48 protein-coding genes (1 of these 48 running past the window's edge) are annotated in these 57,671 nt (G+C 29.9%); 26 read left to right on the top strand and 22 right to left on the bottom strand.

Going from position 1 to position 57,671, the window contains the following annotated elements; genetic code table 11:
* Positions 1 to 830, bottom strand: the 5' portion of a protein-coding gene (gene nusB / locus WHD07_RS00240; RefSeq protein ID WP_105048213.1) for a transcription antitermination factor NusB. It extends 109 nt beyond the left edge of the window; only the first 830 of its 939 coding nucleotides appear in the window; it begins with the start codon at positions 828 to 830; the stop codon falls past the left edge of the window.
* Positions 831 to 1,024: 194 nt separating this feature from the next.
* Here nusB and WHD07_RS00235 point away from each other — a divergent pair, with 194 nt between their 5' ends.
* Together WHD07_RS00235 and WHD07_RS00230 are read left to right on the top strand one after the other, a co-directional pair.
* Positions 1,025 to 2,779, top strand: coding sequence for an ABC transporter ATP-binding protein (locus tag WHD07_RS00235; RefSeq protein ID WP_343329552.1), 1,755 nt, complete (start codon positions 1,025 to 1,027; stop codon positions 2,777 to 2,779).
* Between the two features lie 81 nt (positions 2,780 to 2,860).
* A complete protein-coding gene (locus WHD07_RS00230; protein WP_105048211.1) occupies positions 2,861 to 3,238 on the top strand; it encodes a PUR family DNA/RNA-binding protein in 378 nt (125 codons plus the stop codon).
* Positions 3,239 to 3,380: 142 nt separating this feature from the next.
* On the opposite strand, the gene WHD07_RS00225 is transcribed toward WHD07_RS00230, so the two are convergent.
* Both WHD07_RS00225 and WHD07_RS00220 read right to left on the bottom strand, forming a co-directional pair.
* Positions 3,381 to 4,385 carry a chorismate-binding protein gene (locus WHD07_RS00225; protein WP_245893474.1) on the bottom strand — a complete coding sequence of 335 codons (1,005 nt, stop codon included), beginning with the start codon at positions 4,383 to 4,385 and terminating at the stop codon, positions 3,381 to 3,383.
* Positions 4,386 to 4,443: 58 nt separating this feature from the next.
* The gene (locus WHD07_RS00220; protein ID WP_105048210.1) at positions 4,444 to 4,860 is read right to left on the bottom strand and encodes a PaaI family thioesterase; all 417 of its coding nucleotides are present in this window, start codon (positions 4,858 to 4,860) and stop codon (positions 4,444 to 4,446) included.
* Positions 4,861 to 4,931: 71 nt separating this feature from the next.
* Between WHD07_RS00220 and WHD07_RS00215 the strand changes: the two genes are divergently transcribed.
* From WHD07_RS00215 to WHD07_RS00180, 8 genes are all read left to right on the top strand, one after another.
* The gene (locus WHD07_RS00215; protein ID WP_343329551.1) at positions 4,932 to 5,435 is read left to right on the top strand and encodes an IS1096 element passenger TnpR family protein; all 504 of its coding nucleotides are present in this window, start codon (positions 4,932 to 4,934) and stop codon (positions 5,433 to 5,435) included.
* Between the two features lie 149 nt (positions 5,436 to 5,584).
* Positions 5,585 to 6,484: an ABC transporter ATP-binding protein gene (locus WHD07_RS00210; RefSeq protein ID WP_105048209.1), complete on the top strand. Its 900-nt coding sequence runs from the start codon at positions 5,585 to 5,587 to the stop codon at positions 6,482 to 6,484.
* Positions 6,485 to 6,544: 60 nt separating this feature from the next.
* Positions 6,545 to 7,390, top strand: coding sequence for an ABC transporter permease (locus WHD07_RS00205; protein WP_343329550.1), 846 nt, complete (start codon positions 6,545 to 6,547; stop codon positions 7,388 to 7,390).
* A 133-nt stretch (positions 7,391 to 7,523) separates the two neighbouring features.
* On the top strand, positions 7,524 to 12,092 hold the full coding sequence (locus WHD07_RS00200; RefSeq protein WP_343329549.1) for a T9SS type B sorting domain-containing protein: 4,569 nt from the start codon (positions 7,524 to 7,526) through the stop codon (positions 12,090 to 12,092).
* A 121-nt stretch (positions 12,093 to 12,213) separates the two neighbouring features.
* Positions 12,214 to 13,842 (top strand): acyl-CoA carboxylase subunit beta, encoded by a 1,629-nt coding sequence (locus WHD07_RS00195; protein WP_343329548.1) that lies wholly within the window; start codon positions 12,214 to 12,216, stop codon positions 13,840 to 13,842.
* Between the two features lie 47 nt (positions 13,843 to 13,889).
* A complete protein-coding gene (locus WHD07_RS00190; RefSeq protein WP_343329547.1) occupies positions 13,890 to 15,095 on the top strand; it encodes an OmpA family protein in 1,206 nt (401 codons plus the stop codon).
* 196 nt (positions 15,096 to 15,291) lie between these two features.
* Positions 15,292 to 17,385 carry a phosphate acetyltransferase gene (gene pta, locus WHD07_RS00185; RefSeq protein WP_343329546.1) on the top strand — a complete coding sequence of 698 codons (2,094 nt, stop codon included), beginning with the start codon at positions 15,292 to 15,294 and terminating at the stop codon, positions 17,383 to 17,385.
* 1 nt (position 17,386) lies between these two features.
* A complete protein-coding gene (locus WHD07_RS00180) occupies positions 17,387 to 18,571 on the top strand; it encodes an acetate kinase (protein ID WP_343329545.1) in 1,185 nt (394 codons plus the stop codon).
* A gap of 56 nt (positions 18,572 to 18,627) precedes the next feature.
* Here the strand turns inward: WHD07_RS00180 and WHD07_RS00175 are convergent, their stop codons facing one another.
* A complete protein-coding gene (locus WHD07_RS00175; protein ID WP_343329544.1) occupies positions 18,628 to 19,809 on the bottom strand; it encodes a T9SS type A sorting domain-containing protein in 1,182 nt (393 codons plus the stop codon).
* A gap of 161 nt (positions 19,810 to 19,970) precedes the next feature.
* Here WHD07_RS00175 and WHD07_RS00170 point away from each other — a divergent pair, with 161 nt between their 5' ends.
* Positions 19,971 to 20,687, top strand: coding sequence for a YebC/PmpR family DNA-binding transcriptional regulator (locus WHD07_RS00170; protein ID WP_105048201.1), 717 nt, complete (start codon positions 19,971 to 19,973; stop codon positions 20,685 to 20,687).
* 127 nt (positions 20,688 to 20,814) lie between these two features.
* Here WHD07_RS00170 and lpxK read toward each other — a convergent pair whose 3' ends face one another.
* Positions 20,815 to 21,828 (bottom strand): tetraacyldisaccharide 4'-kinase, encoded by a 1,014-nt coding sequence (lpxK, locus tag WHD07_RS00165; protein ID WP_343329543.1) that lies wholly within the window; start codon positions 21,826 to 21,828, stop codon positions 20,815 to 20,817.
* Positions 21,829 to 22,029: 201 nt separating this feature from the next.
* Here lpxK and WHD07_RS00160 point away from each other — a divergent pair, with 201 nt between their 5' ends.
* Together WHD07_RS00160 and WHD07_RS00155 are read left to right on the top strand one after the other, a co-directional pair.
* Complete coding sequence (locus WHD07_RS00160) at positions 22,030 to 23,124, top strand: Nif3-like dinuclear metal center hexameric protein (RefSeq protein ID WP_343329542.1); 1,095 nt, start codon at positions 22,030 to 22,032, stop codon at positions 23,122 to 23,124.
* A gap of 2 nt (positions 23,125 to 23,126) precedes the next feature.
* The gene (locus tag WHD07_RS00155) at positions 23,127 to 23,900 is read left to right on the top strand and encodes a zinc ribbon domain-containing protein (RefSeq protein ID WP_105048198.1); all 774 of its coding nucleotides are present in this window, start codon (positions 23,127 to 23,129) and stop codon (positions 23,898 to 23,900) included.
* A gap of 216 nt (positions 23,901 to 24,116) precedes the next feature.
* Here the strand turns inward: WHD07_RS00155 and WHD07_RS00150 are convergent, their stop codons facing one another.
* The 12 genes from WHD07_RS00150 to WHD07_RS00095 form a co-directional block, all read right to left on the bottom strand.
* Positions 24,117 to 26,006, bottom strand: a complete 1,890-nt coding sequence (locus tag WHD07_RS00150; protein WP_343329541.1) for a DUF349 domain-containing protein — start codon at positions 26,004 to 26,006, stop codon at positions 24,117 to 24,119.
* Between the two features lie 247 nt (positions 26,007 to 26,253).
* The gene (gene aroE, locus WHD07_RS00145; RefSeq protein WP_343329540.1) at positions 26,254 to 27,012 is read right to left on the bottom strand and encodes a shikimate dehydrogenase; all 759 of its coding nucleotides are present in this window, start codon (positions 27,010 to 27,012) and stop codon (positions 26,254 to 26,256) included.
* Positions 26,993 to 28,000: a DUF368 domain-containing protein gene (locus tag WHD07_RS00140; RefSeq protein ID WP_343329539.1), complete on the bottom strand. Its 1,008-nt coding sequence runs from the start codon at positions 27,998 to 28,000 to the stop codon at positions 26,993 to 26,995. The genes aroE and WHD07_RS00140 overlap by 20 nt, the downstream gene beginning before the upstream one ends.
* Positions 28,001 to 28,924, bottom strand: coding sequence for a DUF368 domain-containing protein (locus WHD07_RS00135; RefSeq protein ID WP_343329538.1), 924 nt, complete (start codon positions 28,922 to 28,924; stop codon positions 28,001 to 28,003).
* A gap of 208 nt (positions 28,925 to 29,132) precedes the next feature.
* On the bottom strand, positions 29,133 to 30,344 hold the full coding sequence (locus tag WHD07_RS00130) for an ABC transporter permease (protein WP_343329537.1): 1,212 nt from the start codon (positions 30,342 to 30,344) through the stop codon (positions 29,133 to 29,135).
* A gap of 2 nt (positions 30,345 to 30,346) precedes the next feature.
* The gene (locus WHD07_RS00125) at positions 30,347 to 31,525 is read right to left on the bottom strand and encodes an ABC transporter permease (protein ID WP_105048192.1); all 1,179 of its coding nucleotides are present in this window, start codon (positions 31,523 to 31,525) and stop codon (positions 30,347 to 30,349) included.
* Positions 31,518 to 32,510, bottom strand: coding sequence for an HlyD family secretion protein (locus tag WHD07_RS00120; protein ID WP_105048191.1), 993 nt, complete (start codon positions 32,508 to 32,510; stop codon positions 31,518 to 31,520). Before WHD07_RS00120 ends, WHD07_RS00125 begins: the two co-directional genes overlap by 8 nt.
* A 7-nt stretch (positions 32,511 to 32,517) precedes the next feature.
* On the bottom strand, positions 32,518 to 33,873 hold the full coding sequence (locus WHD07_RS00115; RefSeq protein WP_343329536.1) for a TolC family protein: 1,356 nt from the start codon (positions 33,871 to 33,873) through the stop codon (positions 32,518 to 32,520).
* A 27-nt stretch (positions 33,874 to 33,900) separates the two neighbouring features.
* The gene (locus tag WHD07_RS00110) at positions 33,901 to 34,485 is read right to left on the bottom strand and encodes a TetR/AcrR family transcriptional regulator (protein ID WP_343329535.1); all 585 of its coding nucleotides are present in this window, start codon (positions 34,483 to 34,485) and stop codon (positions 33,901 to 33,903) included.
* A gap of 224 nt (positions 34,486 to 34,709) precedes the next feature.
* Positions 34,710 to 37,565, bottom strand: a complete 2,856-nt coding sequence (gene carB, locus WHD07_RS00105) for a carbamoyl-phosphate synthase large subunit (protein ID WP_105048188.1) — start codon at positions 37,563 to 37,565, stop codon at positions 34,710 to 34,712.
* Between the two features lie 107 nt (positions 37,566 to 37,672).
* Positions 37,673 to 37,834 carry a 50S ribosomal protein L34 gene (gene rpmH / locus WHD07_RS00100; protein ID WP_036820926.1) on the bottom strand — a complete coding sequence of 54 codons (162 nt, stop codon included), beginning with the start codon at positions 37,832 to 37,834 and terminating at the stop codon, positions 37,673 to 37,675.
* Between the two features lie 124 nt (positions 37,835 to 37,958).
* On the bottom strand, positions 37,959 to 38,621 hold the full coding sequence (locus WHD07_RS00095; RefSeq protein ID WP_343329534.1) for a hypothetical protein: 663 nt from the start codon (positions 38,619 to 38,621) through the stop codon (positions 37,959 to 37,961).
* 138 nt (positions 38,622 to 38,759) lie between these two features.
* Here WHD07_RS00095 and WHD07_RS00090 point away from each other — a divergent pair, with 138 nt between their 5' ends.
* The 3 genes from WHD07_RS00090 (at position 38,760) to WHD07_RS00080 (ending at position 43,680) form a co-directional block, all read left to right on the top strand.
* Entirely contained in the window at positions 38,760 to 40,373 is a 1,614-nt protein-coding gene (locus WHD07_RS00090; RefSeq protein WP_343329533.1) for a CTP synthase, read from the top strand.
* Between the two features lie 207 nt (positions 40,374 to 40,580).
* Positions 40,581 to 42,461: a membrane protein insertase YidC gene (gene yidC, locus WHD07_RS00085; protein ID WP_105048185.1), complete on the top strand. Its 1,881-nt coding sequence runs from the start codon at positions 40,581 to 40,583 to the stop codon at positions 42,459 to 42,461.
* 199 nt (positions 42,462 to 42,660) lie between these two features.
* Positions 42,661 to 43,680 (top strand): hypothetical protein, encoded by a 1,020-nt coding sequence (locus WHD07_RS00080; RefSeq protein WP_343329532.1) that lies wholly within the window; start codon positions 42,661 to 42,663, stop codon positions 43,678 to 43,680.
* 241 nt (positions 43,681 to 43,921) lie between these two features.
* Here the strand turns inward: WHD07_RS00080 and WHD07_RS00075 are convergent, their stop codons facing one another.
* Positions 43,922 to 45,115 carry a class I SAM-dependent RNA methyltransferase gene (locus tag WHD07_RS00075; protein ID WP_343331029.1) on the bottom strand — a complete coding sequence of 398 codons (1,194 nt, stop codon included), beginning with the start codon at positions 45,113 to 45,115 and terminating at the stop codon, positions 43,922 to 43,924.
* 178 nt (positions 45,116 to 45,293) lie between these two features.
* Between WHD07_RS00075 and WHD07_RS00070 the strand changes: the two genes are divergently transcribed.
* The 3 genes from WHD07_RS00070 to WHD07_RS00060 all read left to right on the top strand — a co-directional run bounded on the left by WHD07_RS00070 (position 45,294) and on the right by WHD07_RS00060 (position 47,103).
* A complete protein-coding gene (locus WHD07_RS00070) occupies positions 45,294 to 46,019 on the top strand; it encodes a class I SAM-dependent methyltransferase (RefSeq protein WP_343329531.1) in 726 nt (241 codons plus the stop codon).
* Positions 46,016 to 46,693, top strand: a complete 678-nt coding sequence (locus WHD07_RS00065) for a ZIP family metal transporter (protein ID WP_105048180.1) — start codon at positions 46,016 to 46,018, stop codon at positions 46,691 to 46,693. The genes WHD07_RS00070 and WHD07_RS00065 overlap by 4 nt, the downstream gene beginning before the upstream one ends.
* Before the next feature lie 125 nt (positions 46,694 to 46,818).
* Positions 46,819 to 47,103 (top strand): hypothetical protein, encoded by a 285-nt coding sequence (locus WHD07_RS00060; protein WP_068605326.1) that lies wholly within the window; start codon positions 46,819 to 46,821, stop codon positions 47,101 to 47,103.
* Positions 47,104 to 47,403: 300 nt separating this feature from the next.
* Here WHD07_RS00060 and WHD07_RS00055 read toward each other — a convergent pair whose 3' ends face one another.
* Complete coding sequence (locus WHD07_RS00055; RefSeq protein ID WP_343329530.1) at positions 47,404 to 48,792, bottom strand: S1C family serine protease; 1,389 nt, start codon at positions 48,790 to 48,792, stop codon at positions 47,404 to 47,406.
* A gap of 299 nt (positions 48,793 to 49,091) precedes the next feature.
* On the opposite strand from WHD07_RS00055, the gene dapF reads away from it, so the two are divergent.
* The 7 genes from dapF to WHD07_RS00020 all read left to right on the top strand — a co-directional run bounded on the left by dapF (position 49,092) and on the right by WHD07_RS00020 (position 54,804).
* Entirely contained in the window at positions 49,092 to 49,862 is a 771-nt protein-coding gene (gene dapF, locus WHD07_RS00050; RefSeq protein ID WP_343329529.1) for a diaminopimelate epimerase, read from the top strand.
* A 16-nt stretch (positions 49,863 to 49,878) separates the two neighbouring features.
* Positions 49,879 to 50,130 carry a hypothetical protein gene (locus WHD07_RS00045; protein WP_105048177.1) on the top strand — a complete coding sequence of 84 codons (252 nt, stop codon included), beginning with the start codon at positions 49,879 to 49,881 and terminating at the stop codon, positions 50,128 to 50,130.
* Positions 50,131 to 50,228: 98 nt separating this feature from the next.
* Positions 50,229 to 51,518: a hypothetical protein gene (locus WHD07_RS00040; RefSeq protein WP_343329528.1), complete on the top strand. Its 1,290-nt coding sequence runs from the start codon at positions 50,229 to 50,231 to the stop codon at positions 51,516 to 51,518.
* Between the two features lie 123 nt (positions 51,519 to 51,641).
* Positions 51,642 to 52,166, top strand: coding sequence for a GNAT family protein (locus tag WHD07_RS00035; protein ID WP_343329527.1), 525 nt, complete (start codon positions 51,642 to 51,644; stop codon positions 52,164 to 52,166).
* Positions 52,167 to 52,197: 31 nt separating this feature from the next.
* Positions 52,198 to 53,226: an endolytic transglycosylase MltG gene (gene mltG / locus WHD07_RS00030; protein ID WP_343329526.1), complete on the top strand. Its 1,029-nt coding sequence runs from the start codon at positions 52,198 to 52,200 to the stop codon at positions 53,224 to 53,226.
* Between the two features lie 17 nt (positions 53,227 to 53,243).
* A complete protein-coding gene (locus WHD07_RS00025) occupies positions 53,244 to 54,146 on the top strand; it encodes a DUF2279 domain-containing protein (RefSeq protein WP_105048174.1) in 903 nt (300 codons plus the stop codon).
* A 49-nt stretch (positions 54,147 to 54,195) separates the two neighbouring features.
* Positions 54,196 to 54,804 carry a peptidoglycan-binding protein LysM gene (locus WHD07_RS00020; protein ID WP_343329525.1) on the top strand — a complete coding sequence of 203 codons (609 nt, stop codon included), beginning with the start codon at positions 54,196 to 54,198 and terminating at the stop codon, positions 54,802 to 54,804.
* Positions 54,805 to 54,898: 94 nt separating this feature from the next.
* Here the strand turns inward: WHD07_RS00020 and WHD07_RS00015 are convergent, their stop codons facing one another.
* From WHD07_RS00015 to dnaA, 3 genes are all read right to left on the bottom strand, one after another.
* Positions 54,899 to 55,603 carry an SAM-dependent methyltransferase gene (locus WHD07_RS00015; RefSeq protein ID WP_105048172.1) on the bottom strand — a complete coding sequence of 235 codons (705 nt, stop codon included), beginning with the start codon at positions 55,601 to 55,603 and terminating at the stop codon, positions 54,899 to 54,901.
* A gap of 91 nt (positions 55,604 to 55,694) precedes the next feature.
* Positions 55,695 to 56,147, bottom strand: a complete 453-nt coding sequence (locus tag WHD07_RS00010; protein WP_343329524.1) for a low molecular weight protein-tyrosine-phosphatase — start codon at positions 56,145 to 56,147, stop codon at positions 55,695 to 55,697.
* 96 nt (positions 56,148 to 56,243) lie between these two features.
* On the bottom strand, positions 56,244 to 57,671 hold the full coding sequence (gene dnaA / locus WHD07_RS00005) for a chromosomal replication initiator protein DnaA (protein WP_105048170.1): 1,428 nt from the start codon (positions 57,669 to 57,671) through the stop codon (positions 56,244 to 56,246).

Here is a 57,671-nt window from a genome sequence, read left to right as displayed (position 1 = left end):
TCCTTAGAAATTTCTATGTACTCATTAATAGTAACTCGGGTTGGTATAGAAGGAAAATTAAGAAATTCTGAAACGGCCATTTTTATTAGAATCATGTCCATATCTGCAATTCTATCGGTTTCCCAATTTGGCGTTTTCTCTTCAATAATTAGTTCGTATTCTGTATTTTTTAAAACTGTTTTTCTAAACATTTTGGATACAAACTCTTCATCATCTTTGTCTTTATATAGCTTTCCTAAAACAAAAATAGCATTCTCTTTTTGCTTACTTAATGTTTTTACAACCCAAGTGTTTACAAAAGGAATATCATCTGACCAAGAAATCATAGTATCTTCAAAATACTCCCCTAATTTTTCATTCGGAGCAATAATTTCTTTAAAGAAATCGATAACAAAAGTCTTATCTACTTTGTAAGAATCTGCTTCTGTAGCCAAATATTTTTTATACAAATCGCTATTTTGCAATTGGTCATAAATAATTTTTACGTACTCATCATTTTCTTCCCAATTTCTCAAATCATTTAACTCAACATACCCTTCTACACTAACGCTTTCTGCAATTAGGTTGATTAGTTTATTGTTTAAAAATTTGTTGTTTGGATTTAAATCTTCTTTGGTGGCAAGAATTTTCTTTTTAGAAAGTGCTATTTTTTTTGCTGCTAATTTCTGTACCTCTACCAACAACAATAAATTTAAAACGTACAAATCGTACATTTTTAAAATACTATGTTTTAAAAATTTTTCCTCTTTAATGATATCATCATTATAAGAATGTAACATTGCGTACACAGATTGCATTACTTTAACTCGAATATGTCTTCTGTTAATCATTTTCTAAAGAACTTATATATAATTTGCTGCAAAAATAGTGTTATTTTATTTTTCTACTACCACGTTTTAATTCTTTTTTAAGAATAAATTTTATACTGATTCTTGTATCTTCGTGCTTTCTCTTTTTTAACAAAAAAATAATTTACAAACATTATAATAGTTGTAATTTTATTTTTTTTAAAACTCATTATTCGTTGAAAGAATTACAACACGTAAATAAGTACTTTTCTAAATATAAATGGCGATTATTAATTGGTATTTTAATTACCATTTTAGCCAAATTTTTAGCCTTAAAAATCCCTCAAATTGTAGGTGATTCTTTAAATATTGTTGAAGATTATCAAAACGGAGTCGTTACTAATTTAGAAACCGTACAACATCAATTATTAATAAATGTACTTATAATTGTAGGTGTTGCCGTACTATCTGGTTTTTTTACTTTTGTAATGAGACAAACTATTATTGTGACTTCTAGGTTGATAGAATTCGATCTCAAAAATGAAATTTATCAACAATACCAAAGACTATCACTTAATTTCTACAAGAAAAATAGAACGGGTGATTTAATGAACAGAATTTCTGAAGATGTTTCTAAAGTAAGAATGTATGTTGGGCCAGCTGTTATGTATAGCCTAAATATGATTGTAACTTTTACGGTAGGTTTTACACAAATGATTAGCATCAACGTAAAACTAACCATGTATACGTTAATACCTTTTCCTTTATTATCTATTTCTATATTTGTGTTAAGCAAAGTAATACATAAAAGAAGTACCGTTGTTCAACAATATTTATCAAAATTAACCACCTTTAACCAAGAATTTTTCTCAGGTATAAATGTGGTTAAATCATACGGAATTGAAGCTTCTATTATTAAAGACTTTGATAAAATTGCAGATGAAAGCAAAGAAAAGAACATTCACCTGCAAAAAGCAAATGCTTTATTTTTTCCGTTAATGATTTTGTTAATTGGTATTAGTAACATTATTGTTATTTATGTTGGAGGAAAATTATATATTAATGACGAAATTCCTATTGGAGTTATCATTGAGTTTATGCTCTATGTAAATATTTTAACGTGGCCCGTTGCCGTTGTAGGTTGGGTAACTTCTATGGTACAGCAAGCGGAAGCTTCGCAAGCAAGAATTAATGAATTTTTACAGCAAGTACCAGAAATACAAAATACAAATACTGCTCCATTTACATTAAAAGGAAATGTTACCTTTAAAGATGTTACCTTTACCTACGATGACACCAATATTACCGCTTTAAAAAACATTAATTTTTCTGTAAAATCGGGAGAAACAATTGCAATATTAGGAAGAACAGGTTCTGGTAAATCTACTATTATCGAACTCATATCAAGGTTATACGACACAAAACTAGGTACTATTTTGTTAGACGACACGCCTATTAAAGATGCCAATTTAGATGATGTTAGAAGTCAGATTGGTTTTGTACCTCAAGACCCATTTTTGTTTTCAGAAAGTATCGAAGACAATATTAAATTTGGTAAAGATGATGCTACCGAAGCAGAAATTATAACCGCAGCCAAAAATGCAGATGTACATAAAAACATTGTCGATTTTCCTAACGGATATAAAACCGTTTTAGGTGAACGTGGGGTAACCCTTTCTGGCGGACAAAAACAGCGTGTTTCTATTGCTAGAGCAATTATTAAAAAACCTAAAATATTAATTTTTGATGATTGTTTGTCTGCTGTAGACACAGAAACAGAAGAAAAAATATTATCTAACCTAGAACGAATCTCTAAAAATATTACCACTTTTATAATTAGTCATAGAATATCTTCTGCTAAAAATGCTGATAAAATTATTGTTTTAGACGATGGTAAAATCATACAACAAGGAACTCATAATCAACTAATAACACAAGAGGGTTATTACAAAAACTTGTATGATCAACAACTTTTAGAAAAAGAAATTTAATCTTTAACATTGCTACATAAAATATTTTGTTAGATTTGTTAAGTATAAAAAACATATTATAATTACTATTTTAAAAGAATTATGGCAGAGAGAGCAGAGAGAGTTGAACAAGAAGAAATCTTTTCACAAGTATTAAGAGCAGGAAGAAGAACTTACTTTTTTGATGTAAGAGCAACAAAAGCAGATGATTATTACTTAACTGTTACAGAAAGTAAAAAGTTTACACATGATGATGGTAGCTTTCACTACCAAAAACACAAAATTTACCTTTACAAAGAAGATTTTACTGATTTTCAAGAAATGTTAGGCAAAGCAACAGATTACATTTTAAATGAAAAAGGTAGCGAAGTAATTAGTGAACGCCATCAAAAAGACTTTAAAAAGGAAGAAGAAATTGAAACTACAGACGTTAAAAAATCTACAGAAAGTTTTACAGACGTTTCTTTTGATGATATATAAAGGTTACCAACCTTTTTTTACTTTGGCTTAAATGAATACTAAAATTCAGAAAAACGATAAGTAAAAAGAACTATTTAAATTCAAATTATTTTACACCTAAAAACCATAAGTTGTTATACTTATGGTTTTTTTATTGATATATTTAGAGTACTTTTTTAATAGTTGTTGTTTTAGCAACGGTTTCCTCCCATTCTTTTTTTGCATTGCTATCTTTAGTTATACCACCACCTACATAAACAAAAGCTTTTTTACCATCTATACACATGCACCTTAGATTTACAAAAAGTGATGAGTTTTTATCTTCAAAATTTAATTCACCTAAAAAACCAGTATAAAATGTTCTTTTATAATTTTCGTTTTGGTTGATAAACAAAGTTGCCTTTTCTCTAGGCAAACCACAAACCGCAGGCGTTGGATGCAATTTTCTAATCAATTCTTTTAAATTTGAACTCTTATTTAAATGACCTTCTACGCTGCTTCTTAAATGTAATAAGTTCCCTGCTTTTACAGTTTCTGTTTTATCAATTTTTAAATTACTTGTTATTGGTTCTAATTGATTTTGAATAAAATCTGTAACTAATTGCTGTTCTTCTAACTCTTTCGATTTCCAAATAACCTCATTAGTATCCACATAAACTTGAGTTCCTGCCAAAGACATTGTTGTAAAATTATGATCAGAAATAGTTAACAACGTTTCTGGTGTGGCGCCAAACCACAAACCAACCTTTGGATGAAACCATACATACACAAATGCATTTGCATAGGTTTTTAAAAGTTTTTTAAATGTAATTAACACATCAAACTCACTTAATAAAACTTCCTCTTTTCTAGAAACTACTACTTTCTTAAGCTCATTATTATTAATTTCATCGAGCGTTTTTTCTACAAGGTGAATGTGTTTTTCTTTATCAGAATTAGTAGCATGTTCAAAAATAGTATTAAAAGAAAAATCTTCTTCTATTAAGATATGCTCATTGATAAATTCTGCATTTTTAAGAGGAAATAAAACAGCATTTTCTTCACTTTTAAAAGGCGCAAAGACAAATCCGGTTTCTATAAATTCTGAAGTAAAATTTAAGGTGTTGTCATCCATAAAAAAACCAGAAATTGATAATGAATTTGGTTTTCTATAGGCTACAAAAGGCATTTTGCTTTTGTAATGTTTTTCAATTTTATTAAAAAGGGTATTCAATGTGAAGTATAAATTATTTTTTAGTTAAAACAATATTCGTCATTTTAGCTACAGAAATTAAATCGTCATTTTCATCTACAATTGTAACTTCCCATAAATGCGTGGTTCTACCCTTATGAATATTCCTTGCGGTGGCAAAAACAACACCTTCTCGCTTGCTTTTTATATGGTTTATAGATAATTGAATTCCGTTTACAAACTGGGTTTTACTATCAATAAAAAAATTAGAAGCTGCACTACCAACACTTTCTGCTAAAGCCGCAGTTGCCCCACCATGCAATTGCCCATAAGGTTGATGAACCCTAGAATTTACAGGCATTTTTGCTGTTAAAAAATCATCACCAAGAGCAACATATTCAATATCAAGCGTTTCCATTAACGTGTTTTTAGAACTCTCGTTAAACGCTTTTAAAATTGCAGTTGTATCCATATCATTTAGATTATATGGTAAAAGTACATATAAAATTTTGTATTTTTGCCACAGAAAAATTTATCCATTTCATGTACAAAATACGCGTAATTTTAGACACTAAAGAAGATGTAATTAGAACAATTTTAGTTGACAACAACTTAAATTTAGAAGATTTACATGCCACAATTGCTAAATCTTTTGGTTTTGGAGGTCAAGAAATGGCTTCTTTTTACAGAACCGATGATGAATGGACGCAAGGTGAAGAAATTCCGTTATTTAATATGGAAGAAGTTGGCGAAGGTATTTCTATGCAAAATTGTATTTTACAGGATACTTTACCAGAAGAAAGCAACAAGTTAATTTACGTGTACGATTTCTTAAAAATGTGGACTTTCTATGTTGAAGTTTTGGAGGTTTCTAACGAGAAAAAAGAAGATTTACCGCAAATTATTTTAACTGTTGGCGAAATACCAAGTGAAGCTCCTGAAAAAGAATTTGTTGCAGAAAAATTAGACGGTGGTTTTGGTGATGAAGAAGACCTTGATGATGAATTTGGTCATTTTGATGATGATTTCGATTATAACGAATACTAAAAAAAGTTTAAGCGTGTAACTGTTTAATTGGTTTACTGTTAATCGTTTTTTACAGTTAAACAATTACACTTTTTAACAATTACACATTTTAGAAGTAACAAAATTGTATTTTAGTCGTCTTACATTCATAATCGACTAAATCAATTTCTTTGGAAACTATCTTATCACTTAAAAATCTCGATAAAAAATACGGAAAAGTTCATGCAGTAAACAATCTTTCTTTTGATATAGAAAAAGGAAATGTTTACGGAATTTTAGGTCCAAACGGAAGTGGAAAATCTACCACTTTAGGTATTATTTTAAATGTTGTTAACAGAACTTCTGGTGAGTTTTCTTGGTTTAACGGAAAACTATCTACACATCAAGCCTTAAAAAAAGTAGGTGCAATTATAGAGCGTCCTAATTTTTATCCTTACATGACGGCTACTCAAAACTTAGCTTTAATTTGTAAAATCAAAGAAATATCAACAGAAAAAATTAACGAAAAACTGACTATTGTTAACCTTTTTGACAGAAAAGATAGCAAGTTTAGTACCTTTTCTTTAGGGATGAAACAACGTTTAGCAATTGCTTCTGCCCTATTAAACGATCCTGAAATATTAATTTTAGATGAACCTACAAACGGTTTAGATCCACAAGGAATTCATGAAATTCGTCAAATAATACAAACCATTGCAGCAAACGGAACCACCATTTTATTGGCGTCTCATCTTTTAGATGAAGTAGAAAAAGTATGCTCTCATGTTGTTGTTATTAGAAAAGGTGTAAAATTATATGCAGGTCGTGTAGATGAAATGACAGCCTCTAACGGTTTGTTCGAATTAAAAGTAGCAACTGATGAAACAAAATTACTATCCGTTTTAGAAGAACACCCAGCAATTGGCAAGGTTACTAAAGACCACGAAACGATTATTGCTACGTTAAGCAATCCCATTTCTGCTACAGAACTAAATGAATTCCTCTTTAAAAAAGGAATTATTTTATCTCACTTAGTAAAGCGTAAACCAAGTTTAGAACAACAATTCTTAGATTTAACCAACAATAACTAACCATAAAAGATCTATTCTAGCGCAGTAGAGAATAAATTAAAATAAAAAACACACAACGTCATGTTAAGACTACTAACTATAGAATTTCATAAACTTAAACACAATAGAGCCAGTAAAGTATTATCACTTATATACTTTGGGTTACTTACTTCTATTGCCTTAATTGCTGCCATAAAATTTGATATTGGTCCAATTAAATTCCATTTAGCCGATATGGGCATTTTTAATTTTCCATATATCTGGCATTTTAACACGTATATGGCTTCCATTTTAAAGTTTTTCTTATTATTGGTTATTGTTTCTATGATGGCGAATGAGTATAGTTACAAAACTTTAAAACAGAATTTAATTGATGGTTTAAGTAAAAAAGAATTTATCCTTTCTAAGTTTTATACCGTAGTTGTATTTTCATTAATTTCAACATTATTTGTTTTTGTAGTTTCTTTAATTTTAGGTTTAATGTATTCAGACTATAATGAACTCTCTATCATTACCACAAATTTAGAGTACTTAATAGCCTTTTTTATCAAACTAGTTGGCTTCTTTTCTATGGGCTTATTTTTTGGTATTTTGGTAAAACGTTCTGCTTTTGCTGTGGGTGCCATGGTAGTTTGGCTAATAGGAGAAAGCATGTTTAAAGGGTATCTATTTTGGACTTTTAGGGGTGCAGAAAACACCTCAGAATCTGTAAATAGTATTATGCAATTTCTACCTTTAGAAGCATTATCTAACTTAATAAAAGAACCTTTTTCTAGATTAGGCGCTGTTAAATCTATTGCAAACCAAGTAGGCGAAAATTTCACTAAAAGTTATGATGTAGATTTTTCTACAATTCTAATAGTTTGTGCTTGGACATTTATTTTTATTTACAGCTCTTATAGACTACTAAAAAAGAGAGACTTATAACATCTATAAACTTATTTTTTTCTAATTTAAAAAAACAAAAACATTCAATAAACTTTTGTAATTTGCCTTTAGATTATTCTGTTGTTAAAATTGATTAACCACAAATAATATTAATACTTAATTTAATATTACAATGCGCAAAAGTTTCTTATTAGGTTTATTCATTTTTATCAGTCTTATTACATTTCAAAGTATAAATGCTCAATTAAGTAAAAAGCACTATTTACCGCCAATTACAAGTGATGAAGCTATTGATAATCAATACATTTATATTTCTACACCCAAAAGTAGTAATGTTTCTTTTACGATAAAACCAATAGGAAAACCTGCTTCCGAAGAAATTACAGGTACCGTTTCTAATACCTCTCCTTTTTCTACAACATCAAAAGCTGTTGGTGACCAATTATTTCAAAGCCCACAAAGAACAGCTACCATAATAAACGATAAAGGATACATTATTGAAGCCAATGATGTTATTTATGTTTCTGTAAGAATGATTTCTTCTGGTAGAGGAAATCAAGCATCTGCCATTGTAAGTAAAGGGCTTTCTGCCTTAGGCACAGAATTTAGAATGGGAGGCTTCCCTAGCACAAACCCTGCGAGCGCGCATTTAAATTTTGTTTCAGTGATGGCTACAGAGAATAATACAAATGTAACTTTTGATGATTTTACTCCCGGTATTACCATTAACAATTATGCAGGTTCTGTTCCTTTTACAAAAACTTTAAATGAAGGTGAAAGTTTTATTGTATCGGTTTCTTTTGATAGAGGTGGAACTCCTAGTGATTTATTAGGTACGCTAATAAAATCTGACGATGAAAACAAACCTATTGTTGTAAATTCTGGTTCTGCAACGGGTACTTTTCATACTCCTACCAACCTTAGAGATTATGGGATAGACCAAATTGTTGATGCTAAAAAAATTGGAAACGAATATATTTTTGTAAAAGGTGATGGAGAAAACGCTTGGGAAAACATACTAATTGTTGCACATCATAACAATACAGAGGTATTTATAAATGGCAATTTAACTCCAAAAACCACCATAGCAAAAGCAGGAGAATGGTATGTAATAGAAGGTGATGAATATGCTAGTAATGGAAACATGTATGTAAAAACCTCACAACCCGTATTTGCTTATCAAGGTGTTGGTGCAAATGATAGTGCTGCAAACCAAGGTTTATTTTTTGTCCCGCCTTTAAATTGCGAAAGCACAGGCTTTGTAGATAATATTCCTAATATAGATAAAATAGGTTCTAATACATTTGATGGAGGAGTTTCTATAGTTACAAAAAAAGGAGCAACACTAATTATTGAAGAAAACTCTACAAATACAAACCATACAATCGATGGTCCAAAAGACATTATTGGTAATGGTAATTATGTAACTTATAAAGTAACAAATCTTTCTGGAAACGTTACCGTAAAAAGTTTAATTGGTGATGCTGCAACAGAACTCTACTGCTCTTACTTTAATAGAAACGGTGCAGCTACTTCTGGTGGCTTTTACTCAGGGTTTCCTTCTAAACCAGAAATTAATTTTAACGTTAGCATAGAAACTTTAGGAAACTGTCTAGGTAATGATTTAAAATTAGAAGCTGCAAATACCGAATTATTTGATGGTGGTATACAATGGCAATTGTATAATGAAACTACCTTAAATTGGGTAACAAAAAGTACCGACAACACTTATACTCCTTTAGCTACAGAACCTGGTAGATACAGATTAGTTGGTAAAGTTATATGTACAGGTACAGAATTTATTTCCGTAGAAATACCAATTAGTATTTGTCCTGATGATTATGACAAAGATGGTATTATAGACAATATAGACGTTGATATTGACAACGACGGAATTTTAAATTGTGATGAATCTTTAGGTAATAAAATCATTGATTTATCAGATATAAACAATCCAACTGTAGAAAATAATTTAACAGCAGTTTCTGCTAGTTTAACTTCAGAAAACACAACTTTTACAGGAGATACAACGGGTAACTTTATTTCTACCGCAACTGCAGGGGCAACATCTAATGCTAAATACAAATTAGATTTTAATGATAATATCAACTTTAAATTAACTCAAAACATAACAACAGATCATACCATATCTGATAACGAATATTTTATTCTAAAACTATCACAAGCAGACAAAAACATCACCTTAGTAGATCCTGACAATCAAATTTTAATAGACTCTAATTTTGATGATGAGTTCGAAGATAGTTTCACTCAATTTTCTTCCTCAGTTATTAAATTTAAATTTAAAACAGATCTTGTTGGTGGCACAAGTACGTTTCAATTTGTAGCCCATCAAATTAAAAACATTTCTTTTGAGCATTACAACAACATTAGTAGTGATATTTCTACTTTTAACGGAACCATCGGTTTAACGTGTTTCTCCCGAGATTCTGATGGCGATGGAATTGAAGATATGTTTGATTTAGATACTGATAATGATGGGATACCAGATATTTATGAGGCTTCATCACCACAAATTACACTTCTAAAAATAGATGCAAATTTAGATGGTTTAGATGATGCTTTTAATGGTCTGATTACAAATATTGACACCGATAATGACGGAGTTAAAAACTATTTAGACTACGATGCGGACAATGATGGTATTTTTGACGCAACAGAAGCTAACCATAGTTTAGATGCTGATTTTAATGGAACTATAGATACTTTTATAGACATCAACAAAAATGGATTGGCAGATTCTCTAGAAAATGACACCACAGTACAAACTCTTTCTTTAAAATATACAATTGCAGATACTGATGGAGATAACGTCTTTAATTTCTTAGAATTAGATGCTGATAATGATGGTTGTAATGATGTTATTGAAGCTGGTTTTACAGACTATAATAATGATGGAATTCTTTTTGCAAATTCCTTTTCAGTTGATGAAAACGGAAAAGTAAAAAACCCTGATGACGGATACACAAACCCTAATTCAGATTACATTACAAGTGCTCCAATTGAATTAATTACGCCATTTACTGATGTTACTTTTTGTGAAAGTGCTACAGATAGTATAACTATAGATTCTACAGCAGATGGTTTTCAATGGGAACTTTCTACAGATGATGGTACAACTTGGAATACGATTACAGACAATGCAGTTTATCTAGGAAGCAACACAAATTCCTTAGAAATTACAAACACTCCATCTTCTTATAATAATTATCAATATCGAGTGGCTTTAACTAGAACTGGTAATAGTTGTGGCCTTACTACTACCCCTATTACATTAACCGTAACTCCTAAACCAATAGTTTTAAACAATCCGGCAGCATTGTTTCAATGCGATACTAATTCAGACCTTCAAACAACTTTTAACCTTACAGAAGCAGAAATAAGTATTTCTAAAGATACAGATCATTCTTTTAAATATTTTAAAACTAGAATTGATGCAGAAAACGGTACACCAGAAGTTAGTGATAAAACAAGTTATTTTGTAGCGGCAAACGGAGAAGCTTGGGTTAGAACAATCTCTAACACAACAGGTTGTTATACCATTTCTAAAATTGATTTAACAGTTAGCTACACTCCAAATGAACCTTTTGAAGACACATTTTATGAATGCGATGATTTTTTAGATGCCGAAGGAAACAACACTACAGATAACTCTGACACTGACGGGATTACTTTTTTTGATTTAAGTGGCGTTCCTGCTAAAATTACTACCGATTCTGATAAAAAAATAGAATTTTATGAGACTGATGAAGATAGAACAAAATCGATAAATAAAATTACAGAAACACAAAACTTAGCAAATTATAGAAACAAAAACAATCCGTATGCAGGTAGTCCAATTCCTATTTTTTACAAATTAATTAGTAAAACAAATAACAATTGCCAGGGTATTGGCGAGTTTTATTTAGAAGTAAATAAAATCCCTGAATTTTCTGTTGAAGGAGAATCTCCTGATGCTCCTATTATTATTTGTGCTAAAAACCTTCCATATACCTTAGAAGTTCAAAGTATTTTTAAAGCTGATTACGATTATAAATGGACAGACAAAGCAGGCAATACTGTTGGTGGAAATAGTTCAACTCTATTAATAAGTGAACAAGGAGAATATACGGTAACTGCATTTAGCAGAGCAACAACAACTTGCTCTAGAGCCAGAACTATTGTTGTTTTAAAATCTAACTTTGAAACCTTAGAAAATAGTTTTGTTACCGTTACAGATGATACTTCTGGCATCAGTTCTAATTTAAGTATTCTTATAAACATCCCTATAAATCCTTTAATTAATGAAGAGTTTCAATACGCTTTAGAAGATGAAAACGGAATGACTGTTCGTGCTTTTCAAGACAGTAATATTTTTAATAATATAGAAGGAGGAGTTTATAAAATTATTGTAGAAAACAAAGATGGTTGCGGTTCTTCTTCTTTAATTGTTTCTGTTATTCAATTCCCAAAATTCTTTACGCCCAATGGTCAAAAAAACAAAACATGGGTAATAAAAGGCGCAAATAATTCTTTTTATCAACCAAATAGTAGCATTAATATCTTTAATAGATATGGTAAATTAATAGCCCAAACAACCATAAACGGAGAGGGTTGGAACGGAACTTATAGTGGTAAAACATTACCTTCTGATGATTATTGGTTTACAGTACAACTCATACCAATAGACCCTAATAAAATGCCTATTCTTAAAAAAGGACATTTTTCGCTATTAAGGTAAGAGAAATTATAGTTTAAACATAAAAGCATCCATAATTATAAAATAGTTACGGATGCTTTTTTAGCCTTTTAATCAAAAGAATATTTCTTATTTTAGCACAAAAAATAAGAACAAAATTTCTATGGATTTAAACTTCAATAAAAACGAAGATTACAATAAACTTCTTGCATCAGATTTAAAAAGAAGGTTTGCCAAAGTAAAATTGGGTGGAGGTCAAAAAAGAATTGATAAACTTCACCAAAAAGGTAAAATGACCGCAAGAGAACGTGTTGATTATCTTTTAGACAATAATGCTAAATCTATAGAAATTGGTGCTTTTGCAGGTGAAGATATGTATGCAGAACACGGCGGTTGTCCTTCTGGTGGTGTTGTTGTAAAAATAGGATACATAAAAGGAAAACAATGTATTGTTGTTGCCAATGACGCTACAGTTAAAGCAGGTGCTTGGTTTCCTATAACTGGAAAAAAGAATTTACGAGCACAAGAAATATCTATAGAAAACAAATTACCAATTATTTATTTAGTAGATTCTGCTGGCGTTTATTTGCCTTTGCAAGATGAAATTTTCCCTGATAAAGAACACTTCGGACGTATTTTTAGAAATAATGCCATTATGAGTAGCATGGGCATTACACAAATTTCTGCAGTTATGGGAAGCTGTGTTGCAGGGGGTGCTTACTTACCTATAATGAGTGATGAAGCTTTAATAGTTGATAAAACTGCCAGTATATTTCTTGCCGGAAGTTACCTTGTAAAAGCTGCAATTGGCGAATCTATAGACAATGAAACTTTAGGAGGCGCAACAACACATTGCGAAATTTCTGGAGTTACAGATTATAAAGCTAAAGACGATAAAGACGCATTAGACAAAATAAAATTTATTGTTGATAAAATTGGCGATTATGACAAAGCAGGTTATAGTAAAACCGAAGCTTTTCCGCCAAAAGAAAATGAAGATGATATTTTCGGAATTCTACCTAGAGAAAGAAACGCTCAATATGATATGTTAGAAATCATAAAACGTTTGGTAGACAATTCTGAATTTGAACAATATAAAGAAGGTTACGGAAAAACTATTTTAACGGGTTATGCCAGAATTGATGGTTGGGCAGTTGGTATTGTTGCCAATCAACGTAAGTTGGTAAAAACGCAAAAAGGAGAAATGCAATTTGGTGGCGTAATCTATAATGATTCTGCAGATAAAGCTACCCGTTTTATTGCCAATTGTAATCAGAAAAAAATTCCATTGGTTTTTTTACAAGACGTTACTGGTTTTATGGTAGGTTCAAAATCAGAACATGGAGGCATTATAAAAGATGGTGCTAAAATGGTAAACGCTGTTAGTAATTCTGTGGTGCCTAAATTTACAATTATTATTGGAAATTCTTACGGAGCAGGTAATTATGCCATGTGTGGTAAAGCTTACGACCCAAGATTAATTGTTGCGTGGCCAAGTGCAGAATTAGCCGTTATGAGCGGAAATTCTGCGGCTAAAGTTTTACTACAAATAGAAACGGCTTCCCTAAAAAAACGTGGCGAAGAAATAACCCCAGAAAAAGAAGCGGAGTTATTCGACAAAATAAAATCGCGTTACGACAAACAAATTTCGCCATATTATGCTGCTGCAAGAATATGGACCGATGCGGTTATCAATCCACTAAAAACTAGAGATTGGATTTCTATGGGTATTGAAGCAGCAAACCACGCTCCTATTGAAAAACAATTTAATATGGGAATTTTACAAGTATAATTCTCTACAATCACATTTATTATATTAACAACAACTATAAATTGACCATGAAAAAAACCACAAACTTACTTGTAGCATTTTTAATGATTTTTGCTTTTACACAAAATAGTGAAGCTCAAATATGGAAAAGACTTAAAAAGAAGGCCGAAGAAGCTCTTGTAAAAGGAGCCGAAAAAAAGATTGACAAAACCATTAACGGAGACGAAGATGAAGAAGAACCATCAAGTAATGATTCTAAAAATATTGAAGATGAAGAATTTGCCAATAATGATACGCCTAACTTATGGCGAAATTTTCGTTTTGTACCCGGAGAAAATGTAGTCTTTTATGATGATTTAACAACAGAAGAAGTTGGCGAATTTCCTGCTCGTTGGGATCTTGTTAAAGGTAGCGCAGAGGTTGCAGAACTAGATGGGGAAAAAGTAATCATATTTATGGCTGAAGCTGGAAATACAATTACCCCTTTAATTAAAAGCACAGACTATTTAGGAAATGAATTTACTATAGAATACGATATTTTAGTTCCTAATTTTAGACAAGAAAAAATTTGGTGGATGGAACATAATATTTTCTTTAATCCTAAATTTTATAACAAAGATGTTCATATTGAACTTAGAGAACAAATAGGTAAATTAAATGGTTGGGCATCTAATACTAAATTTAAAATAGAAGATCTACCTATTGGAGCACAAAACGATTGGCATCATATATCAATTTCTTATTATCACGGAAAATACAAAATGTATTACGATTCTAAAAGAATTGCCAACATACCAAGATTTGATGTTACACCTACAGTATTTGGTATCAATTTAAGCTGTCATTCTAATAGTAAAAAAGCACATCCATATTTAGCTTTAAAAAATGTTAGAATTGCTCATGGAGGCGGAGAAATGTATAAAAAAATTATTGCTGACGGAAAATACGTAACCAACGGAATTATTTTTGACAGTGGAAAAACTGAAATTAAAAAACCTTCTTTAGGGATTATCAATAAAATTGTTAAAATATTAAAAGACAACTCAGACTGGACCTTTAATATTGTTGGCTATACAGATAATGATGGAGATGATGATCTTAATTTAAAATTATCAGAAGAAAGAGCAAATGCAGTAAAACAAGCAATTGTAGAGCAAGGTATAAGCACAGATCGTTTAACGATAACAGGTAAAGGAAAAGCAGATCCTTTAAATAACAATAGCTCTCCAGAAGAAAAAGCAAATAATAGACGTGTAGCTTTTATAAAAAAATAAACACAATTACATGCGTTGCAAATCTAAAAAACAGAAAAGTGTAGCATTAACCCTACACTTTATGTTTTCGTGAAAATGGAACTTAAAAAACACCTTTCTTTTATTAAAAGACACGTTTTTTGCTCTAAATAATGACTATTATCATAATAAGTAGTCTATTTATCGTATATTTTTGCGACATAATTTATAAATAAAAATGAGTAAAGCTATATATATTGCCGCAGTAGAATCAGATAGTGGTAAATCATTGGTGTCATTAGGTCTGTTAAGAATGATGTTAACCAAATCTTCTAAAGTAGGCTATTTTAGACCTATTATCAACGAAGTTGAAAACAGTGCTATTGATGATCATACCAATACTGCTATTAATTTTTTTAACTTAGATATAGAATACGATGACTGTTATGCATACAAGCAGAACGAGGTTGTAGAACTTTTAAGTGAAGGAAAAGCAGATGATGTAATTCATAATGTCATTAAAAAATATAAAAAACTAGAAGCCAAATATGATTATGTTTTGGTAGAAGGTACAGATTATTCTGGAGAAGGTGGTTTTACAGAATTAGATGTAAATCTAATGATTGCCAAAAACTTAGGAATCCCTGCATTAATTGTAGGTTCTGGAAATGGTAAGAAAAAGAAAGATTTTGTAAATACCATGCAACTTACTTATAAATCTTTTATAAGAAAAGAAGTAGATGTTATTGGTATTATTGCCAACAAAATTGAAGCTAACGAAATAGATTATATTCAAAAAGAATTACAAAAAAGTTTTCCAGAAAACTTACAAATAGACATCATTCCTAAAATTGATTTTTTAGCGTATCCAACTGTAAGAGAAGTTTTACAAGCCTTAAATGGTAAAGTATTATTTGGAGAACAATTTTTAGACAATGCTATTGGTAGTTACAGTACTGGTGCTATGCAATTGCGCAACTATTTAACCAGAATTAGAGAAAATGCATTAGTAGTTACTCCTGGCGATAGAGCCGATATTATTTTAGGTGCTTTACAAGCAAATGCCTCTACAAATTACCCAAAGATTGCTGGTATTGTTTTAACCGGTTCATTAATCCCAGAAGAATCTATTACCAAATTAATTGAAGGTGTTCAATCTACAGTGCCAATTCTATCTGTAGAAGGTGGTACCTTTGGAATTACCAATAAAATTGGAGCTGTAAAATCTAAAATTTATGCTTCACACGACAAAAAAATATTATTATCATTAGATACTTTTGATACTTACGTAAACGCAGAAGGGTTAACAACCACACTTACCTCATACAATTCTGATAAGTTAACACCAAGTATGTTTCAATACAATCTATTGCAAAAAGCAAGAGCTTATAAAAAACATATCGTTTTACCAGAAGGTGATGATGAAAGAATTATTACTGCTGCAGCTCGATTACAATTATTAAATATTGTTGATTTAACTTTATTAGGAGATAGAAATGCTATTCAGTTAAAATGCGATCAAATTGGGTTACAAATAGATTTAGATAAAATAAATATTTTAAACCCAGAAGATTCCATTCATAATGAAGCTTTTGAAAAAACATTATACGAAGCTCGTAAACATAAAGGAATGACAGAAACTACTGCTAAAGATTTAGTAAGTGATGTTTCTTATTACGGAACTTTAATGATTATGAACGGATTGGCAGACGGTATGGTTTCTGGTGCAGTACATACAACTATGCACACTATAAAACCTTCTTTACAATTAATTAAAACCAAACCTGGAGTTTCTGTAGTATCTTCTGTATTTTTTATGTGTTTATCAGACCGAGTTTCTGTAATGGGAGATTGTGCTGTAAACCCAAACCCTAATGCAGAACAATTAGCAGAAATAGCCATTTCTTCGGCAGAATCGGCTGAAGCTTTTGGTATAGAAGCTAAAATTGCCATGTTGTCTTATTCTTCTGGAAGCTCTGGAAAAGGTGAAGAGGTAGAAAAAGTAAGAAAAGCAACTGCAATTGTTAGAAATTTACATCCAGAATTAAAAATTGAAGGTCCAATTCAATATGATGCTGCCGTAGACATGTCTGTAGCAAAAACAAAAATGCCAGATTCTGAAGTAGCAGGACAAGCATCTGTTTTAATTTTCCCAGATTTAAATACAGGAAACAACACTTACAAAGCCATACAAAGAGAAACAGGAGCTTTAGCAATTGGCCCAATGTTACAAGGCTTAAACAAACCGGTAAACGATTTAAGTAGAGGTTGTACAGTAGAAGATATATTTAACACTGTTTTATTAACAGCAATACAAGCACACCAAGGATAATATGAATATTTTAGTTTTAAACGCAGGCTCTTCTTCTTTAAAATATCAATTGATAGAAATGCCTTCTCAAGTAGTACAATGTGTTGGTTTAGTGGAAAGAATAGGTATGGAAGATGCCATTTTTACACACGAAAAAGACAATGAAAAACACTCTGAAGTAACCCCTATTTTAAACCATGAAATTGGTTTAAAAAAAATCACTAAAACCTTATTAGATCCTAAAATTGGTGTTATCAATTCTGTTGATGAAATTAAAGCAATAGGACATAGAGTAGTTCATGGTGGTAGTAAATTTAGTCACACAGTGGTTGTTACTAAAGAAGTAAAAGATAAAATTAGAGATTTATTTGATTTAGCTCCGTTGCATAATCCTGCAAATTTAACCGGAATAGAAATTGCAGAAACTATTTTTACATCGGCTAAACAAATTGCAATTTTTGATACCGCATTTCATCAAACAATGCCTAAAGAAGCATACCAATATGCAATTCCGTCTACTTATTTAGATGATTATAATATTAGAGCTTATGGTTTTCATGGTACAAGTCATAAATACGTATCAGAAAAAGCTATCGAAACGTTAAATAAAGATACTTCTAAAATTATTACCATTCACTTAGGTAATGGTTGCAGTATGGCTGCTGTTAAAAATGGTAAATGCATAGATACTTCTATGGGATTTTCTCCTACAAATGGTTTGGTAATGGGAACTAGAGCCGGAGATATTGATCAATCTGTAATTTTCTTTTTAATGAAGAAACTTAATAAATCTGCTGATGAAGTAAATGATTTATTACAAAAAGAATCTGGAATGAAAGGTTTAACTGGTTTTTCTGATTTAAGAGAGATTGAAGAAAAAGCAGGTAATGGAAATGAGGATTGCAAAAATGCTTTAAAATTAGCAGCCTATAGAATTAAGAAATTTATTGGGGCTTATGCTGCTGCTTTAAATGGTTTAGATGCTATTGTTTTTACTGCTGGAATTGGAGAAAATTCTAGTTTAATGAGACATCTATCTTGTTGTAATTTAGAGTTTTTAGGCATCGAATTAAACAATTCTAAAAACGAAATTCGTTCTAAAGATATAAGAGAAATTCAATCACTAAATTCTAAAGTTAAAGTTTTAGTAATTCCTACAAACGAAGAACTAGAAATTGCAAAACAGACTTGTGAATTATTAAATTAAAATAAGAAAGCATTTTTGAGTTTTACTCAAAAATGCTTTTAAAAAATTGAAAGGATTTAATTTTTTATAAATCTTTTACTACCAATTCTCCCCTCTTTAGTATGTACTTTTAACAAATAAATTCCGTTTGTTAAAGAAGTTACATCTAATTTATGTTTAGATGAAGAAAATATTTTCTTTCCTAAAACATTATACACATCTACTTTTTCTATATCTAAATTTTCTGTATCAATTGTAATAATACTATTTGTTGGATTTGGATATGCATCAAAACGTAAAGCAGTAAAATCATTTACACTTGCAGTTGCGCCATTGTAATAATAAATTGTTCTATCGTTTACTCCATTAGAAGAACTAATAATTTTATTTATAAACCTATTATCTTCACCTGTTAAATAGGCAAACCCTAATATATCTTTAAAAGGGTTAATAATAGTACTCATTAATTTGTTGGTATCAAAAGTATAACTAGTTTCATATTCACTGGTAAAAGCTCCATTTTCAAATACAAATTCTTTTTCTAAAATCAAATTCCCACTTGCATCATAGGTATTTTCTGATTTATACTCATTCACATAAGAAGTGCCACTCCAAGTCTGCGATAGATTTTGTATTAATTTATTATTAGAATTATAGGTCATAGTATCTTTACCATCTTTATCCCAAGAACTTCCATTCCATTTTTCATAAACAAATTCAAAGACCAAACCATTAGATCCATATTCTACAGTAACTTTAGAAGAAGCATCTTGCTCATCACCATCTATTAAATATACCCAATCATTGCCGTTCCAACTTTGATCTACTACACCTGTAATCTTATTATTATCATAAGTATATGTAATTTTATCTTCATTTACCCAACTATTATCAATTAGCTCTTGATCTATAGATGTTATAATTTTATGATCACCATTATAGGTGTAAGTTGTTTTATACCCACTACTTCTATTTCCTGTTAAAAAATCAAAATTTTCATAACTATCAATTATCACTTTATTCTGTGAGTTGTACGTGTAAGATTGTTTACCACTAATTAACCAATCAGAACTACCAGCATCCCTCCAAAAATAGGTTTCTTTAATTAAGTTATTGTTTGCATCATATTCGTAATTTGTTTTATAACTAGCTACCCAATCTGTACCATTAAAAGATTCGTTTATATTGGATGTTAATTTATCTTGTCCATAAATTAAGAAAGTTATGAATGTAAAAAGTAAAAAAGTAATTTTTTTCATATTAAAGGTTTTTAGATTTAGTATCAAAACTAAAAAAACTAGTTTATAAAATTATACCTATAAATAGGGATATTTTATTAAAATCCTTGGTTAAAAAATTGTGAAACAACTTGCTAATTTCTACATTTGTATTTATACATATTTTAAAACAATCATTAGAAATGGGTAGAGCATTTGAGTTTAGGAAAGCAAGAAAAATGAAACGCTGGTCGGCAATGGCAAAAACATTTACCAGAATTGGTAAAGATATTGTAATGGCAGTAAAAGAAGGCGGACCAAACCCAGAAACAAATTCTCGTTTACGTGCAGTTATACAGAATGCTAAGGCTGCAAACATGCCTAAAGACAATGTTGAGCGAGCTATAAAAAAAGCAACAGATAAAGATACTGCGAACTACAAAGAAGTACTTTTTGAAGGATATGCGCCTCACGGAATTGCAATTCTTTTAGAAACTGCAACAGATAACAATAACAGAACAGTAGCCAATGTTAGAGCCTGCTTTAACAAATGTGATGGAAATTTAGGTACATCAGGTTCGGTTGTTTTTATGTTTGACCATACTTGTAACTTTACTATTAAAAAGGAAGATATTACAATGGATATGGAAGAACTAGAGCTAGAACTAATAGATTTTGAAGTTGAAGAGGTTTTTGATGATGAAGAAGGAATTATTATTTATGCCCCTTTTGAACAATTTGGAGCAATTCAATCTTTCTTTGAAGAAGCCAATGTAGAAATTTTATCTTCTGGTTTCGAAAGAATTCCGACAACTACCACTAAATTAAACGAAGAGCAACAAGCAGATGTTGAAAAGCTTTTAGAAAAATTAGAAGAAGATGATGATGTACAACACGTATATCATTCAATGGAAATGTAAAAGATTAGAGTTAGATAATTATAAGGTGACTTATTGATAAAAATAGTGTCTAAAATAATGAAGGGGTCTTAACAGATACTTCTAACAAAAATCAAGAAAAGAAGCCAGCGCCCTAACAGCGCTGGTTTTATTTTATATGTTTTTTAATAATGGCATTAAACGCTTCTTGTTCTTCTAAAAAAGAAGTTTGTATTCCTAAAAAAGAAATATTTTCTAGTCTACTTTCTAAACGAACAAAATCTTTTTCTGTGGTTAACATTAGTTTCTTAGAAGACTTTAAATTAACATATTCCTCCTTAATTGTTTCTATTTCTTTATCTGTAAAGTGATGATGATCTGCAAATTTTAAATGTTTAAAAACTACTTCTTTATCATGTAAAAAAGATAGTAATGGGTTTGGGTTTGCAATTCCTGTAATTAATAAAACTTTATAATTCTTTAAATCATCAATTAAAACAGTAGCATTACCAGAAGTTTTATCATCATAAGAAATAGCGGTAAAAAAAACCTTTTTATGATATTTTTTTAACTTTACTTCAATTTTATTTTTAACAGTTTTAGACAAATTTGCAGGACATTTAGTAACTAAAATGATATCTGCTCTTTTTGCTCCTCGCCTACTTTCTCTTAGGTTTCCTGTAGGTAATAAAAAATCTTCGGTAAACAGATCATCAAATTTTGTCAATAAAACATAAAAACTCCCTTTTACTTTTCTATGCTGATAAGCATCATCTAATAAAATTACTTCGGGCAAGTTCTCTTCTATTAATTTAGAAATTCCTGCAACTCTATTTGCGTCTACAGCTACATCTATATTCTTAAATTTTTTAAAATACTGCAAAGGTTCATCACCAACATCTTCTGCAGAATGCGTATCATTTAACAATACAAAACCTTCCGTTTTACGCTTATAGCCTCTACTTAAAACAGCTGTCTTAAAATGATCTTTAAGCAAACGAATTAAGTATTCTATTTGTGGTGTTTTTCCTGTACCACCAACACTTAAATTACCAACTACTATTACTGGTATTTTAAATGAAGTTTGCTTAAAAATTCCGATTTCAAAAAATAAATTACGAATACTCGTTACCACATTATAAATAATGGCGAATGGAAATAATAAAAAACGTAGAAATTTCATTAATACGAAAATAGGCAGGTTAAATGTGTTAAAAAAGAAAAAGATACAAATTTACTCCATTCCCCTATTTTTAAAACTTTAATTTTTGATTATTCGTATTATTTTTTGAAAATAACTAAAATTCATCTCTAAAAAGCAGTTCATTTTTATGGATTGATGAACAGAAAATGTTAACTTTGATACTCTTTACAATATTAATTTATGATTATAAAAGATATTACCAATTACTTAGAAAAATTAGCTCCTTTAAATTATGCTGAAGATTTTGATAATGTTGGTTTATTAGTTGGCAATTACAACACTACCATTGCTGGAGTTTTAGTAACTTTAGATACTTTAGAGGAAACGGTAGAAGAAGCAATTGCAAAAAATTGTAATTTAATTGTAAGCTTTCATCCTATTGTTTTTGGTGGTTTAAAAAAACTAAACGGTAATTCGTATGTAGAACGTGTAGTTTTAAAGGCAATAAAAAATGACATTGCTATCTATGCAACGCACACTGCATTAGACAATTCTAAAAATGGAGTTTCAGCAAAAATGTGTGAAGTTTTAGGTTTAGAAAACACTAAAATTTTAATTCCTAAAAAAGGGATCATTAAAAAATTAACTACCTATGTACCTAATGCAAATGCGGTAACAGTAAGAAACGCTCTTTTTTCTGCAGGAGCAGGTAGTATGGGCAACTATAACAATTGTTCTTTTAATGCTTTAGGAGAATCTACTTATAAAGGTAACGAAAACTCAAATCCTACTTTAGGCGAAAAAGGAGTAGATCATACCGAAAAAGAAACCCAAATCTCTGTAGTTTTTGAAAGTAAATATGAAGCCGCTATTTTAAGAGCTTTAAATGAGCATCACTCTTATGAAGAAGTTGCTTACGAAATACTTACCACAGAAAATGTGCATCAGAATATTGGTATGGGAATGATTGGAGAATTACCAACAGAAATGGATGAAAAAGCATTTCTTTTATATGTAAAGAAAACAATGAAAACAGCTTGTATACGTCATTCTGTTTTATTGAATAAAAAAATACGTAAAGTAGCTGTTTTAGGTGGATCTGGTAGTTTTGCCATTTCTAATGCAAAAAGAGCTGGCGCAGATGCGTATATTAGTGCAGATTTTAAATATCATGAGTTTTTTAAAGCTGAAAACAGCATTCTTTTAGCAGATATTGGACATTATGAGAGTGAACAGTTTACAAAAAACCTTTTGGTAGACTATCTTACGAAAAAATTTAGTAATTTTGCAGTCATTTTATCAGAAAAAAGTACAAATCCTATATATTATATATAACCATGGCAAAGAAGAAAGAAATTTCGGTTGAAGAAAAATTAAGAGCTTTATACGATTTACAATTAATCGACTCTAGAATTGACGAAATTAGAAACGTTAGAGGAGAACTACCTTTAGAAGTTGAAGATTTAGAAGATGAAGTTGCCGGATTAAACACGCGTATTGCGAACTTAAATCAAGATGCAGCAAACTTAGAAACTGACATTAATAACAAAAAATTAGCAATTGAAGAGTCTAAAGAGCTAATGAAAAAGTATGATGAGCAGCAAAAGAAAGTTAGAAACAACAGAGAATTTGATTCTTTATCTAAAGAAATTGAATACCAAGATTTAGAAATTCAATTAGCTGAAAAAAGAATTACAGAATACAAAGCAAAAATTGCTCAGAAAAATACAGTTATTGATGCTACTAAAGAAAAATTAGCAAAACAAGAAAAACATTTAAGCCATAAAAAAGCTGAATTAGATGCGATCTTAAAAGAAACTGAAAAAGAAGAAGAGTTATTAGCAAAAAAATCTGAAGAATTTGCTCAAAGTATAGATGCTCATTTATTTACTGCATATACTAGAATTAGAACAAAAGTTAAAAATGGTTTAGCTGTTGTTGCTATAGAACGTGGCGCTTCTGGAGGTTCTTACTTTACAATTCCACCTCAAGTACAATTAGAAATAGCAAATAGAAAGAAAATAACTATAGATGAGCATAGTGGTCGTATTTTAGTTGATGCAGCTTTAGCTGAAGAAGAAAAATTAAAAATGGAAAAATTCTTTTCTTAATTAATTTTCTTCTTATAAATTTATAAAAAAAACTCGAAGCTTAACTGCTTCGAGTTTTTTGTTTTAGATAAAAGTATATTTAAAAAACCTTTCTTTTATACATTATCATTCTTACCTAAGCGAAACTTAAAATTTAATTAAAGACATAAAAAGATGTTCATAAAAAAACTCGAAGCAAAAGCTTCGAGTTTTCTATTTTATAGAAGGTTTAAAGAACTAGTAATCTAAACTCTTTATGTAGCTTAACTTCTCTTTCCAAAGCGCTAAATCTTCTTTAAATTCATTTACTCTGTTTCTTACATTTAATACCAAAGGATTATCATCTTTAGCATTAGAAAAGAAACCTAAATTGTTTTCTAATTGCTGAATTTCTTTAACAACTTCATCAATTTTCTTTCTAACAAACATTTGTTCAGAATCTAACTTTCTAACGTCATTATCTGCTGCAAGACCATCTACAACATGTGTAAACTTTAGCATGGCAACTTCATTCTTATCTAAGTCTAAACCATTAAGTGCTCTGTCTATTAATTTATTAAACTTACCATCTATATGTCTTGCATTTCTTGGCAATACACCTAAATTTCTCCAATTATTAATAATTTCGAAGATTTCATCTTTTGTTGGCGTTGTTAATTCTTTTACAGTTTCTAAAAATGCTTTTTTAGCATCTACAACCTCTTGCTGTTCTTTATTTAAAGAGTTTTTCTGATCGTGGTATCTATCAAAATAATGATTACAAGCCGCTTTAAAACGTTTCCAAATATCATCCGAAAATTTACGCGGTACATGACCAATTTTTTTCCAATCTGCTTGTATTTTCTTTAAAGTGTTTGTAGAAGATTCCCAATCATCACTTTCTTTTAAAGACTCTGCGAGTTCTATCAACTCCATTTTTTTCTTTAAATTCTCTTGCTGATCATTCTTTTCTTGTTTGTAAAAAACATTCTTAGCACTATTAAATTTCTTTGTAGCTGCTTTAAATTTTTGCCAAACTTCTTCACTTTTAGAATACGGAAGTTTTCCTGCATTAAAATACTCTTGCCTTAAAGCTTCGATATCTTTAATACTTTTTTGCCAATCATTATGCGTTTTATTATTAGCCGTATCATACGCATTTAGCTTTTCTACAACTACTAATTTTTTCTCTATAATTTCTTGATATTTAGAACGCATTTCTCTAAAATGATCATGTCTTCTATCATGAATTTTTTTAGTAGCAGCACTAAATTTTTGCCAAATATCTTCTCTCATTTCTTGAGAAACCGGTCCAATATCTTCTTTCCAAATTTTATGTAAATCTTGTAATTCTTTAAAAGCAACATTAATATCAGCTTCTTCGGCTAACGCATTTGCTTTTTCTATGATTTTTAATTTTTCTTCTAAATTATGTTTAAAATCTAAATCTCTAAAATCGTTACTTAAATGCAACAAATCATAAAAACGCTCTACATGATGATGAAACGTTTTCCAAGTATCATTGTAATGGTTTTTAGAAACCGGTCCAATAGTTCTCCAAGTATCTTGCAACTCTCTAAAACTTTTATACATGGTTGCTGTATCTGCATTTTCAATTAAATCTTTTAACTGCTCTATAACGGCAAGTCTTTTATTTAAATTGGCAGATAATTGTTTTTCTAAATCATTATAATGAGCATCACGTTGTTTTTTATATTCTGATAAAAGGCTATTGTAATCAGATTTTAACGGACTAGAAAATTGAAAGTCTATAGAATTACCTCCTTCTTCTAAAAAGGCTGCTTTCTTTTCTGCTAATAATGCCCCAAATTTTTGGTTAAAAGCAGTTTTAATTCCATCAACTTGGTTTTTAATTTTTTGAACAGGATTGTTTGAAATTGTTTTTTTAAGTTCTGCAACCAACTCTTCTAAAGATAATTTTGTATAATCTACAACTGCAGATTCTTCTTCTTTAGCCGTGTCTTTTTCTGCATCCACCGCAATAGATTTCTCTATTTCTTCAACAGCATCAGTAGTATCATCTACTTTTTCTTTAACTTCTTTAACTTCAACTTTTACAGTTTCACTCGCAACTTCTGTTACTTTCTTTTCCGTCTTATCAACGTTTTCTTCATTATTTTCTAACATATCTACAATGTTTAAGGTCTTAATATAATACAACTATTATATATCTATAAAGATACTGACATCTTACTAAATCTACAAACTATCTAACCACTAAAATAATATAGATAATTTACTTTTGGGCGTTCCCTTACGGTCGGGCTTTACTTTACAATCTTTTTATTCATTCTTCATAAAAAGGATTTCCAATTCAATCCCTAACGCAGCAAACTTGCAAACTATTTTTTTAATCTAAAAAAAATCAATCTAATTAAACATCATTCCAAATTCTCCAAGATTCTTCTGCTTGCAATTGCAACATTTCATATCCATTTTTTATAATAGCTCCTTTTTCTTTTCCTTTAGATAAAAAAGTAGTTACTTCTGGATTGTAAATTAAATCATATAACAAATGTTTATCTGTAATATATTGATACGGAATATCAGGACACTTGTCCGTATTTGGCGATGTACCAACCGGTGTAGAATTGATAATGATTTGATACTTTTCCATAACTTCTTCTGTTACATCTTGGTACGAAATTTCTTTTTTTCCATTAGGTTTTCTAGAAACAAATTTAAATTTAATATCATTCTTTTTTAGCGCGTAAGCAATTGCTTTAGAAGCGCCACCTGTACCTAATATTAAGGCTCTTTTATGTTGTTTTGTTATCAACGGAAATATTGATTTTTCAAAACCAACAACATCAGAATTATACCCTTTTAAATTTCCTCTTTTGGTAAATTTTATAGTATTTACTGCCCCAATTTCTTTTGCCGTTTTATCTAGCTTATCTAAATATTTCATTACGGCTTCTTTATAAGGAATAGTAACATTTATACCACCTAATTTTTCGCCACCTTCATCAATAACACCAGGAAATTCTTCTATTTTCTGAAGATCAAAATTAACATAGCTGTGTTTTTTTAAGCCTAATTTTTCAAACTTTTCTGTAAAATAACCACGAGAAAAAGAATATTCAATATCTTTTCCTAATAACCCAAAAACTTTATTTTTTCTTTCGTCCATAAAAATCTATTACTAAAATTATCAAAAGCCCTAGTATTATAAAAAATATAGCATACCAGGTTTCTGAGATTGAAAAATCAGGAACAAAACGTTCGTAATTTTCAACGATTTTATTCCCTTTTTTATCTATTAAAAATTTTTCTTTTTCTTGTAAATAAATCGCTTTTTTCCAAGGCCAAACAATTCCTAAAGATCCTGTTATAAAACCAATAATAACCGCATTTACTATTTGATGCCAACGTTTTAAAACATACCCCAAAACATGACTGATAGAAACCAAACCAAAAGTAGAACCTGCGGTAAAAACGCCAATAATTTTTAAATATCTTATTTTAATCGGATCAGACAACACTTTAAAATCACCAGATAAAAGACTGGTAATTACATTAAATAAAACGTTTACAGAGTCTACTAATAACAACACATAATTACCTAATAGAATTAAGATAAAAGATCCCGAAAGTCCGGGAAGCGTCATACCAGAAACACCTATAATTCCACAAATAAATACAAACCAAAGGTTGTCATTTTCGGTTGCAGGTGTTAAAAAACTAATTCCGATACCTATAGAGGCACCAACAATTAAAGAAAATATATTTTTAAAATTCCAATCACCAAAATCTTTACCTATATAGTAAATAGAGCCCAAAATCATTCCAAAAAACCAACTCCAAACATACAGTTCAAAATTGACTAAAAAATAATCTAATACTAAAGAAATGCTAAAGTAACTAAAAATGCTACCTCCCATTATTAGTATTAAAAAAGGACCATTTACATATTGATAAAAACTTTTAAAACGGCCATTAAAAAGTAATTTAAAAGCTTTTAAATTTATTTTTCTAAACGAGTAAATTAACTCTTCATAAAAACCTAAAACAAAAGAAACTGTTCCGCCAGAAACACCAGGAACCTTATTGGCAGCTCCCATTGCTAAACCTTTAAAAAAAAGGCTTAATTTTTGTAAAAAAGTTCTTTCTACAATCATTTATTTTTTCTGAACGGCTAATCTTTCCATCGCTAAAATAATAACAAAACCAACAACAGCCAATACAATTGCCATGGTTAATTCTGCTTCTCCGTTAAAAGAAAAAGGACTTACACTTTGTTGATTAAATGGTACTTCTACTCCATGAGAATTTGTACGCCATGTTAAGGTTTCTTTCCAAGGCCAAATTTTGTTTAATGAACCAATTATAAAACCGGTTAAAGCAGCTAAAGTTAAATTTTTATAATGTTTAAACAACCATTTTAAAACTCTAGAAAAGGTTAACAAACCAATAACGGCACCTGCCATAAAAATTAAAATCGTTTTAATGTCTTTATTATTTAAAGCATTTAAAACAGGTTTGTATGCACCTAACAACACTAATATAAATGAACCTGAAATTCCTGGTAAAATCATAGCACATATTGCTATTGCACCCGCTATAAATATAAAAATTGGTGATGAATTTTCTGAAACTAAAGGATTTAAAGTGGTAATATAATAGGCTAAAAAAGCACCTATAATTAAGACTACAACAGATAAAACATTCCATTTTGTAATCTGTTTTGCAATGTAAATAATACTTGCCAATACCAAACCAAAAAAGAAAGACCATAGTAAAACAGGCTCATTTTCTAATAAATACTTTATCGCTTTTGCCAAAGAAATAATACTTATAAAAATCCCTAAAAATAAGGATGCTAAAAAGTTTCCATTTAATTGTGTCCAAGCGGCTTTAAAACCCTCTTGTTTTAAGGTTTTAAGTAGACCAATTTTTACGTTACTGATAGAACCTAATAATTCTTCGTAAATACCAGAAATAAAAGCAATTGTACCTCCTGAAACCCCAGGTACTACATCTGCGGCTCCCATTGCCATTCCTTTTAAACCAATAATTATATAGTCTTTTATATTTCTACCCATTGTTTGTCTCTTTTAAAAAACGAAGATAATAGAATTTTGAGAAAAACTAAGAAAAGAGACCTAATTTAACCGCTTCTTTATGTTGATGAAATTTAATTTAAGCAATAGATTTTTTTATGATTATCATGCCTAAAATTTATAGAAAGAATAAATGGTTTGGATTCTTAGCGTACTTTTATAAGATTTTTTATAAAAAGCAATCTATGTTTTATGATGCTTTGTTTAAAGCCATTTCCTTTTTAGCTCTTATTTTTAAAGAAATAGCGGCAATCACAAAATAAATGATTGTTAACAACCATAAATGATTCCATTCTTTTAAAACATCAACAAACGAAGCTTCCATTTGTGTTAATTTAACAAAACCATTCATACCTGCTGTAGAGGGAATGATTTCTGAAATAAATTTATAAAAATTCGAAAACCCTTCAGCTGGAAAAGACAATCCGCTTAACATTAATGACGGAATAGAAAGCAATACTAAAAACACAATTGAATCTTCTCTTCTTTTAAAAAAGGAACTGATTGATATGCCTAAAAATACCACTGAAAAGATATACGGAATTATAAATACGTAAATCGATAGCAATGAGGAACGTACCGGAATACCAAACAGCGTGTAGACAATACCTACTTGAACAGGAATAATTACAATATAAATTAAAGTATATAAACATGCTTTTGCTAATAAAACAGAGAGTACGCCGCCTTTATGTAATATTCTTGGAAATTTTTTATGCGTAGATTTTGCTTCTCGTCTAGAACCACTTAAAAGACCAATTCCCATTAATAAAACTAATTGAATAATTAAGGCCGTTAACATTGGTATCAAATAAGTTGCATACCCAGAATTTATATTAAATAAACTGGTCGATATTGCTTTTATAGGTGTATAATTTTTCTGAGCTTCATCAAAAGATACACCTTTTGCCATTTCTTTTTTAATTGAAATTCCTGCGCTAAAATATCCGTTAACCTTAGTAACATCCCCTAAAACACGTTTATAAAATAAAATATTAGCAGCATCAGAAAAAGTTGTAATTGTTGTTTGTCTACCGCTTCTAATATTCTTTTCAAAATTCTTTGGTACAATAACAATTCCCTGTACATTTCTTGAATAATAGGCTACTTTAGCAGCTTCTAAATCTGTAAATGTGGTGATTGTTTTTGTACCTTCTGTAGCAGCTAACATGGCAATATAATCTCTACTCATTCTAGTGCCATCTTGGTTTACAATTGCTACCGGAACTTCTTTAATTATTTGGTTTGAATATATATACGTATACACCACCAAAATAATAAGTGTTACAGATAAAAAAGTGCTTGCCACTGCTTTGTCCGATTTAATTGAATTCCATTCGGTACCAAACGTATGCTTAAATGAGATGATTCCTTTGTAGATAAATTTATATAAATTTTTCATTTTTAAATACGGTGATTAAAGCTTCCTTTTAAAAACAATCTTTTTAATTTAAGCCAACTTATTGCAATTGGTACAATACATAAAACAACTAAAATAATAATCGATTTTAAAGAATAAAATACAGGAAATCCTCGTTGTGATTGATCTAATAATAATTCAAAGAAATGCGTAAATGGAAAAACCTGACTTAACCATTGCAATACTTCTGGCATTCCAAAAATAGGGAATGTAATTCCTGAAAAAGAAAGACTTACAGCTCCAAATCCAGAACCAATTGTTAATGCTTCCCTAAAACTACCACTGATAGCAATAAAGAATAAAGCGAATGATTGATTTGCTAAAATCAATAAAAGTAAACCAACCAAAACTGTTATTTTACTTCCCAAAAACGGAAAATCTTGCCATACGTACATACTTAATAACGTAATAATACCTACCAACAAAAACCATACAGTATAAGGTAAAACTTTTCCTAAAATAATTGCTGATAAACGTCCATTTGTAATATTCAATAACTTATTTCCTTTGCTGTATTTTAAATCTGCTCCAAAGCAATAAATTGTAGTTAGCATGACAAATAACTGAAAAAACATCGTTAAAAAACCTGTATTCAAATAATACGAATAGTTTGTAAATGGATTTGACAATACATGATTATTGGCCAAAATAGGCTGATAATTGACCAATGCTTGTTGCATGGAAACTCCTTTTTTACGTTGTTTTTCGATATTTATACCTGCCGAAATTGTACCAATTACTTTTCTAAATGCTTTATACTCTAATCCTCCTGCCAATAATAAATTACTATTGTATTGATTGATGATATGTACTTGTTTTCCACTTTTTAAATCTGCTTCAAAGTTCTTAGGAATTGTAATGACACCATACGCTTTTCCTAAACGAATTAATGCTTCTCCTTTTTGCTGATCTAAAGGGAAAAAACCAATTTTAATCTCTGGCGCAGCATCTAACTGAGCAATGACATTTCTAGAGGTTGCCGTATGATCTAAATCTACCACAGCAACGGGTAAATCTCTCGCAACACCTTCACTTAAAAGCGTATTGAAAAACAAAATGGACACAAAAGGCAGTATTATTGCAAGAACAAAAGACGACTTACTGTTAAACAACAGAGCAATCTCTCTTTTTGCAATCCGTAAAGAGGGTTTCATTTTACTCATTAAATTGAGAATAATCAATTAAAATACTCATTCCAGGTCTTAAATCTACTTCTTTTGTAACTGGCATCGCTTTAATTTCAAAAGTTCTAATATCAAAATCTCCAGAAGCCTTGGTTGCACTCCAAGTAGCATAATCTCCTAAAGCAGCTACATAGTAAATTTTAAATTGTACTTTTTTATTCTTTAAAGCAGGAATCGTTGCTTCAAAAACACTTTCTTTTTTAAAGTTGAAAAGGCTGGTTTCTTTAATGTTTAATATGGCGTAACTATTTGTTAAATCTACCAAATGAACCACCGGATAACCTGCTCCTATTAACTCTCCTTCTTCTGGTAAAAAATTAAGAACTTCTGCATCTATTGGTGCAATAATATTACGTTCATTTTTATAACCTTCTAATTCCGTTAAAGCACCATCTGCTTGTTTTACCATAGCTGTTGCAGCATCTATATCTTCATTTCTAGCCCCTTTCATTGCCATCTGATACATACTTAATGCCGCTTCTTGGTCTTTTAAAGCAACTTCTTTTTTGGCAAATATTTCATCTCGTTTTTGTTCAGAAATTACGCCGTCTTTAAATAAGTTTGCCATACGAGTGTATGTTTTATTCATTACATTGGCAGCTGCAGTAGCTTTTTCATAAACACTTTTGGCTGCTCTAATTTCTTCTGATCTTGCGCCATTTTGTGCTTTATTTTTTTGAGCATTTGCAGCATCTCTTAATGCCAAAGCTTGTTGCTCTTTTGCCATAATTTCTGGACTTAAAAGCGTTGCTAATAATTGTCCTTTTTTAACACTTTGTCCTTCTTTAACTTCAAAAGAATTAATTCGTGTAGGTATTTTAGACGATAAATAAATTTCTTTAGCTTCTATTCTACCTTGTAAAATAACAGATTTAGGTTTTGTTAAGAACCACACACCTATAAGTACGATAATTGAAATAATTACAACACCTATTAATGACTTTATAAATTTTGGATTTCTCATTTTAATATTAATTTTGATTTAAGAAAGAAGCTGTTTTACCTGTAAGTACCATTAACTCTCCGTAAGCTACATTGTACTCGTATAAGGCTTTTATTTTATGTAATTTAATTTCTGATAATTTTAAAGTTGCATCCACAACTTCTAAAGAAGTTCCCGTTCCTTCTTCAAAAGCACGAGTTCTCATAAACTTTAATCGGTTTGCCAATGCTTCATCGGTGTTTAAACTTTCATACTGCTCCAATTCCTTTTGCATGGTATTGTACAATTTTTCTGTATACGTTGTTAAATTTAATCTTGCTTGCCTATCTATTTCTTCTACTTGAGAAATTTTATATTTAGATGCTTTTACTTTATGTTCTCTTTGAAAACCATTAAACAATTCCCACTCTACACCAACACCAACAAACCACTTTGTATCTACTAAAGGTAAATTATCTTTCCAAAGAATGTATTTTCCAGAAACACCAACTTTCGGAAAATAATCACTGTTTTCTACCTTTACACCTACTTTTGCTAACTCATAATTTTTTTTAATGATTTTTAACTGTTCATTTGCCGTCAGCATATCACTAGTAAATTCTTGCAAAGGTTTTACAATGGTTGGTTCTTTAAAATCACTACTAAACTCAGAAATGGAATTTACTCCTATTAAGTTCTGTACAGCTGTGGTAGCTAAATCAACATCTTTTTTAGCACCTAGCAATTCCCTATTTGCATTAGACAGCGCTACTTTTGCATTTAATGTTTCTACTTCTGGAATGATCCCGTTTTCGAAAAACTTCATTGCTTGGTTGTTATGTAACAAAATAACATTGTAAACTTCTTGTCTTAACTGCAAAGCTTCTTTAGCTAATTTTAACTTAAAAAAGTAATTTATTAACTGTACCGTTAATTGATCTTCCTTTATTTTATGCTTTGTTTCCGATAATGCTAATTTTATTTCTGATGCTTTATTGGCGGCATTTATTTTTCCTCCGGCATAAATAGGCATCGATATATCTGCAGTTGCAAAACCCAAGTTTTTTTCTTGCAACGTAAAATCCCAACTACCTAAAACTGCAGCTGGATCTGTAATACCTAATAAACCACCTACCATATTTCTTTGCTCATTTAAATCTGCCGAAATATCTTTATCTAAATGCATATAAGTACCAGAAACACCCAGCGTTGGTAAACGCAATCCTTTTGTAGCTTTATGCTCTTCTTCCATCGCTTTTACTTCAAAGCTAGATGCTTTTACATCTCCATTTTTAGACAACATTAAATCATATGCTTGCCTTAATGTAATATCTTGTGCATTTGTAAACGCTGATAGAAAACACAAAACACAGGAGAATAACACTCCCATTCTCTTCAATTTCATTGGTTTAAATTTTAAATTGATATTCATTTATTTTAAAATTTTCATAATATTATCCGTTAATTTCTCTACATCATGTATTGTTACATCTTGTTCTCCAAAAATATTTTTTCGAGTAAAATTGATGTAATCTACCGCATATACTAAAATGTGATAATGCAATTGGTAAACCGTTGTATCTTTTGAAATCTCTCCAGATTTGACACCAATTTTTTTAATACTCTTCATTAACTCAGCACTTTTTTCCTTAATAACTTCTGATGCAAAAAAGTTTTCATTATGCAGTAATTGGTAAAAAAACTTCGATGCATTTGGCTCATTCAAAAAGAAAGTAACTCTATTTCTAATAAACTCTTCTAATAACGGTTTAATACTATTGGGATTTAAGGTTAATAAAAATTCTAATTCTTTATATAAAGAATTTACTTTATCATGATACAATTCATTAATTAAATCTTGTTTACCAGCATAAGTTCTATATAAATAGCCACCACTTACGTTTGCTTTTTTAGCAATCATGGCAATAGTAGTTGCTTCAATTCCATTTTCTACGATGGTATGCATAATAGCATCTTTAATTCTCGCTATTTTATCTTCATCAATTTTACGTGCCATAGTATCTCTTTTTTTGAGTATACAAATTTATGAATAAATGTTCATTCATTTATTATTTATCTATTATTTTTTATTTTAACTATAACGAGTCATACAGACATTAATCTTAAAACAAATACAAACCGAAAATTGATGAAAAATAAAATATAAGCACAAAAAAAAAGCACTCATTTTACTAAAATAAATCAGTATAAATGAGTGCCTTAAATATCTAAGTGTTGAATTTACTTATTCAAATACATTTTACGTCTAGAATATAAATCGTAAAATTGATCGTCTTTTAAGCTATCAATAAATAAGATACTCTCTCCAGTCGATTTCATTTCTGGTCCTAATTTCTTATCTACATTAGGAAACTTATTAAAAGAAAATACAGGTTGTTTAATTGCAAAACCTTCTAGTTGAGGGTTAAAATTAAAATCTGTTACTTTATTGTGACCTAACATTACTTTAGTTGCATAATTTACATACGGTTCTTTGTATGCTTTTGCAATAAAAGGTACCGTTCTAGATGCTCTTGGGTTTGCTTCAATAATGTACACAATATCATCTTTTACCGCAAACTGAACATTTATTAAACCTACCGTTTTTAATTCTGTAGCAATTGTACGAGTATGATCTTTAATTTGTTGTAAAACAAATTCTCCTAAATTAAAGGCTGGTAAAGTTGCATTAGAATCTCCAGAGTGAATTCCACATGGTTCTATATGCTCCATAATACCAATAATGTACACATTACCATCTGCATCACAAATTGCATCAGCTTCTGCTTCTATTGCTCCGTCTAAATAATGATCTAACAATAATTTATTACCAGGCATTCTACCTAATAAATCTACTACATGTTTTACCAAATCATCTTTATTGATAACAATTTTCATTCCTTGTCCTCCTAAAACATAAGAAGGTCTTACTAAAATTGGAAAATCTAATTCATCTGCCAAAGCCAAGGCTTCATCTGCAGTTTCTGCAATTCCAAATTCTGGGTAAGGAATGTTATTTCTCTTTAATAAATCAGAAAAACTACCTCTATCTTCTGCTAAATCTAAAGCTTCAAAAGAAGTACCAATAATTTTTATTCCGTATTTTGTTAACTTTTCGGCTAACTTTAATGCGGTTTGCCCACCTAATTGGACAATAACTCCTTCTGGTTTTTCATGACGAATAATGTCATAAATATGTTCCCAAAAAACAGGCTCAAAGTACAATTTATCTGCGGTATCAAAATCTGTAGAAACCGTTTCTGGGTTACAGTTAATCATAATTGTTTCGTAACCACATTCTGCAGCTGCTAAAACACCATGTACACAACAATAATCAAACTCAATTCCTTGTCCAATTCTATTTGGTCCAGAACCTAAAACAATAATTTTCTTTTTATCAGTTACAATACTTTCGTTTGCAATAATAATTTCTCCGTCTGCTGTTTCAATTTCGTTTTCGAAAGTTGAGTAGTAATAAGGCGTTTTTGCTTTAAATTCTGCAGCACAAGTATCAACTAATTTAAAAACACGTTGTACTTTTAACTCTTCTCTTTTTGTGTAAACTTGACTTTCTAAACAACCCAACATGTGTGCTATTTGTCTGTCTCCGTATCCTTTTTGCTTTGCTTCTAATAATAAATCTCTACTAAGCGTTTCTATTGTATAGGTAGAAATTTCTTTTTGAAGTTGAAATAACTCTTCATATTGTTTTAAATACCACATGTCTATTTTTGTGATATCATAAATCTGAGTTAAAGGAATTCCCATGGCAATTGCATCATAAATAGCAAAAACACGATCCCAACTTGCATTGGTTAATTTATCTATAATTTGGTTATAATCTGTGTAACCTTTACCATCTGCACCTAACCCATTTCTTTTAATCTCTAAAGATTGCGTTGCTTTGTGTAATGCTTCTTGAAAAGAACGTCCAATTCCCATTACTTCTCCAACCGCTTTCATTTGTAAACCTAAAGTTCTGTCTGAACCTTCAAATTTATCAAAATTCCAACGAGGTATTTTTACAATTACATAATCTAAAGTTGGCTCAAATAAAGCAGATGTAGATTTTGTAATTCCGTTTTCTAATTCATCTAAAGAATAACCAATAGCTAATTTTGTTGCTACTTTTGCAATAGGGTAACCCGTTGCTTTAGACGCTAAAGCGGATGAACGCGAAACACGTGGGTTAATCTCGATAGCAATAATATCTTCTTTTTCGTCTGGTGAAACCGCAAATTGTACGTTACATCCACCTTCAAAATCTCCAATAGAACGCATCATTTTTATTGCCATATCACGCATTCTTTGATACGTTTTGTCAGACAATGTCATTGCTGGTGCAACGGTAATAGAATCTCCTGTATGAATTCCCATAGGATCCATATTTTCGATAGAACAGATAATTACAACATTATCGTTTTTATCACGCAATAATTCTAATTCGTATTCTTTCCATCCCATCATCGCTTTGTCAATCATCACCTCGTGTATTGGTGATGCTTCTAAACCAAAACTTAATAATTGGTCAAAATCTTCTGCTTTGTAAACAATAGAAGCTCCTGCCCCACCCAAAGTATATGAAGAACGAATAACTAAAGGAAAGCCAAACTCTTGTGCAATTTCTTTTCCTTTTAAAAATGAAGTAGCTGTTGCTTGCGGCGCCATTGGCACATCAATCTTTAGCATTAACTCTCTAAATTGCTCTCTATCTTCAGTAATATTAATGGCATCAATGTCTACACCAATTAATTTTACATTAAAATCTTCCCAAATTCCTTTGTCATCTGCTTCAATACATAGGTTTAATGCAGTTTGACCACCCATTGTTGGTAAAACAGCATCAATTTGAGGATGCTCTTTTAAAATTTGAATGATTGATTTTGTAGTTAAGGGTAATAAATAGATATGATCAGCCATAGAAGGGTCTGTCATAATTGTTGCTGGATTCGAATTGATTAAAATAGTTTCAATTCCATCTTCCCTTAAAGAACGTAAAGATTGTGAACCAGAATAATCAAATTCACACGCTTGTCCAATAACAATTGGTCCAGATCCAATAATTAATACTGATTTGAGGTCTTTTCTTTTTGGCATTGTAAGTTGTTGTGTTATTTAGTTTTACAAAAATAGTTAGTGCTTGGGTATAAAAAAAGGCGTTACTTAAAAAAGTAACACCTTATATATTAACAATTGTTAATCATTTATTTTTTATGTCTAGTTTCAGTAGAAACAGAAATTTTCTTTCTTCCTTTTGCTCTTCTACGAGCCAACACCTTTCTACCATTAGCAGAAGCCATTCTCTCCATGAAACCATGTTTATTTCTTCTCTTTCTCTTTGACGGTTGGTAAGTTCTTTTTGGCATTATCTGTATTTTTAAATATCTTCTATTATTATTTTACTACTAAAAATTCTCCTCATTTAAAGCGTTTGCAAATATACAATTGTTTTTATTTGTGGCAAATACTATTTCAAAAAAAAATAAAAAATTATTCAATTCTACTAAAAATTCTTTTAAAACTCTTTTTTATCAACTGATCTTCACTTTTATAGGTTGATATTCTAGTGTCTTTTTCATAACTATTTGTATCAAAATTAAATTGTTCATCGTCATAAACAGAACTTTTACAACTCATCTCTATTAAAACATTGTTATTTTTAATGTCAAAAATTTTAAAAAACACCACAGAACCTGCTAAAACACCTGATCTATATTTTAAAGAATCATATTGTGGATCTTTTGATTTATTAATTAAATCGGGAGTTAATATTTTAGATAAGATTACATAATCTAAATCTGTTGTTTTTTGTAAAAGCTCAATATTTTCTTTTGTAAGATCATATTCTATTTTAAAAGGAATAATTATTTTACCATCCGCAGTTTTATAAGTTTCTCTTGTAATCGTATTATTGCCTAATTTCTTTGATATAAAATTTAATAGTTGCTCATTATAAGCATCACTTCTAAAGGCATTATAACTTAATTGAGTTGTATTTAATAAATACCTAGCATTTTTATGATAGTCTAATTGTGTATTAAACCATAAATTTTCTAAACTAAAATTTGCGGGTTTACGTTGAAATACTTTAGGAAAAATAATTGTACAACTAGACAATAGTAGCGTACATAATATGACTATACTTTTTTTCAAAATCAATTTTTAAATTTTACTTCTCAAAAACTATTCCATTTACATCTATTTTAAATAGAAGAAATAATAAAAATAAATACCTCTTTTTATTTGCCATAAATCTTAGAGTTAGTATTTTTGCGCAAACCTAAGAATACCATGAGTAACACTAAATACGTTTTTGTCACAGGAGGCGTAACTTCATCACTTGGAAAAGGAATAATAGCTGCTTCTTTAGCAAAACTATTACAAGAAAGAGGCTTTTCTGTAACCATACAAAAATTAGATCCATACATTAATATAGATCCAGGAACACTAAACCCTTATGAACATGGCGAATGTTATGTTACAGATGATGGTGCAGAAACAGATTTGGATCTTGGGCACTACGAACGTTATTTAAACATACCAACTTCTCAAGCCAATAATGTTACAACTGGTAGAATATACCAATCTGTAATAAACAAAGAGCGTAAAGGAGAGTTTTTAGGAAAAACGGTACAAGTAATTCCTCATATTACTGATGAAATTAAACGCAGAATTCAAATTTTAGGTGAAACCGGAGATTACGATATTGTAATTACAGAAATCGGTGGAACTGTTGGTGATATTGAATCTTTACCTTACGTAGAGTCTGTTAGACAACTATTATGGGAAAAAGGAGAGGAAAACGCCATTGTTATACATTTAACATTAGTGCCTTATTTAGCTGCTGCAGGTGAGTTAAAAACAAAACCTACACAACACTCGGTAAAAATGTTAATGCAAAGTGGTGTTAGCCCAGATATTTTAGTGTGTAGAACAGAACACGAAATTTCTGACGATATTAAACGTAAGTTGGCATTATTTTGTAACGTTAAAAAAGAAGACGTTATACAATCTATTGATGCAGAAACTATTTATGATGTGCCTAATTTAATGTTAGAACAAGGTTTAGATACCGTTGTTTTAAATAAATTAAAACTATCATCTAAAGGAGAACCAGAATTAAAAGTTTGGAACAACTTTTTACAAAAACATAAAAACCCTAAACACGAAGTAGAAATTGCCTTAATTGGTAAGTATATAGAATTGCAAGATTCTTATAAATCTATTACAGAAGCTTTTATTCATGCAGGTTCTACGCACGAAACGAAAGTAAAAGTACGTTGGGTACATTCAGAAAGTTTAACACCTAAAAATGCTGAAAAGAAATTAGCAGGTGTAAATGGTATTTTAGTGGCTCCTGGTTTTGGTGATAGAGGTATTGAAGGTAAAATTAGAGCTGTAAGATATGCCAGAGAAAACAATATTCCTTTCTTCGGAATTTGTTTAGGAATGCAAATGGCAGTTATTGAGTTTTCTAGAAACGTTTTAGGTATAGAAAACGCAAGCTCTACAGAAATGAATAAAAGCTCTAAAGAACCTGTTATTAATTTAATGGAAAGTCAAAAAGGAGTTACAGAAAAAGGTGGTACCATGCGTTTAGGTGCTTGGGATTGTGAATTGAAAAAAGATTCTAAAATATTTAATGCTTATAAATCTGCGTTGATTAGTGAACGACACAGACACCGTTACGAGTTTAACAATGCATATTTAGAGCGCATTGAAGCTGCAGGTATGAAAGCTACAGGTGTTAACCCAAAAACAGGATTGGTAGAAGTTGTAGAAATACCTACACATCCTTGGTTTGTTGGTGTACAATATCATCCAGAATATAAAAGTACGGTTTTAAAACCGCATCCTTTATTTGTAGATTTTATTAAAGCTGCTTTAAAACAGTCTCAAAAATAGTTTTATTTCATTGAGTGCTGTAGAAAACTTAAAACATTCTACTGCACTCAATGAAACATTTTAAAAACGGAATACTATTTGAACTATCTAACAGTATAAAATATAAAGTAGTAAAAACAATATAAAACTGCTTTTTAACTACATTTGTCGCCTTCATATCAAAAAAATATTTTGATTTGATGACAAAATGACATTTTAAAATAACACATGGAACAAAAAAAATTCGACATCAATTCTTTTATAGGAATGGTTTTATTAGGAGGTATTTTATTATACTGGATGAATACCAACAAACCAGATGAAACTATTGATAACTCTACGAATACCGAGCAAGTTGTAGATGCTACAAAAAACACAAATACTACTGTAGAGAATACACCTGTTTTTGAAAACGATTCTTTAAAACAAGTTGCTTACACTACCAAATTAGGTGCATTTGCACAAAGCGCAATTAATGGTTCTGAAGGAACTTCTGTTTTAGAAAACGAATTGGTTAAGTTGCTTATTAGTAATAAAGGTGGACAAATTATAGAAGCAGAAATTAAGAATTACAAAACACATGATTCTTTACCGCTTTATATGATTAAAGACAAAAACGCGTCTTTTAACATTAATTTTGGTACTACAGATAATAGAATTTTAAATACAAAAGATTTATTTTTTGCACCTACCATTTCTAAAAACGGAGAAAGTACTATTGTTTCTATGAAACTGAAAGTTTCTAACACTCAGTTTTTAGAATATAGATACGAAATAAAACCAAAGAACTACATGGTTAATTTTGCTGTACGTTCTCAAGGTTTAAGCGGTGTTATCAACTCTTCTAACCCAATTAATTTAGATTGGTCTTTAGATGGTTACAGACATGAAAAAAGTTTAAAAACAGAGAATACCATGTATTCTCACCTTTACTATAAAACAGAAGAAGATGTAGATCATTTAAACCCTGGTAACTCAGAAATTTTAAATGATGTAGATTGGGTTTCTTATAAACAACACTTCTTTACTTCTACTTTATTATCTGATACGCCTTTTAATAACGCAACGGTAACTTCTACAGATTTAGTAAAAAATGAAGAAATAGATACCGTGTTTACAAAACGATATGAATTAAAAACTCCTTTAGCATTGGCAAATGGAGAGTTAAATTATAACATGAAATGGTATTACGGACCAAGTGATTATAATTTATTAAAAACTTTTAAAGGTACAGATTTAGATCAAACTGCCGATTTAGGTTGGGGAATTTTTGGTTTCTTAAACAGAACTGTATTTTATCCTGTATTTAATTTCTTAAAAGGATTTTTATCTAACTACGGATTAATTATTATTTTAATGACTATTGTTGTTAGAATTATCATGTCTCCGTTAGTATACAAGTCTTATTTATCGAGTGCTAAAATGAAGGTAATAAGACCTGAATTAACTGCCTTAAATGAGAAATATCCTGGTAAAGAAAACGCTATGAAGCGTCAGCAAGAAACCATGGCAATTCAAAGAAAAGCTGGTGTAAGCATGTTATCAGGTTGTATACCTGCCTTATTACAAATGCCTGTTTTCTTTGCATTATTTAAGTTTTTCCCTACAAATTTAGCATTAAGACAAAAAAGTTTTTTATGGGCACCAGATTTATCTTCTTATGATATTATCTACAACTTACCATTTAAAATTCCTTTTTACGGAAACCACGTAAGTTTATTTCCAATATTAGCTTCTGTTGCTATTTTCTTTTACATGAAAATGAACCAGAGCCAACAAGCAAATATGCAAGCACCTACGCAAGAAGGAATGCCAGATATGGGTAAAATGATGAAGTACATGATTTACTTCTCTCCTATTATGATGTTGTTTTTCTTTAACAATTATGCAAGTAGTTTAAGTTTATACTACTTTGTATCTAACTTGTTAACCATTACTATTATGTTAGTAATTAAAAACTACATTATTGATGAAGATAAAATTCATGCTCAAATAGAAGAAAACAAAAAGAAGCCGGAAAAAGCGAAAAGTAAATTCCGTCAGAAAATTGATTCTGCTATGAAACAAGCGCAAGAACAACAAGCGCAGCAAAAGAAAGGAAAAAAATAAAAGGCAATGTCTTTCGATAATTTAAAAAAGTCCAAAACTTAATTGTTTTGGACTTTTTTTTGTTTTAATAAAAAACAGGTAGTATTACTCTTGACTTTTTACCTAAAAAAACTAACTTAGCTAACTACTGTTATAAGTTATTAAAAAGACGTCATATCAGTTTTAATTTTAGGTGTAATAAAAAATACTGTTTTCTATAATGAATCTACAAAAAGAAATAATTCGAGTAACATCAGAATACTTTGAAGACAATCTAGACTATATAAAGTTATCAAGTTCATCCAAAGAATATAAATCTATTATGGATGGGATTTGTGGATATAATATGGATGTCGAGGAAGGACGAAATGATATTGAATTTGACAATGGTAAATCTCTTGGTACATTTTGGGCAGCTAGTTGCATGGACGATTTATTGAGAACACGAAAATTTATTCGAGGAATCAATGAAGCTATTAAAGAAAAACTCAATGCAAAAAAACCTATTCATATTCTATATGCAGGAACGGGACCATTTGCAACACTAATTCTTCCTTTTATTTTTAGATATCCAAAAGAAGATATAAAATATACATTTTTAGAAATAAATCCATTTAGTTTTAAAATATTACAAAATGTAATTTTAAAATTAGGGTTAAATGAGTACGATATAACCTTAGTAAACGATGATGCAACTAAATATCAAGTAGATGCTAAAAATGAATTAGATATTATTATAAGTGAAACAATGCAAAATGCATTAGCTAAAGAACAACAGGTTCCAATTTTTTTAAATTTGATGCGTCAAGTGACAAACGATTGCATATTTATACCTGAGAAAATAGAGCTGTATATTGGACTTAAAAAAGCAGGAATTCCAATCGATAAAATCCATGTAAAACATTTTCGTAAAGAAATGAAAGTATTTGATGTTAGTAAAGAATCAATGTTTCCTTTAAATCAATCTAAAAAAAATACAACGAAAGAAGTTTCATTTATAAAAAAGCAAACTATAATTGGAAATGAAAAATTAAAAGAATTTGATCAACTTGTAATCATTACAGAAATACAAGTATACAAAAATGAGAAAATTGGTATTAATGAAAGCGGCTTGACAACACCAATCTACATAAAAGATATTCCTAACAACTTAAATGGCCCAATAATAATTGATACACAATATAAAATTTCTTCTGAACCAAAACTTGAATATAAAATAACTTTACCTAAAACTGTGTAAAATTAATTGCTACTTATCGCCTATTTTTTAAAATTTTGTTGTTTTTACATATCAGTAAAACAAAATTCAATACTCACTAAAGCACACAAACTAGTCTAGCCCTGATTGAAGTGACATCCTTTTTGTTTTTCACAAAAAGATATAACGGAAAGCAGGAAATAGCTTCAAATACTAATTCTTTAAGCGTTTAAAAAAACAGTTCTTTTAATAATTAGTAGATTGCTTTGCTCCTCGCAATGCCTTAATCATTTGATTCTTCTTCTGTATCTGTATTTTCTTTACGTTCTTTAAACTTACGGGTTCCTTCGTACAATTCGTACTTTACAAACCTACAGTTTAAATCTCCGTTTTTAAGAGCAATTCTTTTAGAGGTTCTTAAACCTACACACTTTAAAGCATCTGTATCTGATGTAATTAACCAAGCCGTAGAACCTGGATAATTGTTCTTTAAGGTATCGCCAATTTTAGTGTAAAATTCTTCTACATCTATATTTAAACGCTCGCCATAAGGCGGATTAAATAAAATGGTAGTGTTACCGAAAACTTCTTTTTTAGAGTTGAAAAAGTTAACGTGATGCACGCCAATAAATTCGTCTAAATTTGCATTTATAATATTTGCATTTGCTTTTTCTACTGCAGATGGCGCTTTATCGAAGCCCATTATTTTAAAGTGAGAAGAACGAATTTTCTTTAATAAGGATTCTTGAATGGTAAAATACAAGTCTTCATCATAATCTTTCCAATTCTCAAAAGCAAATAATTTTCTGTTGATGTTTGCCGGAATATTATTGGCAATCATTGCTGCTTCTATTAAAATGGTACCAGAACCACACATTGGGTCTATAAAGTTTTCCTCACCTGTGTACCCAGATAATAAAATCATACCTGCAGCCAAAACTTCGTTTATTGGCGCAATATTGGTAGCGGTTCTATACCCTCTTTTGTGTAAAGAGTCTCCAGATGAATCTAAAGAAACGGTTAACCACTCTTTTTGTATGTGAATGTGAATCTTTAAGTCTGGATAATCTAAATCTACATTTGGTCTTTTACTGTATTTATGTCTAAAATAATCTGCAATAGCATCTTTAGATTTTAAAGAAATATAATGCGAGTTAGATGTAAAATTCTTAGAGTTAACTACCGCTCCAATGGCAAAAGTACCTTCGGTTTCTAAATAATTTTCCCATTTAATTTTCTGAATCGCTTCATACAAATCTTCTTCATCGTAAATTTTACAAACTTTAATTGGTTTTAAAATTCTTACAGCAGTTCTTAAAGCAATATTTGCTTTGTACATAAAACCGCTATCACCTCTAAAAGATACCATTCTTACACCTTCTTTAACATCTTGTGCTCCTAGGTCTCTTAATTCTTTTGCTAAAACACCTTCTAAACCAAAAAGTGTTGTTGCTGTCATTTTAAAATCTTTGTTCATGCTCATAAAATTGACTGCAAAAATACTATTTATAAATAGGATTTATACTAATTAAGAAATACATTTTACAGAACGTAAGATTTGGTTACTTTTACAGACTGAAAGTCCATAAAGGACATGCATAAAAAACCCCAATAGCAATCTAAGTAATCTGCTGGTTATTGCAAATATTATAAAAATGAAAACAAAAGATTGGTTTACAGATTGGTTTAACACTTCTTATTACCACACTTTATATAAAGAAAGAAATGACGGAGAGGCGCAGTTGTTTATGAAGAATATTACGTCTTTTTTAAACTTACCAAAAACAACGCATATTTTAGATTTGCCTTGTGGTAAAGGACGTCATTCTGTATTTTTAAACTCTTTAGGGTATAATGTTAGTGGTGGCGATTTGGCCGAAAACAGTATTAAAGCTGCTAAAAAGTTTGAAAATGATACCTTACAATTTAAGGTACATGACATGCGAAAGCCTTTTAACCACACGTACGACGCTGTATTTAATCTATTTACAAGTTTTGGTTATTTTGAAGATGATAAGGAAGATATTCTAATACTAAATAATATTAAACAGGGGTTAAATAAAGGGGGTGTTTTTGTGTTTGATTTTTTAAATGCAGAAAAAGTAAGACTGAATTTAGTAACTTCTGAAACCAAAACGGTTGATAACATTACTTTTAACATTAAAAGAGAAATTAAAGAGGGTTTTATCTTAAAGCATATTTCTTTTTTTGCTGATGGAGAAAATCATTCTTATACAGAACGTGTTAAATATTTAGACCTTGCTAAAATGACTTCTTTCTTTAATGAAGTTGGTTTTACAATTACAAATGTTTTTGGGGATTACGATTTAAATACTTACGAAGCTAAAACTTCTGATCGATTAATTATTATTGCAAAATGAGTTATATACTTTTAATAGCATCTGTTTTTATTGGCTCTATCTTGGTTTTTATCATAAAACCAAGTAAAAAAATAGTCCGTTTATTATTGGCTTTTAGTGGCGCTTATTTATTATCTGTTACCGTTTTACATTTATTACCAGAGGTATATGCAGAAACTACGGAATATAAAAAAATAGGAATCTTTATTTTAGTCGGAATTATCATTCAATCTGTTTTAGAGTCTTTTTCTAAAGGAGCAGAACATGGTCATATTCATATTCATTCTGATGGAAAAGAATTTCCTACCTTATTATTTGTAAGTTTATGTTTGCATGCTTTTTCTGAAGGTTTACCGATACACAATACGGGTGATAATTTATTATGGGCAATTATAGTACATAAAATCCCCATCGCCATTGTGTTAACAACCTTTTTAATTCAGACAAAATATTCTAAAAAAATAACCTTTATTTTTTTAAGTGCTTTTGCTTTAATGAGTCCTTTGGGTTTATTACTAGGTGATAAGATTCCTTTCTTTACTACTTATGCAACAGAAATTACGGCATTAATTATTGGTGTGTTTTTACATATTTCTACCATTATTCTTTTTGAAGGATCTGAAAACCATAAATTTAACTTACAGAAATTTATAGCCATTCTTTTAGGAGTTTTACTTACTATTTTTACGTTGTAGTAAAATTAAATGCAAGTAAACACGAATAATAACTGTTTACCTGATTCATAAATGATAGACCTTATTACCTGTTGTACGTAATTTGAGAAAAACGGAACTGAAATAGAAAATAAAGAATTAATTAAATGAGCGGAGGAGCTGGACATGTTGCGGATATGAATAATAGAATGAAACAAAATCGTTCTATGAAAACATCTAACAAACCGAAATTTAAATCTAATAATAGAGATTTGAATTTTTCAAGTGGCGAATCTGAAAAACTGAATTTTAAAAAAGTTTCAGAAGAGGAACTTACTCGAATTAAAACTGAAATTAGAAAGAAAGCGGAATCGGAACGAAAAAAGGAAAGAATAATATTCGCCTTGACTGTCTTAATTCTAATCATTATTTTGACTATATTTTTGAACTAGTATTTTGAAAATAATAATCTGAAAAATAAAAACTACGTACAACACCGTATAAAAAAAATTGCTAAATTAGTGTTTAAACAAAGGCAGTTGCATTTTTGCCAACTTCCCTTATACAACAACGATATGTTCATGTAAACACAAACTTGCATGATTTACAGCAATGGAATCTCATTTCAGTAATCAATAAATTGAACTCAATGTAAAAAAAACACTTCTAAACAATGTTTAGAAGTGTTTTAATAATTAGTAATAATTAATCTACTAATATCTAAGAACAACAAAAACTAATAATAATTTATTTTATCTAAAAGCGTAACGTTCTACCTCTCCCTTTAAATTAATAACCTCAATATAAATAGGGGTTCCAGATCCATAAGAAGCATCTATTGCTTTAGCTGCAGCATTAGCATCTAACACTTCTTTTTTATTAATTTTAGTAATAATATACCCTTCTTTAACTCCGTAATAATCTAAGTTTCTATTCCCGTTTTTCAAAATTTTTGCGCCTCCAGAAATATCATATTTTTTTAAGTCTTTTTTAGTTAAATCTTTTAAGGTAACATTTAAACTTCTAGATAAAAAGTAATTTTTCTTACCTAACTTAACGGTTTTAGTAATTACATCACCATCTCTATCAACCGTAATACTTACATTTTCTCCTGGTCTTTTTGCTGTTAACTGCCCTCTTAATTCAGAGAATTTAGAAATCTTAACATCGTTTACTTTCATAATTACATCTCCAGATTTTAAATCGGCATTTTTAGCACCACCATCTTCTGTAACAGAAGCAATTTTAACTCCATCTATATCATCATTAGAGCTATCCACATTAATCCCTAAAATAGCCTCTTGTACTGCTCCATATTCTAATAAATCATCAATTACTTTTTTAGCAATGTTAGAGGGTACTGCAAAAGAATACCCTATAAATGATCCTGTTTTAGATGTAATGGCAGTATTAATTCCTACCAATTCTCCACGTGTATTTACCAAAGCTCCTCCACTATTTCCTGGATTTACAGCTGCATCTGTTTGTATAAAAGAATCTATAGCTGTATTTCCTTCTAAATCTCTACCCTTTGCACTTACAATCCCCGCAGTTACTGTAGATGTTAGGTTATAAGGATTACCAACTGCCAATACCCACTCTCCTATTTTAATATTGTCTGAATTTGCAAATGGAATGTAAGGTAAATCCATATCTGCATCAATTTTTAACAATGCAATATCATTTTCTTTATCCGTACCAATTAATCTGGCTTTGTACTTTTGCTTATTGTTTAAAGTAATTTCTAAATCTGCTGCTCCATCAATAACATGATTATTGGTTACAATGTATCCATCTTGCGAAATAATAACACCACTACCAGTACCTACTTGCTCGTATTGTCTACCTCCATTACTGTTTCCAAAAAACATATCTAACGGATTTACCTGTGTCCTTATTGCTGTATTTTTTACGTGAACAACTGCATGAACACTATTTTCTGCTGCAATTGTAAAATCGATAGAATTTGCAATTGAGCTTGCTTTATTTAGGACGGGATTATAACTTGCCGTGACCGTTTGTAAAGGTTGAGAAACTGTGTTTTTTACAATTACCTCATTTCCAAAAAACATTTTATAGCCACCTAAAGCAACTGCGCCTCCTAAAACGGCCATTCCTAATAAACCAAAAATTTTCTTCATAATCTTTACATTTTTAATTACTCAAAGATACAATTTTAACAAATTCAAAAAAGCTGTTTAACGCTACTTTAACTGACTTTAACCGCTTTTTAACACTTCTTTTTTAGCCTTTAAACATCTAGTTATTAGCTATAAATACAAATAAAATAAAAATATTTATTTCTAAAATATTACTCGCAATTTCTAATATTAAGAAGCTAAAAATTACTTTCCAAAAATAAAAAAAAATAAATTTCATCAAAAAAAATATTTTACTAAAACTTTCTATTTCCAACCAAACACTCATTATATTTGTTCTAATGAAAATAGAATTTTATAAATATCAAGGAACCGGAAACGATTTTGTTATGATTGATAACAGAATAAAAACTTTCCCAAAAGAAAACATCTCAATAATATCTAAACTTTGTGATAGGCATTTTGGTGTTGGAGCAGACGGAGTTATTTTAATTGAAAATGACACCGATTTCGATTTTAAAATGATTTATTTTAATGCCGATGGAAGTCAGACTTTCTGTGGTAACGGAGGTAGATGCGCTGTTGCTTTTGCAAAGTATTTAGAAATTATTACTGATAAAACTCGTTTTATTGCTGTTGATGGACCTCATTTAGCTGAAATTAACAACGGAATTATTTCTTTAAAAATGATAGATGTTGATGAAATTACCGTTAAAGAAAACTCAGTTTTTGCTTATACTGGCACGCAACATCATGTAGAATTAGTGGCTGATTTAGATCAATTTCCTGTTTTTAATAAAGGAAAAGAAATTAGATATTCTTATAGTGATCCTGGAAGTAATGTCAATTTTGTACAACAAATAAACGATACTACTTTTAGAGTAAGAACCTACGAAAAAGGTGTAGAAGATGAAACGTTAGCTTGCGGAACCGGAGTTACAGCAGTTGCCATTGCCATGCATAAAACAGGTAAAACAACCAGCAATTTAATTTCGCTACCTGTAGAAGGTGGAAATCTAGAAGTCTCTTTTTCTGAAGAAAATGGTGTTTATACAAATGTGTTTTTAAAAGGACCTGCTACTTTTGTTTTTAAAGGGAATATTTCTTTTTAATTTTGAGGATAAAATAATGACTAAAATAAAACTAATTTTAATTTTCTTACTATTATTATCTTTTGAATGTTTTAGTCATGAAAACGGAAATTCTGGAATTAAACAAACTTTTTTTAAAAACGGAATTGGATTAGGTAGCGTAATTGCAATAGTTGTTTCTTGGGATAGAAATAAATCTATACTTTATGCATTATTACACGGTGCTTTTGGATGGCTTTATGTTATCTATTTTATAATAGTTCGTGAAAATGATGAAAAAAAGAAATAATTGTTTCTTTAAAATGATAGGCTATTGATGAAGTTACTGTTAAAAAAAATCAAAAGATCGTATTTTTTTAATGCTAGCATTCATTACAAAAACCGTTTATGAGTATTTTTAAAAATCTTTTTAATCCCCAAAAAAAACATTCTAAAATATTTCCGAAAGAAAGTAATGAGGGAAATGTTAAAATAAAAAACAATCAAATTATTTGTACAGATACAAGCGGAATACATAGTTGTACCGTACATTTAAAAGATTTACAATATGCCTACATTACTATTAGAGGTAATAAATTGGCCTATCTTTTCCTTTTTGATCACCATCAAAATTTTATACCTGTTACCTATACCGGATTCAGTAAAATGTATCAGGAATTATCCTCCAAGTTTCATTTTAATGACCCTATTTTCTTTGAGAACATTGCAAAAACAACCGTTTTAAAAAAAGAAATATGGAGAAAACACTATCAACCTACTTTTAAAATCTTAACGTCTAATTATAACGACTACCACCTTGGTTTTGAAATTCAATCTACTCCCAAACAATTCATTTCTTGGGATACTACTTATGATGAATTAGAAAAAAATAAAAATACATTATTTGAAAAATCGCCATACGGACAAAAATTACTAAAATTTAATGCTCCTGTGCGTATTGGAAATATAATTTTAAAAGATTTTAGTGCTTATTTTGATAATGCTAGAACTGACGTTCCTGTTCTACACTTTTACACACATTGTTTTAATAGCACAGCAACGGATGAAAGTTATATAAAGCTAAAGAAAATTTTAAACACAGATTTAGTTGGCAGTAAAATGAATAACGGATATGAAAGAGCAGATCAAAAAAATATAAATTTCAATTTAACAGGGATGCACTTGTCAATTTGTTATACGTATGACAGTGATTGGCTATTTAATGGTGGCTATACTTCTTTATCTATAGAGAATAAAAGAGAATACCCAGCATTATTACACAATGAAGGTTACGAAGAAGTTATGGTTATTTCTAACTTCTTATTATTACAAGGAAATATAACAATGCGTGGTGATTACAAGAAAAATAAGAACATAAAAAACAGACCAGAAAAAATAAATATTCAATTTAAAGACAATACCATTATTTGGGTTGATGATAAAAATAAAAAAATAGGATTCTCTAATAATAACATTGCAGAATTATTTGATATCGATGAAATAAATTCATTCTATATACAAAATATTTTACCAGCAAAAGGAAGTGGTGGTGCGTATCTAGAAATAATAACAGATACTAAAAAACAGAACTCCCCTATTTTTTATGGAGCTTGTAATCTCTTTGATAAATACGCTTTAAAAATAGAAAAAGTAACAAGAAAAAAAGTAGTATTTGGTAAAGAATATCATGATTGTTAAAAGAAAATTAAAAAGTCTTTCTGTGCGACTCTAAGCTGTTTAAGATTTATTAATTCCGTATTTTGCATTTTATAATCTATTTGCTTATTAAATTTTCTTTTAAGAAAACCAATTTTAGAAAAAATGAAGACTTTAAACGGTAAAAAAATAAACTTACGTGCTTTAGAACCCGAAGATTTAGACTTTCTATATCAAATAGAAAACAATGAATCTTTTTGGGAAATTAGCCATACACAAACTCCTTTTTCTAAATTTATTTTAAGACAGTATTTAGAAAATGCTCATTTAGATATTTACGAAGCCAAACAATTACGTTTATTAATAGAAGAAAGCTCTACTAAAAAACAACTGGGAATGATTGATGTTTTCGATTATAACCCAATGCACAAAAGAGCCGGAATTGGAGTTTTAATTCACCCCAAATATCAACAAAACGGATTTGCTTCTGAAGCTTTATCTCTTTTAATTGCCTATGCTTTTACATACTTAAATGTGCATCAATTGTATGCTAACATTACTTCTGACAACCTTAAAAGCATCTCTCTTTTTACCAAACATCATTTTCTAAAAGTGGGTGTTAAAAAAGATTGGATTTTATCCGAAGGAAAATTTAAAGATGAAGTTTTATTTCAGCTGATAAAAGAGTAATTTCGCAACTCTAAAAAAATTAAAAAATACATTGAGCAAAAAATTTATATACGCAGTTATAGCTACCGTTATTTTTATTGGTGGTATGATAGGTTACAATTACTATCAAAAAATATTTGGTAAAGCAATTACTAAAGACACCGTTTTATATGTATATTCTTCTGATAGTTTAATTGATGTGAAAGATAAAATCGCTGATTATTCTAAAAATAAAAACACTTTTCTTTTAGTTGCTGCTAAGAAAAATTTCTCGAAACCAAAACCGGGTAGATATCTTTTAAAAGAAGGCATGTCTAATAACGATTTAATTAATTTATTAAGAAGCGGTAACCAAACACCGATAAAACTTTCTTTTAACAACCAAGATACACTAGAAAAATTAGCTGGTAGAATTGCAGAACAGTTAGAAACAGATTCCATTACCTTATTAACTTCTTTTAAAGACAAAGATTTTTTATCAAAAAATAACCTGACAGAAAAATCGGTGCTGCAAATTTTTATTCCTAATAGTTATCAATTTTATTGGACTACTTCTGCCAACAATTTTAGAGATAAGATTTTTAAAGAATACAATCGTTTTTGGAATGCTAGTAGATTGCAAAAAGCAAAAGCCTTAAATTTAACAAAAGAAGAAGTAATTACTTTGGCATCTATAGTTCAAAAAGAAACCGCAAAAAAAGTAGAAAGACCAATAGTAGCTGGTTTGTACTTAAATAGGTTACAAAAAGGGTGGCCTTTACAAGCAGATCCTACCATTATTTATTGTGTTAAAGAACTTAAAGGACAAGATTATGTAGTAAAAAGAGTACTAACCGCAGATTTAGAAATTAACTCACCTTACAACACCTATAAAAATAAAGGGTTACCTCCTACTCTTATCTCTATGCCAGACATTTCTGCGATAGACGGAGTTTTAAACGCACAAAAACACAATTACTTTTATATGTGTGCAAGTGTAGATAAAATTGGGTATCATACTTTTGCAAAATCACTTGCGCAACACAATAGAAATGCCGCTAAATATCATAGCTGGATGAACAAACAAAGAATTAATAGATAGTTCTTAAATAATTAGGTTTGAAAAGCAAAAAAATAATTTTCCGTTTTATACTATTCTTTTCTACATTTTCTTTGTGTGCACAAAACGCGTCCTTTTATAAAAAATCTGATACGTTAAATACAAAGAGAAGAAATGCCATTATAATTACAGAAAGTGTAATGACGGGTGGTGCATTAATCGCTTTAAATCAACTTTGGTATAAAGATTACCCACGTTCTAGTTTTCATTTAAAAAATGATAATAACGACTGGAAACAAATGGATAAAGTTGGGCATATGATGACTTCTTACTATGTGGGTAAAATTGGTATGGAAGCATTAGATTGGGCTGGTGTTTCTAAAAAGAATCAATTAATATATGGTGCAACGTCTGGTTTTGCTTTTTTAACTGCTGTAGAAATTTTAGATGGTTTTTCTGAAGAATGGGGAGCATCTCCAGGAGATATTCTTGCGAATGCCACAGGAACCGGTTTATTAATTGGTCAAGAATTACTTTGGGGAGAGCAACGTATTACCGTAAAATACTCTTTTCATCAAACAGAATACGCAAAACAACGGCCAAATACTTTAGGTGAAAATTATTTACAACAAGCTTTAAAAGATTACAACGGACAAACGTATTGGCTTTCTGCCAATATTTGGTCTTTTAACAAGAAAAGTACGTTTCCTAAATGGTTAAATGTTGCTTTAGGTTATGGCGCCGAAGGAATGCTTTATGGAAACTCAAACGCTGCAAACACAACGCTACACAATCCTTACAGACAATTCTACCTAAGTTTAGACTTAGATTTAACCAAAATTAAGACAAATTCGGAATTCTTAAAATCTGTCTTTTCTGTTGTAAACTTCATAAAAATACCTGCTCCAACACTTGAAATTAATACCAAAAAAGGAATTAAATTTCATTATCTGTATTTTTAGTAAACTTTAACATATTGATTATCAGTATAATTGTTTTTTGATTATACCTTTGCACCCGCAAAACAGAAAAATAACATTTATCAAAAAGTTTTTATTTTTAAGTATCGTATTTTTAGGATTTATCAACGCAACGTCTATTGATAAAAAAATAGGTACTAACAACAAAATTACCTTTCCAAAATTTGTGGATTATAACATTCCTTATTTACAAAAGGATTTTGTAGGTTTTAAAGAAGCATTGGCTTTTAAAGAATCTCAAGGAAAATATACCGTAGTAAACACATTAGGATATTTAGGAAAATATCAATTTGGTAGAACTACTTTACACCGTTTTAAAATTTACAACACACAAGCCTTTTTAAATAATCCAGAATTGCAAGAAAAAGCTTTTATAGCTTTATGTAAAGTAAATAAATGGATTTTAAGAAAAGATATTAGACGCTCTGTTGGTAAAGTTATAAACGGAATTAAAGTTACAGAATCTGGTATATTAGCTGCAGCTCATTTAAGTGGTGCAGGTAATGTAAAAAAATTTTTACGTAGCAATGGTGTGGATGGTTTTTCTGACGCTTACGGAGCTACCATTAAATCTTATTTAAAAAGCTTTGGTGGGTATGATGTTTCTAATATAGAAGCAGACCAAAACCCTATTGTTTAAAAAACCTCTTTTAATTCAAATAAAAAAAGGCTTTATGTATCTTTTAAAAGAAAACATAAAGCCTTTTTTGTGCTATTTTTATATAAAAATCAAGCTATTTCTGAATAATAAAGATCGCTGGTTTTTTGTGTAAATCTGGTTGCTGATGTTTCCAATCTTTAACCATCAAGGTTTTAATATATTCTGTTGGCAACGTAATATCTGCTGCAATACATAAATTTGTTGTGGGTGATAATGTGGCTTTTAAATCTGCCAACATTTTTTCATTTCGATAAGGAGTTTCTATAAAAATTTGCGATTGATTTTTATCATTAGAAAGCTTTTCTAAATCTTTTAAAGCCTTTTTTCTATCCGATTTATCGATAGGTAAATACCCATTAAAAGCAAAATTTTGTCCGTTCATACCAGAACTCATCATTGCCATTAAAATAGATGACGGTCCTACCAAAGGAATTACACGTATATTGTTTTCGTGTGCCAGTTTTACAATACTTGCTCCAGGATCTGCAATTGCAGGCACTCCTGCTTCAGAAAGTAAACCAACATTGATTCCTTCTTTACAAACATCTAAATATCTAGAAGTTTCTAATTCTTCGGCATATTTATCTAACAACATTAATTGAAGGGATGGTTGTGATTTTTTAGGTGAAATTTTCTTGATAAATCTTCTTGCTGATTTTTCATTTTCAACAATATAATAATCAATTTGTTCAACTACTTTTTTAACCGATAAAGGCATTACTTCTAAAGGTTCAGTATCGCCTAAAGTGGTGGGGATTAAATACAGTTTACCAATCATTGTTTCTATTTTATAAATGGATTTTTAAGGAATTTCTACAAATAAAAAAATGAAATATTCACTTCTTTAGTGCTAAAAATACATAAAGTTTTTAAGATAAATTACTTACAATTACGTTGCAAGCTTCATCTAACATTTTATATACGTTTTCAAAACCTTGATTACCGCCATAATATGGATCTGGAACGCTCAAGTTTTTATTAGGTTGTATTTCATTTAAAATCATTCTTACCCTCTGCTCATCCTCTTTATTTCTTGCTAAAGAAAGTATGTTTTGATAATTGCTATCATCCATCGCAAAAATAATATCAAATTCATCGAAATCTTTTACAACAAATTTTCTGGCTCTTTGATTCGTAATATCAATACCATATTTTTTAGCAACTTCTATAGAACGTTTATCTGCAAGGTTGCCAACATGATACGCTGCTGTACCTGCAGAATCTACCATTACTTTTTTAGAGTTTACTTTAGACTCTAAAATTCCTTGTGCTAAAGGAGAACGACAAATGTTACCTAAGCAAACCATTAATATTTTTTGCATAAAAATAATTTTTGATAAAAATAAGAAACAATTACGCTCTTAAAAAATTTAAGAGCGTAAAGTTAAATATCAATAAGTTACTAGAAAATTGTCTTTTTAGAAAGTCAATTTTTTAGTTAAATCTTCTACGTATTTTTTAAACTGCTTATCCGTTTCCGTTAAGTTGTCTACCGTTTTACAAGCATGTAATACCGTGGCATGATCTCTTTGCCCAATTTGATTACCAATACTTGCTAAAGATGTTTTTGTTAATCTTTTAGCAAAAAACATAGCTAATTGACGCGCTTGTACAATATGACGTTTACGTGTTTTAGATTGTAAAGTAGCTACATCCATATCAAAATATTTAGAAACTTCTTTCTGAATATAATCTATAGAAACTTCTTTCTTGGTGTTTTTTACAAACTTATCTACAATTTGTTTTGCCAATTCTACAGAAAATTCTTTTCTATTAAAAGAAGCTTGTGCAATCATAGAAATAACAACACCTTCTAATTCTCTAACGTTAGATTTTATATTTTTAGCAATATATTCTACAATATCTTCTGGCATTTCTACACCATCTCTGTACAATTTATTTTGTAAAATAGAAATTCTAGTTTCGTAATCTGGTGCTTGTAACTCTGCAGATAATCCCCATTTAAAACGAGACAATAAACGTTGTTCTATATCTTGCATATCTACAGGTGCTTTATCCGAAGTTAAAATTACCTGTTTTCCATTTTGATGTAAATGATTAAAAATATGGAAGAAAACATCTTGTGTACCTGCTTTTCCTGATAAAAATTGTACATCATCAATAAGTAACACATCAATCATTTGATAGAAATGAATAAAATCGTTTCTTGTATTTGATTTTACAGAATCTATAAATTGTTGTGTAAACTTTTCTGAAGAAATATATAAAACTGTTTTATCTGGATATTTGTCTTTAATATCAACCCCAATAGCGTGTGCTAAATGTGTTTTTCCTAAACCTACTCCACCATAAATTAATAATGGATTAAAAGAGGTTCCACCTGGCTTATTTGCTACAGCCATACCAGCAGAACGTGCCAATCTATTAGAATCTCCTTCTATAAAGTTTGCAAAACTATAATTTGGGTTTAATTGAGATTCAATCTTTACTTTTTGCAATCCTGGAATTACAAACGGATTTCTTAATTCTCTTTTATTAGATTCTAAAGGAACTGTTACTCGTTGTGGCTTTAACGGATCTCTATTTGAACTCGGAATTTTAACAATTTGCGGTCTATTACTGCTATAATTGTTTTCCATTTTTACATCGTAAATCAATTTGGCATCATTACCTAATTGTCTTACCAAGGCAACACGCAATAATTTAATGTAATGTTCTTCTAACCATTCATAAAAAAACTTACTAGGAACCTGTATTGTTAATGCTTCTCCTGAAAGTTTAACTGGCTTTATTGGTTCGAACCAAGTTTTATACGCTTGTGGTTTTATGTTGTCTTTGATAAAGGACAGACATTCATTCCAAACAGAGTCAGCAGTTACATTCAT

The sequence above is a fragment of the Polaribacter staleyi genome, assembly GCF_038024045.1.
Lineage (GTDB): Bacteria > Bacteroidota > Bacteroidia > Flavobacteriales > Flavobacteriaceae > Polaribacter > Polaribacter butkevichii.
Note: the sequence above shows the minus strand (reverse complement) of the source record. Positions and strands in the feature narration are given on the sequence as shown.

Coding starts and splice junctions, on each gene's coding strand:
- WHD07_RS00155 (WP_105048198.1), top strand. CDS start 23,127: ATGGCAAAGAAGAAAGAAATTTCGGTTGAAGAAAAATTAAGAGCTTTA.
- WHD07_RS00175 (WP_343329544.1), bottom strand. CDS start 19,809: ATGAAAAAAATTACTTTTTTACTTTTTACATTCATAACTTTCTTAATT.
- WHD07_RS00060 (WP_068605326.1), top strand. CDS start 46,819: ATGAGCGGAGGAGCTGGACATGTTGCGGATATGAATAATAGAATGAAA.
- WHD07_RS00055 (WP_343329530.1), bottom strand. CDS start 48,792: ATGAAGAAAATTTTTGGTTTATTAGGAATGGCCGTTTTAGGAGGCGCA.
- WHD07_RS00080 (WP_343329532.1), top strand. CDS start 42,661: ATGAATCTACAAAAAGAAATAATTCGAGTAACATCAGAATACTTTGAA.
- WHD07_RS00040 (WP_343329528.1), top strand. CDS start 50,229: ATGAGTATTTTTAAAAATCTTTTTAATCCCCAAAAAAAACATTCTAAA.
- WHD07_RS00200 (WP_343329549.1), top strand. CDS start 7,524: ATGCGCAAAAGTTTCTTATTAGGTTTATTCATTTTTATCAGTCTTATT.
- lpxK (WP_343329543.1), bottom strand. CDS start 21,828: ATGAAATTTCTACGTTTTTTATTATTTCCATTCGCCATTATTTATAAT.
- WHD07_RS00120 (WP_105048191.1), bottom strand. CDS start 32,510: ATGAGAAATCCAAAATTTATAAAGTCATTAATAGGTGTTGTAATTATT.
- WHD07_RS00125 (WP_105048192.1), bottom strand. CDS start 31,525: ATGAGTAAAATGAAACCCTCTTTACGGATTGCAAAAAGAGAGATTGCT.
- pta (WP_343329546.1), top strand. CDS start 15,292: ATGAGTAAAGCTATATATATTGCCGCAGTAGAATCAGATAGTGGTAAA.
- WHD07_RS00065 (WP_105048180.1), top strand. CDS start 46,016: ATGAGTTATATACTTTTAATAGCATCTGTTTTTATTGGCTCTATCTTG.
- WHD07_RS00190 (WP_343329547.1), top strand. CDS start 13,890: ATGAAAAAAACCACAAACTTACTTGTAGCATTTTTAATGATTTTTGCT.
- dnaA (WP_105048170.1), bottom strand. CDS start 57,671: ATGAATGTAACTGCTGACTCTGTTTGGAATGAATGTCTGTCCTTTATC.
- WHD07_RS00205 (WP_343329550.1), top strand. CDS start 6,545: ATGTTAAGACTACTAACTATAGAATTTCATAAACTTAAACACAATAGA.
- WHD07_RS00180 (WP_343329545.1), top strand. CDS start 17,387: ATGAATATTTTAGTTTTAAACGCAGGCTCTTCTTCTTTAAAATATCAA.
- dapF (WP_343329529.1), top strand. CDS start 49,092: ATGAAAATAGAATTTTATAAATATCAAGGAACCGGAAACGATTTTGTT.
- WHD07_RS00225 (WP_245893474.1), bottom strand. CDS start 4,385: ATGCCTTTTGTAGCCTATAGAAAACCAAATTCATTATCAATTTCTGGT.
- WHD07_RS00035 (WP_343329527.1), top strand. CDS start 51,642: ATGAAGACTTTAAACGGTAAAAAAATAAACTTACGTGCTTTAGAACCC.
- WHD07_RS00170 (WP_105048201.1), top strand. CDS start 19,971: ATGGGTAGAGCATTTGAGTTTAGGAAAGCAAGAAAAATGAAACGCTGG.
- WHD07_RS00115 (WP_343329536.1), bottom strand. CDS start 33,873: ATGAAATTGAAGAGAATGGGAGTGTTATTCTCCTGTGTTTTGTGTTTT.
- WHD07_RS00015 (WP_105048172.1), bottom strand. CDS start 55,603: ATGATTGGTAAACTGTATTTAATCCCCACCACTTTAGGCGATACTGAA.
- WHD07_RS00075 (WP_343331029.1), bottom strand. CDS start 45,115: ATGAACAAAGATTTTAAAATGACAGCAACAACACTTTTTGGTTTAGAA.
- WHD07_RS00220 (WP_105048210.1), bottom strand. CDS start 4,860: ATGGATACAACTGCAATTTTAAAAGCGTTTAACGAGAGTTCTAAAAAC.
- WHD07_RS00045 (WP_105048177.1), top strand. CDS start 49,879: ATGACTAAAATAAAACTAATTTTAATTTTCTTACTATTATTATCTTTT.
- WHD07_RS00160 (WP_343329542.1), top strand. CDS start 22,030: ATGATTATAAAAGATATTACCAATTACTTAGAAAAATTAGCTCCTTTA.
- aroE (WP_343329540.1), bottom strand. CDS start 27,012: ATGGACGAAAGAAAAAATAAAGTTTTTGGGTTATTAGGAAAAGATATT.
- yidC (WP_105048185.1), top strand. CDS start 40,581: ATGGAACAAAAAAAATTCGACATCAATTCTTTTATAGGAATGGTTTTA.
- WHD07_RS00230 (WP_105048211.1), top strand. CDS start 2,861: ATGGCAGAGAGAGCAGAGAGAGTTGAACAAGAAGAAATCTTTTCACAA.
- WHD07_RS00215 (WP_343329551.1), top strand. CDS start 4,932: ATGTACAAAATACGCGTAATTTTAGACACTAAAGAAGATGTAATTAGA.
- WHD07_RS00070 (WP_343329531.1), top strand. CDS start 45,294: ATGAAAACAAAAGATTGGTTTACAGATTGGTTTAACACTTCTTATTAC.
- rpmH (WP_036820926.1), bottom strand. CDS start 37,834: ATGCCAAAAAGAACTTACCAACCGTCAAAGAGAAAGAGAAGAAATAAA.
- WHD07_RS00130 (WP_343329537.1), bottom strand. CDS start 30,344: ATGAAAAATTTATATAAATTTATCTACAAAGGAATCATCTCATTTAAG.
- WHD07_RS00110 (WP_343329535.1), bottom strand. CDS start 34,485: ATGGCACGTAAAATTGATGAAGATAAAATAGCGAGAATTAAAGATGCT.
- WHD07_RS00135 (WP_343329538.1), bottom strand. CDS start 28,924: ATGGGTAGAAATATAAAAGACTATATAATTATTGGTTTAAAAGGAATG.
- WHD07_RS00195 (WP_343329548.1), top strand. CDS start 12,214: ATGGATTTAAACTTCAATAAAAACGAAGATTACAATAAACTTCTTGCA.
- WHD07_RS00140 (WP_343329539.1), bottom strand. CDS start 28,000: ATGATTGTAGAAAGAACTTTTTTACAAAAATTAAGCCTTTTTTTTAAA.
- WHD07_RS00090 (WP_343329533.1), top strand. CDS start 38,760: ATGAGTAACACTAAATACGTTTTTGTCACAGGAGGCGTAACTTCATCA.
- carB (WP_105048188.1), bottom strand. CDS start 37,565: ATGCCAAAAAGAAAAGACCTCAAATCAGTATTAATTATTGGATCTGGA.
- WHD07_RS00150 (WP_343329541.1), bottom strand. CDS start 26,006: ATGTTAGAAAATAATGAAGAAAACGTTGATAAGACGGAAAAGAAAGTA.
- WHD07_RS00010 (WP_343329524.1), bottom strand. CDS start 56,147: ATGCAAAAAATATTAATGGTTTGCTTAGGTAACATTTGTCGTTCTCCT.